The sequence below is a fragment of the Desulfosalsimonas sp. genome (assembly GCF_055149105.1).
In genome coordinates this window covers 1-44,659 of the sequence record NZ_JBSRLA010000025.1, presented here as the reverse complement: position 1 = coordinate 44,659, position 44,659 = coordinate 1, and the positions used below count along the sequence as shown (strand labels likewise).

Sequence of the window (44,659 nt, the reverse complement as noted above, 5' to 3'; positions counted from 1 at the left end):
ATCGCCAACCAATAAAAAAATAACTTTTTGATTTTACTTAACACTTAATCACTTAAAACTTAACACTGCCTGTAAAAAAGACTTTTTACAGGCTTATCAACCTTGAACCTTGAACCTTGAACAAAGTTACTTAGAAGCACCCGGGCAACAGGGGTTGCAAACCCTGCCCGGGTGTTTTATGCTGTGCCCCATGAAGAAACGAAGAAAAAAGCCCAAGCACAAAAAGGAAGGCGCAATCGGTCTGGCCTGGTACTCCCGGCAGCAGTGGGAGATCCTCAAACAGGTGGCAGATGATGCCGAAAGCCTGGATCACACGTTTTCCCAGTGGGAGGCAAAAGCGCAAAACGCGGCCAGGATGCTGCGCCAGTCCGGCTATGCGGTGGAAATCGTGGACGTGGATGTCACCGAGCTGCTCCAGTGGTGCAAATCCGGCAATCGTCCCCTGGACGGGGAGGCCAGAAGCGACTTTGTGGAGGAAAAAGTCCAGGACACCCGCTCTTCCGGCAGGCCGGGAGCAAAGGACCGGACGAAAACTTCTTAATAAAAGATTGAAACCAGACCAATGAATCAACTCCAGCAAAACCCGGCCCGTCCCATCTGGGAGGATCCGGATACCGGAAAAATTTACATCATTGACCAGAGACAACTGCCGCAGCAGATGGTTGTATCCGAACTGGCAGACGTGGATGACGTAATTTTTGCCATCTGCGAAATGATGGTCCGGGGTGCGCCTTTAATCGGGGTAACCGGAGCCTACGGGGTTTACCTGGCCTTTGCCGCCAATGCATCAGACCCGGATGAAGCCGCCCGGCAGGCCGGGCGCATCCGCAGGGCCCGGCCCACAGCCGTCAACCTGGCCTGGGCCGTGGACCAGACCCTTGAAAAAGCCATGTCTGCAGACAAGCACAGCCGCGCAGAAGCCGCCCGCACCCATGCCGCAGCCATTGCCGAACAGGAGGCGGAGAACTCCCGCTTGATCGGAGAACACGGCCTGCCGCTGATTGCTGAAATCGCGGCAAAAAAGCCCGGACAGCCGGTCAATATCCTGACCCACTGCAATGCCGGCTGGCTGGCCTGCATTGCCCACGGCACGGCCACAGCCCCGATATACGAAGCCCATAGGCAGGGTATTGACGTGCACGTGTGGGTGGATGAAACCCGGCCCTTAAACCAGGGGGCCCGGCTCACGGCATGGGAACTGGGTGCCGCGGGTGTGGCCCACACGGTAATCACCGACAATGCCGGGGGACACCTGATGCAAAAGGGACTTGTGGACCTGGTGATCGTGGGCACGGATCGCACCACCTATACCGGAGATGTGGCCAACAAGATCGGCACCTATTTAAAGGCCCTGGCCGCCAGGGACAACGGCATTGCCTTTTACGTGGCCCTTCCCTCGTCCACCTTTGACTGGCAGATCCGCGACGGTGTGGGCGAAATCCCCATTGAACTGCGCGACCCCGACGAGGTGTGCTACATGCCCGGGGTTGAAAAAACCAGGGAGCACCTGCTGATGCCCGAAGACAGCCCGGCGGCCAATTACGCCTTTGACGTAACCCCGGCGCGCCTGGTCACGGGCTTTATCACCGAAAAGGGCGTGTGCCCGGCCGAAGAAACCGCCATCAAAACCCTTTTTCAAAAACACAGCCCATAGCCCAAAAATCATAAAACCCTTGACTTGCCAGGCTGCAGCCGGTTAGGTAAAAACCCATGCTAAACGATCTGGAAAAAAAAGTGGTGGCCGCCATCCAGGGCGATATCCCGGTATCGGCCCGGCCCTATAAAGAAATCGCCGAGCGCATTGGTTCAGACGAAGAAACCGTTCTCTCGGTTTTGGAAAATCTGCACCAGCGGGGGCTGATCCGGCGTTTCGGCGCCACCCTGCGCCACCAGAAATCCGGTTTTACGGCCAATGCCATGGTGGCCTGGAAGGTGGCGGAAAGCCGGGTGGATGCAGTGGGCGAGAAAATGGCCCAAAACCCGGAAGTGTCCCACTGCTACCGGCGCAATGCCCATGAAAAATGGCCATACAACCTCTATACCATGATCCATGCCAATGACCGCGCAACCTGCCATGATTTGGCCCGACAGCTTTCCGGGCAGACCGGGGTCACCGACTACACCCTTTTGTTTTCCGACCGGGAACTGAAGAAAACCTCCATGGTTTACTTTGAAGATGAACTGGACACGGAAGAATAATTTGCCCCAAATCCCCTGGCTTCCATGAGCGCCGCTGCCCACATCCTTTGCATCAATCCCTGGATTCATGATTTTGCGGCCTATGATTTCTGGGCCCGGCCCCTGGGCCTGCTTTACCTGGCCGGCCTGCTGCGGGATCACGAATGCCGGGTCACGTTCATCGATTGCCTGGACCGATTCCATCCCCGGCACCCCCGGACTGACCCGGCCGCCAGATGCGGCCGGGGTCCTTACCGCAAAACCCCCATTGCCCAACCCGAAATCCTGGCTGACGTGCCCAGGCGTTATTGCCGCTACGGCGCCGATCCCGAATGGATCAGCGCGGATCTCAGGGCCGCCGGGCAGCCGGACATGGTCCTGGTCACTTCCCTGATGGCCTACTGGTACCCGGGGGTGGCCGAAACCATTGCCGCGGTCAGATCGGTTTATCCGAAAGTGCCTGTTGTGCTCGGCGGGGTGTATGCCACCCTGTATCCGGCGCATGCGGCCCGGGCCACAGGTGCGGACAGGGTCATCTGCGGCCACGGGGAACAGGCGGTTTTTGATGCGCTGGAAGCTTACACCGGCTGGTGCATCCGGCCAAAGACAAATCCTGAAGACATCAATGCCCTGCCCCGGGCCGCCCTGGACCTGCAGCGCTGCCTGCCCTTTGTGCCGGTGCGCACTTCCCGGGGATGTCCGTTTTCATGTGATTACTGCGCAAGCAGCCTGATTGACCCGCGCCAGGAAAAGCGCAATCCCGAAGACGTGGTTGCTGAAATCCGGTCATGGCACAGATGGTGCGGGGTCAGGGACGTGGTGTTCTATGATGACGCCCTGCTTGTCAATGCTGAAAAACATGCAGACATCATTTTTGACATGCTTGCGGCCTCGGGCCTGGATCTGCGCCTGCACACGCCCAATGCCCTGCATGTGCGAAACATCACGGCCAAAACCGCAAAGCGCATGCATGCCGCAGGCATGCAAACGTTGCGACTGGGCGTGGAGACAACCGATTTTGAAAAAAGGGGAATGGATCACAAGGTGGGGGCGGAGGAATTTTTCCGGGCTGCGGCATATCTCAGGGAGGCGGGATTTTCGGAAAAACACATGGGCGCCTACCTGCTGGCCGGCCTGCCGAACCAGGATCCCGGAGAGGTGGAAGCCTCCATTGACGGGGTCAAGGCCGCGGGCATCACCCCGGTCATTGCCTGGTATTCCCCCATTTTTGGCACAAAAATGTGGGATGCGGCTTGCGCCGCATCCCGTTATGACCTTACCGCAGATCCGGTGCTGACCAACAACGCGGTCATGCCCTGCCTGCCGGCGTTTTCATGGGACCTGGCCGCGCGGTTCAAGGACCGGATCCGAAAATAATCCGATATTTCATCAATCCAGCAGTTCCAGGGCTTTTTCCACCACGTTGCCCGCGGTAAAGCCGTATTCGGCCATTACCCGGCCGCCCTTGCCTGAGGCGCCGAAATCATCCACGCTGATCACCGCGCCGCGGGTGCCGGTATACTTGTGCCAACCCTGGCTGATCCCGGCCTCCACTGCCAGACGCACCGGCACATCCGGAGGCAGGACCTGGTTTCTGTAATCCACGGGCATCTGCTCAAAGCGCTCCATACAGGGCATGCTCACCACCCGGGCCTGCTTGCCCTTTTCCGCCAGGATCTGCTGTGCCTCAACTGCCAGGGCCACTTCCGATCCGCTGGCCAGAATCAATATATCCGGGCTGCCCTGGGCATCGGAAATCACGTAGGCGCCGTTTTGCAGGCCTTCGGCCGGGGCAAGCCTGTTTCTGTCAAACACGGGCAGTCCCTGGCGGCTCAAAATCAGGGCCGTGGGGTGGTCGGCGGCGGAAATCGCCATTTTCCAGGCTTCAGCGGTCTCATTGGCATCAGCCGGCCGCACAACAAAAAGCCGCGGGATGGCCCGCAGGGCCGCCAGGTGCTCCACCGGCTGGTGGGTGGGGCCGTCTTCGCCCACGGCCAGGCTGTCGTGGGTAAACACGTAGACAACCGGCACGTTCATAAGAGCGGCCAGGCGCACGGCCGGCCGCATGTAATCGGAAAACACCAGAAAGGTGCCGCCAAAGGGCCGCACACCACCGTGGAGCCACATGCCGTTGACAATGGCGCCCATGACATGCTCGCGCACACCGAACCGGATGTTGCGGCCGTCATATGACCCCTTGCCGAAATCGCGCTCGCCGTTGATAAGGGTCTTGTTGGAGGGGGCCAGATCCGCGGATCCCCCCAGCAGTTCAGGCATCTTTCCGGCAATGGCGTTTAGCACCGCACCCGAGGCCTTGCGCGTTGCCACAGGTCCGTCTTCCGGGGAAAACACCGGAATATCGACATCCCAGCCCTGTGCGGGCTCATGGGCCATACGGCGGCGAAATTCCGCTGCCAATTCCGGAAACGCTTTCTGGTATGCAGCAAACCGCTGGTTCCAGTCGGATTCGCTCTGCTGACCGTTTTCAACGCACTGGCGCATATGGGCAAGGGCCGAATCGGGCACACAGAACAGGCTGTCTGCCGGGCATCCCAGAAACTGCTTGGTCAGCCGCACTTCCTCTTCACCCAGGGGCGCGCCGTGGGCGTCTGCAGAGCCCTGCTTGTTGGGACTGCCATATGCGATATGAGTGCGCATGACCACCATGGAGGGCCGGTTGGTATCTGCCTGTGCTTCTTCCACGGCCCGGCGGATCTGTTCCACATCGTTTCCGTCAGCCACTTCCAGCACCTGCCAGCCGCAGGCGGAAAAACGCCGGCTCACATCCTCGGTAAAGGTGATATCCGTGCTGCCCTCAATGGAGATCTGGTTGTCGTCATAAATGCAGATCAGTTTTGAAAGCCCCAGGTGACCGGCAAGGGATGCGGCTTCCTGGGAAATGCCTTCCATGAGATCGCCGTCTCCGCACAGGACATAGGTGTAATGATCCACGATCTCGTGGCCCGGCCGGTTAAACACCGAAGCCATGTGGCTTTCGGCCATGGCAAAGCCCACCGCGCTGGCAATGCCCTGGCCCAGGGGACCGGTGGTGATCTCCACGCCCGGGGTGTGACCGGCTTCCGGGTGACCCGGGGTCCGGCTTCCGTACTGGCGGAAATTCTTTAAATCATCTATGCTCACATCATAGCCGCACAAATGCAGCACAGCATAAAGCATCATGGAAGCGTGGCCCGCAGACAGGACAAATCTGTCACGGTCCGGCCAGGCGGGATTTTGGGGATTGTGTGCCATGAAATGCCGCCACAGCACGTAAGCGGCCGGGGCCATGCCCAAAGGCGCGCCGGGATGTCCGGATGCGGCCTTTTCAATGGCATCCATGGACAGGGCCCGGATGGTGTTGATGCTGGCCAGCTCGGTGTCTTCAGAAGTTCCGGCCGGATCTGGCTTTTTCATGAGATACTCCTTTTGGCTGTCAGTTCCAGTTTGAACAATATTTGCCGGGGCCGGCCTGTGGCCCCTTTTGTTTACAGGGCCCTTAAAAACTCTGGACGAAGGGCGACTTTGCCCTCTAGGGCGTCATCGATCATGCGCAGGGTCTTGTCTTTTTCCTCCGGCAGTTTGGCCCGGATGGGCAGATAATTGGATGCGTGGTTGGCATGGAAAAGCCCGCCGGACAGGTCTGTGGCAGCCAGCATGGTTCGAAGTTCCGCCAGCATTTCCGCAGAGCCGGGCAGCTCAAAACGACCCGCCTCATAATCCTGGTGCAGGGGCGTGCCCGGAATCAGCATCAGGGAAAGGGCGCCCACATAATCCGGATCCATGGCAGACAGCACCCGTCCGGTTTCCTCGGCATGCACCCGGGAGCGCTCCCGCCCGGCCAGGCCCAGCAGCACGGTCACAGACAGCTTGATGCCCGCATCCTTGATCTTGCGGCCCATTTCAATCATCTTCTTTGAACCCGCGCCCTTGTTGACGGCCTTTAAGGTCTGGTCATCACCGCTTTCAAGCCCGAGGTAGACAATGCCCAGACCATGGTCCCGCAGCTCTTCAAGTTCTTCCGGACTTTTCATGGATATGCCCTTGGCATTGGCATACAGGCCAACCCGTTTAATCCAGGGCAACTGCTTTTCAATTTCCCGGAAATACTTGATCAGCCGTTTCCGGGGAACGATTAAAGCATCCCCGTCGCAGATAAACACCCGGTCCTGCCGCTTGAAGTGCTTGGCGGCGTAGGCGATATCAGCCATGATGGTTTCATCCGGCTTGATCTTGAACCGCTCGGACTTGTAGGTGCCGCAAAAGGTGCACTTGTTGTGGGAGCATCCCACGGTGACCTGCAGCAGAATGCTGTCTGCCTCGCTTGGCGGACGAATAACCATGCCTTCATAGTGCATAACAAAAACTCCTTTAAAAGACTTTCAATCAACGGCCGCAGCCGAAAATGATTTTTTTTTCGCAACACTGTAAAAGAGATAATATAATTATAAATCAGGATAAATAAAGGTTTTTGGCCTGTTCTTTTATCCAGTCTGCGGATCAATTGCAACCCTTTTTCATTGCACCGGGGCCCCTGGCAGCCAACCGCCGGGTTTACATACAAATCAACTTCTGTTAAACAACATCAATCTCTTCTTCGTTTCGCCGAAAAGGCATAACATTATGATTTCCAAATATATAAGCCGCAAGGCAAACCAGTGGCAAAACCTGCGCAACCGCCGCCGGGTCCTGATCATCGAAGATCTCAGGGTGGGCTACATTCCCATTTACAAGGTGGCCTCCACCTCTCTTCGCAACCTTTTCTGCCGCCGCCAGGCAAAGCACATCCTGCCGGACCGGGCCGGCAGGAAACTGTCTGTGGCGGAAAAACGGCAGGTGGAAAACTGCATAAGAAAGTCCGTGAGTGTCAGACAAACCCGCCGTCTCAGACAGCGCTATTTTTTGTTCGCCTTTGTGCGAAACCCCGTGACCCGGCTTTATTCCTGTTAGTTAGACAAGGTGGTGCGCGCAGGCCGGCATGGAAAGCAAAATGCCATGCAGCGCTACGGCGTAAGCCATGATATGAATTTTGAAAGTTTTGCCAGACACATTGCCCGGATTCCGGATCAAGATTCCGACCGGCATTTCAGAAGCCAGCACTTTAAGATCTATCACCAGGGCCAATGCCTGGTGGATTTTGTGGGCAATTTTGAAAACATGGATGCGCACTGGCAGATTCTTTCCGAAAAAACCGGCCTTGAAAAACCGCCAGGCAGCTACCGGCACACAGGGGCCGGAAACCGGCTGAAAAAACTTCCCCTGAGCCTGGAAGCCGCCGAACAGATCTGCCGGCGCTACATCACAGATATTGATCTTCTCGGCTACCGGCAGGAAATTGATCAGTGGCTGTCCTGGAAGGCGAAACAGGCATCAGAAGAAAATGAAATTGACAAGGCCGGGCCGATGCATTAAGCATGGCGGCAAAACTGCGGTTTTGGCGCAGCCTCAAAAACACCGGATGCCCCATGGACAAAACAGAAAAAAAGACTGAAAACATGCCGCTTTCGCCGGATACCATTGAAACCGGGATGCTTGAACCCATCGAATATGCCTACGGCAGCCGGCGCGATATTGAAATCGTTATTGACCAGCCCGAGTACACGGCGGTCTGCCCCAGAACCGGGCTGCCGGATTTCGGATGCATCACTATCTCCTATGTGCCCTCCGGTCATATCATTGAGCTCAAATCTTTGAAATACTACCTGCTCCAGTACAGAAACGTCGGGATCTTCTATGAAAACGCGGTCAACCGGATTCTCGATGATCTGGTGGCTGTGCTCGCCCCAGGACAGATGACCGTAACCGGGCAGTTCACCGCCCGGGGCGGGATTTCCACCACTGTCACGGTCCGCTACCCGGACTGATTTTCCCATGCCCTTTATCTGAAAAATAAAACGAGCGCTCGTTTTTTATTGACAGGCCCGGCCCGCGGATGTAAAAAAGCGCAAAAACCCAAGCAAAAAGGCCCGCACCCGAGCCATGCCGCACCTGCCCAACACGTCCGTGCCAGCGGAAGACTTCGACGATTTCCGCAAAATGACCCTCTTGTCCATGGAGGAGATCTGCAGGGATATTTTCAAGGAAAACCAGCACCGCATCAAGATCAAAAAAGAGGCTGTTGCGGTGCGCAACCTGGTCAACATCTTCCATACCACTCTTCAGATTTCCAATGAAAAGGGTTTTCAGACCATGAGTCTTCGGGATTTGAGCCGGGTTTCAGGGCTTTCCATGGGTGCGCTGTATTCCTATTTTTCCAGCAAGGACGAACTGCTGGAAATGATTCAGAACCAGGGCCGGCGCATTACCCTAAAAATTCTTTCCCAACGCATCAATGCCGGGGATGCGCCCTCGGTTCAGCTCCAGACCGCCATCCGCACCCATTTATACCTTACCGAGGTCCTGCAGCCATGGTTTTATTTCTCCTACATGGAGGCCAAAAACCTTAAAAAAACCCATCGCAAAAAAGCCATTGAAAGCGATCTGGTCACAGAGGAAATCATCCGGGAAATTTTGGAAAAGGGAGCGGAAAAAGGCGAGTTTAAAGTTGACCACCCCATGCTGACCGCCGCGGTGACCAAGGCCATGCTCCAGGACTGGTATCTGAAGCGGTGGAAATATTCGGGAAGAAAAATCCCGGTTCAGGCTTATGCGGATTTTATCATTGAATTCGTGGAAGCCCTGGTGCTTCGAAAATCTTCGGAAAGCAGCCGCTGATATTTGTCCAGAAGCGTGCAGACCTCGTCCAAGGCGGAAACCTGCGTTACGGCCTGCCGAAACGCGCTGGCCTGGGGCAGGCCCTTTAACAGCCATCCCAGACGGCTTCGCATGAGCCGGCAGGCATGGACCTCACCGTACACACCGCACATCAGGTTTGCGTAATTTCTCATGGCGCAAAAGCGCATTTCCAGATCCGGCTCAGGCGCCGGCCGGCCTTGGAGAAGGGCCCGGATCTGTTCGAAAATCCACGGATTGCCCATGGCGGCCCGGCCGACCATCACCGCATCGCAGCCGGTCTGCCCCATCATTTCCAGGGCATCTGCGGCATGGCGGATATCGCCGTTTCCGATCACGGGAATGGAAACCCGGTCTTTGACCCTGCCGATCACGGTCCAATCGGCTGTGCCGGAAAACCGCTGCTGCACGGTGCGGGGATGGACGCACACCGCATCCACGCCCAGGTCCTGCGCCATTTGCGAAAGTGCCAGGGCGTCTTTGCCTGAATCATCCCACCCGGTCCGGATCTTGATGGTCACCGGAACGGATACAGCCTGGCGCACTGCTGCAATCACGGCCCCGGCTGCACTGAGATCCTTCATCAGGGCCGCTCCGGCCCCGGTTTTCATCACCTTTTTCACCGAACAGCCGAAATTGATGTCCACAATATCGGCCCCGGCCTGTTCCACCATGGACGCGGCTTTTGCCATCATATGCGGCTTTGCCCCGAAAATCTGGACGCTGACGGGCTTTTCATCGGCTGTATGATCCATCATCTGCAGGGTTTTGCCGGAATTCTGGTACAGGGCGTTTGCGCTTAGCATCTCGGTGCACACCAAAGCGCACCCGGTTTGCCTGATCATGCGCCGGAAAGGCGCATCCGTGATACCGGCCATGGGCGCCATGACCGTGGGGGAAGATATCACAATATCGCCGATTGCAAATAAAGGGTTGTCAGTGTTCATTTATGTTCCCGTACCGGGGTTGGCATAGCAATACAAACAATTGTGAAAACAGGGCTGATCGGCATAACCGCCGATGTCTCTTGACGTCATGCATCCGCAGCCCCTGGCCCGGCGCTGGCCGGCATCCTTTTGAAACGAAAGCCGGCCGCCGAACAATTCCACCAGATACGCATTGGAAATGCAGGCGCCGGGAAAAACCCGGGTGCCCGGAGGCAAAGCTTCCAGTACCTGCTGCTCACAGCAAAGATAAAGCGACATGCCCAGGCTTTCAAGCAGGCGCTGCATGCGCACCACCACCCGGACCTTTTTCTCAAGGGGCGGATCAATCCACGCAAACCCCTCTGCCGGGGGCTTGCGCCGCCTGACCTTGGCATACAGATCCACGAAACTGGTCACGCACCGCCGCACCCCGAATCCGGCCATGGCCCGCGCGATTGTTTCAAAATCATCAAGATTGCTCTCTTCCCCGTTTGCCGCAGTGCGGAAAAAACATACAGGATCAAACCGCCAGACAACAGTCTGTGCCCCGAAGCGCCGGCAAAGCTCACCGGCCTGTTCCAGCCGGTCGGCCACGGGGACAATGCCGGGTTCCAGCAGCGGGGAGCCGGAATTGAGCGTAAAGTTAAAAAACAGGTGATAGCCGAGCTTGCGCAGCCGCGGTCCGCAGCCGCTGTCTAAAAACCGGGAAAAATCCTTGGACCAGAACACAATGGTATGCACGTCTGCCGGGCCTGCGGAAACCGGGTAAACGACCTGGTTGTAGGGATTTTTCACCGCAAAGGATTGCCGGGCGATGCCTTCCATGAACCAGTCCATATAAAAGGCGGGAATATCGGTGCGCCGGGAAGCAGAGAGGACGATCGCATTTTTCATGGCCAAAAGCTTTTTACCGCATCCGCTGTTTGTCAGGAAGAAAGCCCTGCGGCCGGGGTCAGTTTTTTCGCTCCTGACCGTTTTTGCCGATTCATCAAATGCCTTTGCTTAAAATTTACAAACCCGCCCTGCTTTCCTCAAACAGTTTGATATTTTTGCGCAAAAACGCTCAATGTCGCTTACAAACCGACCCCGCCCTTGGGCTTCCTTTTGGAAGTGTTTCCCCCGGATCGCAGCCCAGGACCGAACACTGCAAATAACTTTTTGCCGGATGATTCAAATCTTTGATTTTATTTTTTTGAACCTTGAACATTGAACTTTGAACCTTGAACCAAGTTATTTAGAAGTCTGATTTCAGATGGGGCCATCAAAATTATTTGGGCTTGCGGTCCTTCAGGGAAATCACCGTTCCGCCGGAATCGTCGGTGCTGCCCTGCCCGCTTGTACCGGGGTCCTGCTTTTCGGCCCCCTCTTGTTTTTCCGGAGCCTGCTCTTGTGTCTCCTCCGGGGGCTCGACCTTTTCCAGGCGCATGCGATTGCCGCCCATGGTAAATTCCGCTCCATTAATGTAAGTGTCGCGCAGAATCCAGGTCACGGTCTGCACGGGCACCTGCAGCAGCATGAGCTTGATCTGAAACCAGTCCTTTTTCACGTCCGGCGCTATATCTTCCACCCGGGCAAATACCACGGGCTGGTCTTCATGATAAATCAACACAATATCGTTTTCTGCAGCCATATATCCTCTTTTTGCATAAAAAATCTTTTGGCGGGTATTGTATCAAGCAGATGACAGGCAGTTCAACCCTTTTTGCCATAACCCGGGATTCAGTCGTTTCGGCCGGGGGCAAAAAGGGTTTTGATCCAATAAAAAAAGCTGTTTTCCGAAAGGTTCTGCCGGTCGAGCCGGTCAATATCCCGGTTTAGCTGCCCGATATCGGCAAACCAGGCCGCCCTTTTGACAAGCCGGCGCTCCGGATCCAGCTCGCGCACCACCCGGGCGGGGTTGCCCGCGGCAATCACATTGGGCGGCACATCACGCACCACCACCGAGCCTGCCCCGATGATGCTGTTTTCCCCGATGGTCACGCCCTTGCACACGGTTGTGCGGTCGCCGAGCCACACATTGTCGCGGATGTAAACCGGCGCGGTCTCACCGATGGTGTGCAGCCGGTCATAGGTGCCGTGCCAGTCCGCATCCGTAATAAAGCTGCTGCCCGCCATCATGCAGTTATCGGCAATCACGATTTCATGGGCCGAGCTGATGCGCACCCCGGGGCAGACCAGACAAAAATCGCCCATGGCGATTTTTCCCATGCCCGGCTTTTCCGGCCATACGGTCAGGCGGACCTTTTTGTCCGAAGTGGTCAGGATGTTGACATGCTGCCCGATGGTAACGGGAGCGCCGAAAATCTTTATATTCCAGGGATGCACGCACATGGCCCCCGGTCCCAGGGCGTCGAGCTGAGGACGGATAAAACGACGGGTATAGGCATCCTGAAACCGTGTAAAGGCGCGCTTGAGGAAATAGGGTCGATGATCTTTTCGCAAAAAAACCTGCAGGATTTAAAGGGTTAGGCAAAAAGGCCGGACTCCTCCCAGAATCCGTGATGAAACAAACAACTGGCCGGGGTCAGATGATAAAGGGCGTCTGCGGCCATGAGCACCACCGCGTTGGTCCAGGTGATTTTTTCCTCCGGCCAGATCACCATGTCGGGATAGGTAAATCCGCACCAGTAGGAGCCGTCTTCAAAACGGCGCTCATGCATCCAGTTGAAAATGATCCCGGCAATCCGCTCATTTCCGGAAGCCGCCAGGGCAAGCACGCACTCGCAGGTTTCGGCCACCGTCACCCAGGGACGGTTGGAAACACAGAGCACGCCCATGTCTTCCACCACGAATTTTTTCCAATACTGGTCAAAGCGTTTGCGTGCCGCCCCGCCCGTAACCGCACCGGAAAGTACCGGGTAAAACCAGTCCATGGAATAATGAGACTTGGCGATATTAAACAGGTGATAGCCGTTTTGCACGGCCTTTTTCAGCCGAAAGGCTGCAGAAAGCCATTTGCTGCAGCCTTTTCCCAGAAGCCGGCCCATGGCAATGGCGCACTTCAGACTCATGTAAATGGAGCTCGAACCGGTGAGAAGGGCCATGGGATCGACTTTCAGATCCGGGCTCATGGCCCAGTAGATCTCTCCGGTGGGTGCCTGAAGGCTTAAGGCAAATTCCATTGCCCGGCGCACCGGTTCCCACATTTCGGCCACAAAGGCCTCATCGCCGGTCGCCAGGTAATAGTGATACACGCCCACGGCGATATAGGCGGTGACGTTTGTATCCCGGGTCTGGTCCAGGGGCCGGCCGTCCTGGTAAGCCGCATACCAGCTTCCGTCTTCCAGCTGCCGGGCTGCCAGCCATTGATATGCCCTTTTTGCGCGCTCCGGATACCCGCCGATGGCCAGTCCCATGGCCGATTCCACGTGATCCCAGGGATCGGTTTTGCCGCCGTCATGCCAGGGAATCTCCCCATCTGACTTCTGGGACCGGGCAATGCGTTCCGATACCTGATCCAGTTCCACCCCGGCCGGCTGCTTCTTGCGTAACACCTCCAGATCCATTCTCGCGTGGCCTTTCCCGTCATCTAAATCATCTGCGTGAGCGGCATACAGCCGCACCCTTCCCGCCAGACCCATCCGGCCCGGATATCGGCTGACAGCGGACTGTTGGATTATTTTTTCCAAACTTGAGCGATTTTTTTAAAATAATCAATATGCCAAAATTCAATTACGAAAGCAATTTTTTTTACCCTTTTACCCGATATGCGGCATCAGCGCCCAAACAATCGCCCACAAATCCGAATCCGGCAACTTGTCCAGACACACGATGCCGCCGTTCTGGAACTTGAAAACCGTGTAATCCGTTTTCCCCGTGGTCAGGTAAGATGCCATGCGCTCCATAAACGGCAAATGACCCACAAGCATGAGATTTTCATCCGATCGGATCTTTTCGGCAAAGGCCTCGGGGTCATCCAGGGCCTTTAAGCCTCCGGCTTCGGCCACACCTGCGACATTTAGCTTTTTGGCAAAAATATCAGCCGTCTGCCGGGCGCGTTTTTTCTCGCTGTGCAGAATCCGGTCGATTTTTACCCCGTAGACAGCCGCAGTATCGGCAATTCTTTCCACCTCGTCTATGCCTTGTTCGGAAAGTCCCTGTTTTTCGTCAATTTCCTTTGGAAGGTTTTTGCCGTGCTGAACCAGATAAAGTGCCATTTTCATTGCCTCCTTTCTGCGCCGTTAAACATCAGTTCCCCAGCGGGCAGGCACATTGGGTGTCTGCGGGCCGGGGGCCGGCTTTTCTGTTTCCTACAATAATGCAGAGATGACAGGGATTCAAATCCAAACCAGAAGAAGAGATCGGTTTTTTTGCATAACCTCTTGCCATGGGCGGCCTGATTTCGATAAGAACAGTTAGCCTGAATTTTTCATTTTACTCCATTGATTCAATCAGGTAAGCATGCGGCAGTAAAAAATAAAAAGGCCTGAAACTGCAAACAAAGGAAAGCGCATTTATGGGCGGACTTTTCGGATGTGTCATGAAAACCGACTGCACAATGGACCTGTTCTACGGAACCGATTATCATTCTCATCTCGGCACCAAGCGGGGCGGTCTGGCCGTCAAAAACAGCCAGGGCATGGCCAAGGCCATCAAAAACATCGAAAACAGCTATTTTCGCACCAAGTTCGAATCCGAACTTCCCAATCTTCATGGCAACAAGGGCATCGGGGTAATCAGCGACCACGACTCCCAGCCGCTGATCATTGGATCGCACCTGGGCAATTTCGGCATTGCCACGGTGGGCCGTATCAATAACCTGGCCGAACTGACCCGGTCGGCTTTCAGCCGGGGCATTCATTTCTCCGAGGTGGGCGAAGGCGCGGTCAATCCCACGGAATGCGTCGGGATGCTCATCAACCAGGAAAACAGTTTTGTAAACGGCATTGTCAGCGCCCAGGCCGCCATCCGGGGATCGTGCACCTTGCTTCTGCTCACGGAAAAAGGTATCTACGCCGCCAGGGACCGGCTCGGCCGCACCCCGCTGGTGATCGGCAAAAAGGAGGGTGCGCATGCGGTCTCATTTGAAACCACGGCGTTTTTCAACCTCGGATACGAAGCCGTCCATTACCTTGGGCCCGGGGAAGTCGTTTACATCACGGCAGACGGCTATGAAACCGTTCACCCGGCAGGCCCGGACATGCAGGTCTGTGCTTTTCTCTGGGTCTATTACGGATACCCGGCATCGAGCTACGAAGACATATCCGTGGAACAGGTGCGCTACCGCTGCGGACAGGCCCTGGCCCGGGCCGATGACACAAAAGTGGATCTGGTTTCGGGCATTCCGGATTCGGGCATCGGCCATGCCATCGGGTATGCAAATGAAAGAAAGGTGCCCTACGGTCGGCCCTTTGTCAAGTACACCCCCACCTGGCCCCGCAGCTTCATGCCCCAGAACCAGAGCGACCGGAACCTGGTGGCCCGGATGAAACTGATTCCGGTGACGTCTTTGATCCGGGACAAGCGCCTTCTTTTCTGCGATGACTCCATTGTCCGGGGCACCCAGCTCAAGGACAATGTCCGCACCCTGTTTGACGCCGGCGCCCGTGAAGTGCACATGCGCATTGCCTGCCCCACCCTGGTCTATCCGTGTGTGTTTCTAAATTTTTCAACATCGCGCTCCACCCTGGATCTTGCCGGACGCAAGGCCATCTTCGACATGGAGGGACAGGAACAGGACGCTACCATCCGCAGGTATGCGGACCCGGATACCCGGCAGACCACAGACATGGTGGAAAATATCCGGGAAAAACTCGGCCTGACAACCCTGAAATACCAGCGGATAGAAGACATGATTGCAGCCATCGGCCTGCCCAGGGAAAAACTGTGCACCCATTGCTGGGACGGCAGCAGCTATGATTAAGATAAGCCTGTAAAAGGAGAAAAAATGCCCAAGCGCACTGACATCCACAAGGTAATGATCATCGGCTCAGGGCCCATTATCATCGGCCAGGCCTGCGAGTTTGACTATTCCGGCACCCAGGCGTGCAAGGCCCTGCGGTCACTGGGATATGAAATCGTTCTGGTCAATTCCAACCCGGCCACCATCATGACCGATCCGGAAATGGCCGATGTTACCTACATCGAGCCGCTGAACCCCGAAAACCTGACACGCATCATCGACAAGGAGCGCCCGGATGCGCTTTTGCCCAACCTGGGCGGCCAGTCCGCGCTCAACCTCTCCTCGGAGCTGGCCAAGCTGGGCGTGCTCGAACGATTCGGCGTCAAGGTCATCGGGGTCAACATCGAGGCCATCCAACGGGGCGAGGACCGTACGGCCTTTAAGGAAACCATGGACCGGCTCGGCATCGAAATGCCCGAAAGCCGGGCGGTAACCAGCGTGGAGGACGCCGAGGCCGTGGCCGCCGAACTCGGGTATCCCGTGGTGATCCGGCCGGCCTATACAATGGGCGGCACCGGCGGCGGAATGGTCTACAATGTGGAGGAACTGCAAACCATTGCCGCCAGGGGCCTGGCTGCCAGCTACATCAACCAGATCCTGGTGGAGGAATCGGTTCTGGGCTGGGAGGAACTGGAACTGGAAGTTGTACGGGATACCAACAACAACCTGGTCACGGTCTGCTTTATTGAAAACGTTGATCCCATGGGCGTTCACACAGGCGATTCCTTCTGCACCGCGCCCATGCTCACCATATCCCCGAAGCTGCAGCAGAAACTCCAGGATTACAGCTACGCCATTGTCGAGGCCATCGAGGTCATCGGCGGCACCAATATTCAGTTTGCCCACAACCGGGAAACCGGTCGGGTGGTGGTTATCGAGATCAACCCCCGGACTTCTCGCTCCTCGGCTTTGGCCTCAAAGGCCACGGGCTTTCCCATCGCCTTTATATCCGCGCTTCTGGCCGGCGGCATCACCCTGGATGAACTGCCCTACTGGCGCGACGGCACCCTTGAGAAATACACGCCCTCGGGCGATTACGTGGTGGTGAAATTTGCCAGATGGGGCTTTGAAAAGTTTCCCGGTGTGGAAGACAAGCTGGGCACCCAGATGCGGGCTGTGGGCGAAGTCATGAGCATTGGCAAAAACTACAAGGAAGCTTTGCAAAAAGCCATCCGGTCTTTGGAAATCAACCGATACGGCCTGGGATTTGCAAAAAATTACAATGAAAAACCCTTAAAGGAACTGCTCGACGACATTGCCACACCCACCAGCGAGCGCCAGTTTCTCATGTACGAAGCCCTTCGCAAGGGCGCAGGCGTGGATCAGCTCCATGAGCTGACCCGGATCAAACCCTGGTTTATCCAGCAAATGAAGGAGCTGGTGGAGCTTGAGGAAAAGATTCTGGCTGCCCCGGGCCAGCTTCCCCCGGATGATCTGCTGATTGCCGCCAAAAAAGACGGGTTTGCCGACCGGTATCTGGCCCGGATTCTGGGCATTGAAGAAATTGCGATCCGGGAGAAACGAAAAGCCCTGGGCATTGAAGAGGCCTGGGATGCCGTGCCTGTATCCGGGGTGGCGGATGCGGCCTATTATTATTCCACCTATAACGCCGAAAACAAGGTCTCTGCCAGCAGCCGTAAAAAAATCATGGTGCTCGGCGGCGGGCCAAACCGCATCGGCCAGGGCATCGAATTTGACTACTGCTGCGTGCATGCCGCCTTTGCCATCCGGGAGGCGGGTTATGAGTCCATCATGGTCAACTGCAACCCCGAGACCGTGTCCACCGACTTTGACACCTCGGACAAGCTGTATTTCGAACCCCTGACAGTGGAGGACGTGCTTTCCATCTATGAAAAGGAGCAGCCCGAGGGCGTGATCGTCCAGTTCGGCGGCCAAACCCCCCTCAACATCGCCTCTGAGCTTGAAGCCGCAGGTGTTAAAATCCTGGGCACCTCACCGGAAACCATCGATCTGGCCGAAGACCGGGACCGGTTTCACCAGATTGTGGCCAGGCTCGGCATTCCCCAGCCGGAATCGGGTATGGCCCGCTCCTTTGACGAAGCCCTTAAGATTGCCAGAAACATCGGCTACCCGCTGATGGTGCGGCCGTCCTATGTTCTGGGCGGAAGGGCCATGGAAATCGTCATGGACGAAACCATGCTCCAGCGCTACCTGGCAGCAGCCGTGGAGGTTTCCGAGAAACGGCCGGTGCTCATTGACAAATTCCTGGAATCAGCCATTGAGGCCGAGGCCGACGCCATTGCCGACGGCACGGATGCGTTTGTGCCCGCGGTCATGGAACACATCGAGCTGGCCGGCATCCATTCCGGTGATTCGGCCTGCGTGATTCCGCCCGTTAGCATCCCGCCCAGGCACGTGGAAACCATCATTGATTACACCCGCAAAATTGCAATGGAATTCGGGGTCAAGGGGCTGATGAACATCCAGTACGCCATTGCCGATGACATGGTCTACATCCTGGAGGCCAACCCGCGGGCGTCAAGAACCGTTCCCATTGTCTCCAAGGTATGCGGATTTGCCATGGCCCGGATTGCCACAAAAATCATGCTCGGCGCCACCCTGGCGGACATGGACCTGCAGCGGCCGGTGATCACCCATTACGGGGTCAAGGAAGCGGTGTTTCCCTTTAACATGTTTCCGGAAGTCGACCCGCTTCTGGGCCCGGAAATGCGGTCCACCGGCGAGGTCCTCGGCCTGGCCGACTCCTTTGGCATGGCCTTTTTCAAGGCCCAGGAGGCCACCCAGTCGCCGCTGCCCGTGGAAGGAAGCGTGTTGATCACGGTAGCCGACAGCGACAAGTCCAGCGTGCTGGAGCCTGCCCGGCTTTTTGCCGATCTGGGGTTTCAAATCTATGCCACCCGGGGCACCCGGGAATTTCTGGAAAAGCACGGCCTTGCCGCAGAAACGCTGAGAAAGCTTGGACACGGCCGGCCCGATATCGTGGATGCCATCAAAAACCGCCAGGTCCAGCTCATCATCAACACTCCGGTGGGAAAAGCCAGCCAGGAGGACGACTCTTATATCCGGAAAACCGCCATCCGTTTCAAAGTGTCCTACATCACCACCACGGCCGCGGCAACAGCTGCAGCCAAGGGCATTGCCGCCCGCAGGGCAGGAGAGCCCGAGGCCAAATCTTTGCAGCGCTATCACCGGGAGATCCGGTAGGACAAAGAAATATACGGATCAGGAGGATGGCGGCGAATCTGCCGCCTCCTCCCACTCCGAGATGTATTTTTTCACCGTACGCCGGTCCAGGGCGGTTCTGCGGGCCACTTCCTCAAAATTCTGATGCCGCTGGTAAAGCAGGTAGCAGTACCCGGAAACCAGGGATCCGGCCTCAATGCTGCCCTGCTCGATGCCGGCGATCAAACGGCTGCCCAAACCCCCGCCGGCCGGGGAAAACGCGGTGTGGCCGGAATAGGAGCCCTTTAACAGCACCCGGCGCACGCACTGCTCCACTTCCCGGACATTGCCGGGCCATGGATAATCGGCTCCGAGCTGGTCATCAATGGCCGCGCGCACCATCCCGGTCAGCTCGGGAGAGGGTTTGCCCACCAGTCGCTCCACGGTGAGGCTCAGCAAAATGTCGAGCTCCCTGGGATCTTCCTGGATTCTCTGACGCAGGGGCGGCACGGTAATCATGTCCGAGCAGAGCCGGTAGTAAAAATCGTCCCTGAAAACCTTTTTGCCCCGGATTTCCTCTATGGACCGGTTGGTGGCCGCAATGACCCGGCCCTCGAACCGGCCGTGCTTCTGGGAACCCACGGGCGTAAAAACGCGCTCCTGGAGCACCTGCAAAAGCTTTATTTGCACGGGTCTGGGCACCTCGCCGATTTCATCGAGCAAAATGGCCCCATGCGGGCTGCAGGAGGCAAACACGCCGTCATAATCGTCAATGGCACCGGTAAAGGCGCCTTTTTTATGCCCGAACAGGGCCGATTCGATAAGGGTTTCGGGAAACTGGGAAAGATTTAATGACACAAAGGAGCGGGTAAAGCTTTCCACAAAGCTTCGCCACCGCTTGTTTAAAGGGATAAAACCGGAGCGGCCGATGGCAGCGGCCGCAGTGCCCTTTCCCGTGCCGGTCTCTCCGAGCAGCAGGGTGGAGAAATCCTCCATCCGGTCGCGCAGATAGCGATCATAGAGCTCAATGTTGTGGGTGAAGATGTTTTTCCAGAGATTGGCCCGCAACTCGCGCATGCTCGGGCTGATGCCCGCCAGGTTCCGGTCGATGAAATAAAAGGCCCGCCTGAGCTGGTAGGCCAGGGAGAAATAATGCCGGAAGGCCTCCTCGCCAAAGCCCCGGGAAGCCATTGCCTGGTGCACGTCATGGTAAAACGGGATTTTTACCGGGGTATCGCCGGCGGTAAACTGGCTTTTGATCAGTTCGTCATAATGATCCTTGAACCGGTAAAACAGCTCAAACAAAAACACCTTCTGCATCAGATCCCGTTCTTCGCCCTTGTAAGCGTCCAATGTGGCTGCAGACGCCTCCTGCAGACCGGCAATGCGGGTGTTTAATTCATGGGCGATTTTCTCTGTGCGCTCGGACCGGGAGGCCTCCGGGGAAAGCCCGCTTAACGCCAGTTCCAGGTCCGTGTGCTCATCGGAAAATGGATTGACCAAACCGGCCCTGGCAATTTTTTGAAAAAACTCTCTGTCATCTGCATTGAGCATAAAATGTCCGTATCATGTCTAAATCCGGCCGCCGCTCCACCGAAGCTTGGCCTTCAGGATATCAAAATAGTTGTGGCCCGGAAGCTTTATCAGCTTTAGGGGAGAGGGGCTTTTTTCAATGAGAATGGTGTCGGTGGGCGCAATTTCCAGGCCCTGCTGGCCGTCGAATGTGGCAACAATGTCTGCGGCCTTCTCCCCGAGACGGATCTGGATCCTGGACATGGCCGGCACGATCAGCACCCGGTTGGTCAGGGTAAAGGGACAGATGGGTGTCACAAGAATGCCCTCCACGGCCGGGTGCACCACGGGCCCGCCCGCTGCCAGGCAATAGGCGGTTGAACCCGTGGGGGTGGAGACAATGAGCCCGTCGCTGCGATAGGTGGTCAGGTAATGATCATCAATGCAGGTTTCAATGTTGGCCAGCCTTGCCAGAGCCCCCTTGTTGATCACCACGTCGTTTAAAACCGTTTCCTCCACGCATAACCTGCCCTGCCGGAAAATGCGCACCTTGAGCCGGGACCGGGATTCAACCTCAAAATCCCGGTCCAGCACAGTCTGAGCCGCGGTAAAAAGGGAGTCCTCGGCGATTTCGGCAAGAAAGCCGATATCACCGAACTTCACGCCGATCATGGGAATACTGGCCTCCCCGATCCAGCGCGATGCGCTCAAAAACGTGCCGTCTCCGCCCAGCACAAACACGCAGAGCATGGTTTCCGGATCCACCCCGGTCTCCCGATCTGTCTGAAGACCCAACTGCGGCTGAAAGGCATTCTGGCGTATGACCGCCAGGCCTTTTTCCTCCAGCCATTTCTCAAAGGCGTCGGCTGTTTTCTGGGCTGCTGAATCCTGCTTGACGAACAATCCGATCTGTTTCACAGTGTCCCCGATGTTGTGTGATGTCCAAAAAGGGTTTTGCGTACCTTTCCCATACTAGTTTCACGCCGGCCGGGCAAGGAATTTTCCCCGGCCAAAAACCCCGCAGGACAAAGGCAGCGGCTGATTTTTTCCTTGAAGGCCCGGGCTGCAGCCATTAGACTCTGAAATCATGGCCGCTTTTGCGCGGCCATGATACAAAAATGGACAAACAACCAAAACCCCCATTTCATGTCAAAAAGGAGCCGAACCGTGCACCCGCCAGATGCCATTCTCGAACGCACCCGGCAGTTTATGACAAGCCGGATTATTTTGACCGCAGCCCAGCTTGATATTTTCACCCTTTTGGAAAAACAGCCGGATTCCGCAAACAGCCTGTTTCTGCAGCTGGGCGTGGACCCCCGGGCCCTGACCCGGCTTCTTGACGCCCTGGTGGCCGCAGAGATTCTGGACAAAAAAGACGGAATCTATCACAACACCGGACAATCCACGCTGCTCAGCGCCAATCATCCGGAAACCGTCCGTCCCATGGTCCTGCACATGGCCGAGGTGTGGGATTCCTGGTCGCATCTCACCGAAGTGGTTGAAAAAGGCGAAAAACCCGACCTGGTGCCCATGACCGAAAAAGACGACCAGACCCTGGAAGCCTTTATCGGGGCCATGCACGTGGCAGGCCGGCAGATGGCCGCAGATATTGCCGCAGACCTGGATCTCAGTGGTTATAAAAAGCTGCTGGACATCGGCGGGGCCTCGGGCACCTATACCATTGCGTTTTTAAACAAGGCCCCCGGGCTTTCGGCCATCGTGTTTGACCTGCCCAGGGTGCTTCCCATGGCAGAGTCCAGAATGGCGGAAAATCAAATGGCCGACCGGGTGGAGCTGCGGGCGGGCGATTACAACACCGATGAGATGCCGGCCGGCTGCGACCTGGCCCTGCTGTCGGCCATTATTCACCAAAACAGCCCCGAGCAGAACCGCTCGCTCTACACCCGCATCCACCAAGCCCTTGAACCCGGCGGGGCAATCCTGATACGGGATCACATCATGGACGAAAACAGAACCAATCCCCCGGGCGGGGCCATGTTTGCCATCAACATGCTGGTCAACACCCGGGGAGGTGACACCTACACCTTCTCAGAGGTCAAAAGCGACCTGGAGCAGGCCGGATTTACAGATGTTGCCCTGGTGCGCGAGGGCAAGTCCATGGACTGCGTGGTCATGGCTGTCAAGCCGTCGTAACCGCTTCCTATTCCAGTTTCTCCCACCGGCTTTCAAGTCGTTCCATGACCTGGGGCATGGTGGTGTATTCCATTTCCTCCATGGGCAGCCTGTGGGGCTCAAACGGACCGTGCCGCCGCATGTGGTCGGCCAGCCGGTTGCATTCCTGCCGGGCAACGTCAAAACTCGGATCATCAAACATGTCCCTGGGCCCGATGAGCTGGCCGTTGGCAATCTGAAAACCCAGGGCCGTTACCCGGGGCGGGCCGTCAAACCGGGAGGGATTGGCGTCTTTTACGGCAACAGGCATCAGCGGGCCCGTGTGGGAGCCGCGCATCCAGCCCTCCACAAGCTGGGCACGGGTAAAGGGTTCGAGCAGTTCGCCCACGGCCGGAAAATCGCCCTGGCAGCGGGTAATATAGACCGGATCATCCTTTCCCACGTATTTGCCCGCAGTCAGCGCGAGGCGCTCGGTTGATGTGGCCGCGGCGATCTCCCCGTCTTTGGTGTAAACCGATGATATAAAAAAGGATGTGAACATTTTAATAAAAAAATAATCATGTTTCGGACCGGGTCAACCCACCCGACCCGCCCACCGCAATCCCGGCCCTGAAACCCGGTTCAATCCTCCGAACTTGACTTTAGGTATGGATTCATTTATGGATATGGATCAACTTTGAGGGCTTTCCGGGGGGTTCATACCCGATATCAATCAGGCAACGCACAAGGAGAAGACAACATCATGGCACAATTGATCGCGGATCGCAGAGACGTGGACTTTGTCCTGCACGAGCAGATGCAGGTGACCGAACTGGCCAAAAACGAAAAATTCGCCGAATTCAACAAAAAAACAGTGGACATGGTGGTCACCGAGGCCAGGAACCTGGCTGTCAAGGCCATTTTGCCCACCCAGAAGGAAAGCGATGAGGTGGGCTGCAGTCTTGAAAAAGACGGCACGGTCAAGGTCCCTGAATCCTTTCACCAGGTAAACGCCTTATACAACGAAGGCGAATGGCTGGGCATGATCGATGAGCCGGACTACGGCGGCCAGGGAATGCCCAAAACCTTGTCCCTGGCGGCAGAGGAATACTTTATCGGCGCCAATCCCGCATTCATGCTCTATCACGGCCTGTCCCACGGCGCGGCCAACCTGATCAAGACCTTCGGCACCGAAGCCCAGAAAAATGCCTACCTGCCCAAAATTTACTCCGGCAAATGGTCCGGCACCATGCTTTTGACCGAAGCCGAGGCCGGCTCTGACGTGGGCGCTCTGCAGACAACGGCCACACCCAACGGTGATGGCACATACAGCATTTCCGGCACCAAGATTTTCATCTCCGGCGGCGAGCAGAACATGGTGGAAAACATCGCCCACCCGGTTCTGGCCCGCATCGAGGGCGCGCCCGCCGGCACCCGGGGCATCTCCCTGTTTCTGGTGCCCAAGTACCGGGTCAACGACGACGGCAGCCTGGGCGAGTTCAACGACGTGGTGTGTACCGGCATTGAGGAAAAAATGGGCCTGCACGGAAATGCCACCTGCACTCTGACCCTGGGCGGCAAGGGCAACTGCGTGGGCACCCTGCTGGGCGAGGAAAACAAGGGCATGCGGGCGATGTTTCTGATGATGAACGAAGCGCGCCAGCTCGTGGGCCTGCAGGGTTTTGCCACGGCCACGGCCTCTTACCTCTATGCGGTGAATTACGCCAGACAACGCATCCAGGGAAAACACCTGACTGCGGGCAAGGCGGCTGATGCCCCGTCTGTGCCCATTATCCAGCACCCGGACGTGCGCCGGCAGCTGCTGACCATGAAGGCCTATGTTGAGGGCATGCGCAGCCTGATCTATTACGGCGGCCTCACCCATGACCTGGAGGGCCTGGCCGAAAGTGACGCGGAAAAGGAGAAATACGCCGACCGCACCGCCATTTTAACGCCGATTATCAAGGGATACATCACGGACCGGGCCCTTGAGGTCACCAGCCACGGCATCCAGGTCTACGGCGGATACGGCTACATCCAGGAATATCCCATGGAGCAGCTCATGCGCGACTGCCGGATATTCCAGATCTACGAGGGCACCAACGGCATCCAGGCCATGGACCTGCTGGGCCGCAAGCTGGGCATGAAAAAGGGCCAGCCCTTTATGGATTACCTGGGGGAAATGGAGAAAACCATTGCCGAAGCCGGAAAGATCAGCGTGCTGGGCGATGTGACCCGGCGTGTGAAAAACGCGGTCAACCGCTTAAGCGAGGTGGCGGTTTCCCTGGCAAAAGCATCGGTGTCGGATAATATCTTAAACGCTTATGCTTATGCCCATCCTTTCCTGGATGTCACCGGCGATGTGACCTTTGCCTGGATGCATCTGTGGCGGGCTGTGCTGGCCGCCCGCAAGCTCGAAAAGCTCGCCGGCGCAGCAGATATGGAAAAATTCATGGAAAAGGCCGCCAAAAACAAGGATGCCGCCTTTTACGTGGGCAGCCTGAAAACCGCGGAATTTTTCGCCACCAATATTCTGCCGGCCACCATGGGCAAACTCGATGCCATTGCCGATGTCAACGGCGCGGCTGTGGAAATGCCCGACGCCTCTTTTGGCGGATAGGCTTTACCGAAACTAAGCGTTTCAAATCTTTAAAAAAAGCCGGCAGGCCCGAATCGGGTCTGCCGGCTTTTTTTGACGGCAGGCCCGGCTTTTTGGGCTTGACAAGGGATTTTGGTTTATATATACAAGATGTGCCACGATTTTAAATGCTTCTATACATGATAGGCGGTCTGAACCCCATGCAAATGTCAACCCCAACCTGTCGGCAGGCCTTTATATGACAATTCCGCAACCGCCCGTGAAACTCAAAGGCGTGGGCGACAGCCTATGGATTACCATGGATGCGTCCCTGCCGGCCGAAACCCTGAAGCAGGAACTTTGCAAACCTTTTGAACGGCTCCGGCACCTGGCCGTCAATGCCCGGGTGGTATTGGACCCGGGCGAAAGCCAGGCAGATGACGCCCTTATTGAGGACCTGAGAGCCTTTCTGCAGCAGCGCTTCCAGGTGGGCCGGGTTTCCGGGCCGCCCAAGGCCAGAATAACACCGGCCGCTGACGGGCAAAAAGCTGCGGAGACCGGAAACAACGCTCAAAATGCCTGGCTGCATCACTCGGATGACACCCTGGTAATCGCCGGCCGGGTCCGCTCCGGACAGAAGGTGGAGGCCCGAAAACACCTGGTCATTCTCGGGGATCTCAACCCGGGCGCAGAAGCCATTGCCGGCGGCGATATCATTATTCTCGGCAGCCTGCTGGGAACCGCGGCTGCGGGCCAGCCCGCCAATGAAAACGCCATTGTTCTGGGCCTGGACCTGCGGCCCACCCAGATTCAGATCGCCGGCTACGTGGCCGCCGGCGCATCCTCATCTTCCGGGAAAAAACCGGAATTTGCATCCCTGAAAGACAACCAGATCGTGATGGCCGACTATTTAAAGGACAATATTTTCAAGCGTCTGGCATGGCCGGAAATCCGATAAAACGGGTTTTGACAGCAGCAACCCGTAACAAACCCCTTGCAATGAGGTGAAACGTGGACGGAAAAGTCATTGTTGTCACGTCCGGAAAAGGCGGCGTTGGCAAAACAACCGTGACCGCTTCCATCGGCGCGGCCCTGGCCATTCAGGGCAAGCGCGTGGCCGTGGTCGATATGGACATCGGCCTGCGCAACCTGGATGTGGTCATGGGCCTGGAAAACCGGATCGTATTCAATGTGGTGGACGTGGTCCAGAAAAAGTGCAAGCTCAAACAAGCGGCCATCAAGGACCGCAAAATTGATAACCTGTTTTTGATCCCCGCGTCCCAGAGCGATGACAAAAGCATCATCAAGCCGGAAAACATGGTCTGGCTGTGCAACAAGCTGCGCAGGGAATACGACTTTGCCCTGCTGGATTGTCCGGCCGGCATTGAACAGGGCTTTAAAAACGCCATCGAGGCCGCAGACGAGGCACTGGTGGTCTGCACCCCGGAGGTATCGTCAGTGCGCGACGCAGACCGGGTCATCGGCCTGCTCTATGCCCACTCCATCACGCCCAAGCTCATTGTCAACCGGATCGTGCCCAAACTCGTGGAAAAAGGCGACATGCTCAGCCACGTGGACGTTGTGGACGTGCTTTCCATTGACCTGGTCGGGCTGGTGGAAATGGATGATGCGGTTGTGGTATCCTCGAATACGGGCAATCCCATTGTGCAGCAGAAGGATTCCAAGGCGGGAAAAGCCTTTAACCGCATTGCCATGAGGCTTGACGGTCATCCGGACCTTCCGGTTGAAGATCCCATGGCCCATGACTCTTTCTGGAAAAAAATCGGTAAAAAACTCGGCCGGAAAAAACAGGAATAATACTCATGTCCTTTAACGCCCTGATCAGAAAGCTGTTAAACAAGCCGGACAACAGCAGAAGCGTGGCCAAAAAGCGCCTCCAGTTTGCCCTGGTCTACGATAAGCTCGAAGTCAAGGACGACATGCTCGAAGACCTGCAAAAAGACCTGGTGGAAGTGATATCGCGCTATTTTGAAATCGACCGGGAGTCGCTGAGCCTCGATATCCAGCGCTGCGAGGGATCGTCTGCGCTGATCTTAAACACCCCCATTGTGGCGGCCAAGCACAGGAAAAACAACCATGAGGCCCGTGCCGGCGCATGACCGGCGGCTGCAGGGATTGCCGAAAAGGGGAATCAAAGCCCTTTTGCCCGGGCGCAGAGGACCTCGTAGAGCTCATCTCCGATGGCAATTCCCAGATCGATAAACTGCGGGCCATAGTGCCGCCCCGTATTCGTGCGGAAAGTATTGCGGATTTTTTTCAGAAACGCCATCCCCTGGGGATAATGGGTCAAAAACCGGTCCACGGGCACATCCCGGTAGGCCAGCATTTTCCAAACCGTCCGGGTGAAATTCTCCGGTCCCCATCGGAACTTGTCTGCATCGTATAAACAGTCTGACAGCAGTTGGGCCACGAAACTGCCGCCTCTTTGATTTTCGCCGAATGCCTCGTGGTTGGCAATGGCCAGGCAGATGGCATCAATATCAGGACCGGAAAACGGGTAATCGGCCAGCACCCGCCTGGCGCAGGCGGCTCCTGCAGCCGCATGATTTTTCTCCTTTCGGCAGATATCATGCAAAAGTCCGGCAGCCTGGGCCAGGCGCAGCCGGTGATCACGGCTTTCTGCATCCCTGCAGATCTGCGGCGCCTCGATAAGCACCAGGGCCCCGGCATCCAGGGCCACCTCCCGCACATGGATCAGCCCGTGGCCGAAATCGTTTTCTATGTTTTCGGCAACAAAGGCCCACAAATCCGCCACCACGGGATCCTGCCCGAAAAAGCCCCGGGAGCAGCGCACCTGCCCGGAAAAGTCGGAATAAAAATCCGGCGACGGATAACGGGCGGCTATGCCCACGGCCTGCTGCTGGAGCTGACGGTAAATTGGCTTCATTTTCAAACAGATAAAATCCGGGCGGCGTTTTCGCCCAGTATTTGGTCACGGAGCCGGGCGCTGATGGCCGCTGACTCCATTTCCCGGAAATAACGATCCGGCGGGATCAGGGGATAATCGGTGCCAAACAGGATCCTGTCTGCGCCCGCCAGTTCTGCGGCCTGCCCGTAAATTCGGGTGTCATAGAGAAACGGCGATGCCGCGGTGTCAAAATAAACATTGGCCAGCACGTCACTGACTTCTTTTTTCAGCAGGTTATAGAAAAATATCCCTCCGCCCCAGTGCCCCAGGATGATGATGTTGTCCGGGTAGGCCTTAACCAGGGCATAAATCTGGGCCAGGGTGTTATCACTTTTTCCGGGATACTGGTGGCCCACGGGCTCATTGGTATGAATCAACACGGGCAGATTTTTTTCCCGGCACTGTTCCATGATCGGGGCCAGGCGCGCGATTGTATCCTCTGTGATGCCCCCGGCCTGGTAAAAGGCCAGTTCCCCGACCCCGGACAGACCGGCTGCAAGGCAGCGCTCCACTTCCTTTTCCGCACCTTCGGCATAGGGATTGACACAGCAGAAACCCTTGAGCAGGTCCGGCCACCTCCGGGCTGACTCGATAATATAGTCATTGTGGTGCCGGCAGGTCTCTGGATTAAACCATGGAAAACCGAAAACAACGGAAATATCGACTCCGTGCTCATCCATGGAGCGGAGCATGTCTTCGGCACCGATCATTCGGGCCTTGGGGCTGCGATAAAGCAGGGCAAAAGCCGGCTCATCGAGAAAATAATTGTCCCGGTTGTTGCGGATCACCCCGGGAAACAGATGGGTATGCACATCAATGATCATTTCGGTCCCCTTGCAGCAGTGAATCTTTCCGGCCGGTCTTGACTGTGGATTCCATGATACAATATACTCAATCAACCGGCAATGATAATGTGACGCGCCTTGAAACCACCCAAAACAGGATAAAAAGAGATGAGCACGGACAAAATGTTTGCCTGGTTTGATTCTCCCGGAAAGCAGAACACCGCCCAAACCCTGGAACTGGCCTGCCAGCGGGGCCGGGAACTGGGAATTGAAGAACTGGTGGTGGCATCGACCACCGGGGATACCGCCTACAAAGCCCTGGAGATGTGCACCGGATTTCAAATCACGGCAGTCACCTACCACTGCGGCTTCCGCCAGCCCTTTGAAAAAAGCATGAAAGATGACGTCCGAAAGGACCTGGAAAAAGAAGGGGTGCGGGTCGTCGAGGCCACCCATGCCCTTTCCGGGGTGGAGCGGTCCGTGGCCAAAAAGCACGGCGGCGTCTATCCCGCCCTGCTCATGGCCGACACCCTGAAACTCTTCGGCCAGGGCACAAAGGTGTGCGTTGAAATCGCGGTGATGGCCGCAGACGGCGGCGCCCTGTCAGGCAGCGATATCATTTCCGTGGGCGGCACCTCCCGGGGGGCGGACACGGCCCTGGTCATCAAACCCGCGCACCAGACCGGCTTTTTTGACCTCAAAATCCGGGAAATCGTCTGCAAACCCCGGGATTTTTAGCCCGGTCAACGGTTTTCGTATCTGCGCTGGATCTTGGAATCGGTTTTTTCCGGATGCTTGTCCAGGCGGCGGTAGCGATTGGCCGCAGCCTCTGCCAGCCGCCCCAGCACGTTGGCCAGGTCCGAGTCCTGCCACATCTGCACAAACTGGGGCATTCCCATCAGCCGGTCGCTGAGCTGATACGGCGGGTTCATATCCGGCATAAGGCGGATATCGCCCTGCTCCACAGCCACGTTTTCCGCAAAAATATCCGAAAACAGGGATCCGACCGTGTAAGTGAAAAATTTCTTCACATCTTCTGTTGACTCGGCGTTGTTGATTTTTTTGCGGAATTCAGGAAGGACTTTGCGTTCATGCTTGGTAAAGGATGCTTGCCTGCTCATGGCCTCTCCCTTGTCTGGGATTTGAGCCGGTCCGGACCAAAGGCCCGCGCTCCGATTTATTCCGGCCCGTTTGTGTCCCTTATCTTAAAATAATAACGCCCTTTGCCCGGGTCAATTAAAAACCCCGCCGGCTGACACAATGGCCTCCATTGACATCACTCCATCTGTGTTTATTTTATTTTTGAATAATTCCGGATAGAAACAAAACAATTAAAAATTGCGCATGATCTGTTTCATTCGCATATCTGTGATAAAAGGAGGCCTTATCATGAGGTTTGACAAATTCACCATAAAATCCCAGGAGCTCATCCAGCAGGCCCAGTCCCTGGCCGCGGAGAACCGCCACCAGCAGATTGAACCGGTGCACCTGCTGGCCGGGATGCTCGAGGATTCCCAGGGAATTGTGGTATCCGTGCTCAGAAAAATCGGCGCCAGCCCCTCTGAAGTGCACAAGGAAGTGCAGGAGGCAATGAAAAAACTGCCTGCAGTGGAGGGCGCAGCAGAGGTCTATATTTCCGGGGAAACCAAAAAAATCCTGGAATCGGCCTTTTCCATCGCCTCGAACATGAAAGATCAGTACGTGAGCGTGGAACACATTTTCCTGGCCCTTGCAGACAGCAAGAAAGGCCATGTTGCCCAAATTTTTGAGCGCCACGGCCTGAAGCGCGACGATATCCTAAACGTGCTCATGGAAATCCGGGGCAACCAGACCATCAATGACCAGAACCCCGAGGACAAATACCAGGCCCTGGAAAAATACAGCCGGGATCTCACAGAGCAGGCGCGGCTGGGCAAACTTGACCCGGTCATCGGCCGCGACGAGGAGATCCGGCGCATTGCCCAGGTCCTTTCCCGGCGCACCAAAAACAACCCGGTGTTAATCGGCGAGCCGGGCGTTGGCAAAACCGCCATTGTGGAGGGCCTGGCCCAGCGCATCGTGGAAGGCGACGTGTCTGAGACATTAAAGGACCGGCGGCTGATCGCCCTGGACATGGGATCGCTGATCGCCGGGGCCAAATACCGGGGCGAATTCGAAGACCGGCTAAAGGCCCTGTTAAAGGAAGTGGAAAAATCCGAGGGCCAGATCATCCTGTTTATTGACGAGCTCCACACACTGGTGGGCGCGGGCGCGGCCGAAGGCGCCATGGACGCCTCCAACATGTTAAAGCCCGCCCTGGCCCGGGGATCGCTGCGGTGCGTGGGTGCGACCACCATCAGCGAGTACCGCAAGCACATTGAAAAGGATGCGGCCCTGGAGCGGCGGTTTCAGCCGGTATTTACCGCAGAGCCCGGCGTGGAGGACACCATTTCCATTCTGCGAGGCCTGAAGCAGAAATACGAGGTGCACCACGGGGTCAAGATCAAGGATTCGGCCATCGTGGCCGCAGCCACCCTGTCGGACCGCTACATCACCGACCGGTTTCTGCCGGACAAAGCCATTGACTTAATCGATGAAAGCGCCTCACGACTTCGCATTGAAATCGACTCCAAGCCAACAGAGATCGATGAGATCCAGCGGCGCATCACCCAGCTGGAAATCGAGCGCGAAGCCCTGAAAAAGGAAAGTGACAACGCCAGCCGGGACCGGCTGGGAAAGATTGAAAAGACCCTGGAGGGGCTCAAGGAAGAATACAACCGGATGAACGCCCACTGGCAGAATGAAAAACAGGCGATCCAGCGCCTGCGGGACTTAAAAACCGAACTGGACCGCATCGGCACCGAAGAGCAGCAGGCCCAGCGCCAGGGAAACCTGGAAAAAGTGGCCCAGCTCCGCTACGGCCGGAGAAACGAGATCCAGAAGGAAATCGAGGAGGCCAACGCAAACCTGGTGGAACTGCAGAAGACCCGGCGCATGCTGCGCGAGGAAGTCGATTCCGAAGACATTGCCTATATTGTCTCCAAATGGACCGGCATTCCCGTATCCAAGATGCTGGAAACCGAACGCGAAAAGCTCATTGCCATGGAAAAGCGCATTGCCAGCCGGGTGGTGGGCCAGGACCAGGCGGTAACGGCCGTGTCCAACGCTGTGCGCCGTTCCCGCTCGGGTCTTCAGGACCCCAACCGGCCCATTGGCTCGTTTATCTTCATGGGCCCCACGGGCGTTGGCAAAACCGAGCTGGCCAAGGCCCTGGCCGAGTTTCTCTATGATGACGAGCAGGCAGTGGTGCGCATAGACATGTCCGAGTACATGGAAAAACACGCAGTGGCGCGCATGATCGGGGCGCCCCCGGGATACGTGGGCTACGAGGAAGGCGGATACCTCACCGAGGCGGTCCGACGGAGGCCCTATTCGGTAATCCTGTTTGACGAAATTGAAAAGGCCCATGCAGACGTGTTCAACGTGCTGCTCCAGATCTTAGACGATGGCCGGCTCACCGACGGTCAGGGAAAAACCGTGGATTTCAGAAACACCATTATCATCATGACCTCCAACGTGGGCAGCCAGCAGATCCAGGAGTTTTCCGGAGACAACCGGGAGCAGATGGAAGAACGCGTGCTACAGTCCCTGCGGGCAACGTTTAAACCGGAATTTTTAAACCGGATCGACGAGGTGATCACCTTCCACAGCCTCAGCGCCGAGCAGCTGCGGTCAATCGTGGACATCCAGTTCACCTACCTGCAGAAACGGCTGGCAGACAGGCGCATGGAAATCGAAATCACGGACGCGGCCAGGGACCTGCTGGCCCGGCGGGGCTTTGACCCGGTCTACGGGGCCCGGCCCCTGAAGCGCACCATCCAGCACCTGGTGGAAAACCCGCTTTCCCTGAAAATCCTGGAAGGCGGCATATCCGAAGGCGACCGGATCGTGGCTGATGCAACCGGTGATGAAATCACCTTTCACGTGGAAAAACAGGTGCATCCGGACACCATGGATGATGAACCCCTGGCCGAAACCGGCTGATTGAGCCCGATGATCGTCAGCATATGCAAAAAAGCCGGAGGCGCTGCAGCGCTTCCGGCTTTTTTATTGCAGATGACAGCGGCCTTTGTGATGAAATTGCAAAAGCCTGAAATAATTTTTGGCACACTTACGGGTCCATGTCTATATTGAATGTCTACAATAACGTTATGGTGAAAGCAGGCTTCACCAACTGCCCAAAAACCTGCCCCATATGCGCAAAACCCCTGCGCCAGACGCAAAACGCAGGCCAAGGCTGGTACAATCCGGCCCAAACCGCATCAAAGGAGGTCCATCATGAAAAAAACAGTCCAGATTTTCATTGTTTTGATTGTATCCGCGTTCGCAATAGCCGTGCTGCAGCCCACCGCACACTCCGGGGATGCAATGCCCGAGCCCGAAGCCGCTGCGTTCTGGGACTACATCACCGAAACCGACTATACCCAATGGGAATTTTTTCCCGGCTTTGATGGCATGTACCCGGGCCAGAGCCCCCATGGCGCGCATCTGAAGCTGTATGCCAACGACATCGCCTATAAAGCCGCCAAAGACGGCCAACCCATGCCGGACGGGGCCATTTTGGTGAAGGAAAATTACGGCAAGGACGAAAAAACACTCATGGCCATCACGCCCATGTACAAAGTGGACGGTTACAATCCTGACGGCGGCGACTGGTTCTGGGCCAAATACGGCCCTGACGGCAGTGCGGCAGCCTCCGGAAAGGTGGACAGCTGCATCTCCTGCCATAAAGCCATGGGCGGCGGCGACTATGTTGTTGTGGAACCCAAGTAAATAAAGGAACAAAAACAGGGAGAAAACGCATGCGGTCCAGACGCATCGCGATAATTGTCCTGGTTATGCTGGCCGCTGTTTTCACCGCAGGTGCAGGCACGTGCGAGACCGGTGGTGAAAACAGCGAAATCCTTTACATCGGAAAATTCTCCGCAGCCGGCACGGACCGCGAGATTCCTGCCGGCTGGGAGCCGCTGACCTTTGAAAACATTGACCGCCATACCCGGTACCGCCTGGTCCGCGACAACAAAACCACGGTGATCAAAGCCAAAAGCGATTCATCCGCATCCGGCCTGATCCGCAAAATGCGCATCGACCCGCGTCAATACCCGGTTATCCAATGGCGCTGGAAGGCCACCGGCATTTACGAAAACGGCGATGTCACCCGGAAATCCGGGGATGATTATCCGGCGCGCCTCTATATTGCTTTTGAATATGACCCGGAAAAGGCGGGGTTTTTCGAGCGGGCGAAATTCAACATTATTGAAAAAATCTACGGTGAATATCCGCCGGCAGGGGCCATCAACTACATATGGGCCAGCACGGCAGCCAAAGGCCGGGTCGTGCCCAATGCCTATACAGACAGGGCGCAGATGATCGTCCTGCAAAGCGGGCGGGAAAATACAAACACCTGGGTATCGGAATCCAGAAACATTCTGACCGATTACAGGGCGGCATTCGGACAGGAGCCGCCCATGATCCAGGGGATTGCGATCATGACCGACTCGGACGACACCGGTGAATCCGCGGTCACCTATTACGGCGATATCATAATGAAATCACAACAGTGACCGGCCGGCACGGGACAGGAAAAATTGAGATGCCATCATGACAGCCCATGGAGAAACATATGAACTTTGATGCCATTTATCGGTTTTTGTCAGACCTGGGATATACCCATCCCCTGCATCCGGCGGTTACCCACCTGACTGTGGGCCTTGTGCTCGGCGCCCTGGTCTTCGGGGTGATCGGGCTTCCGGGCTCCTCCGGCAAATATGCCCAAACCGCCCGGCATTGCTGCACCCTGGCTTTTATCGCTGTTTTCCCCACCGTGGTATTGGGCGTGATGGACTGGTTCCATTACTACGGCGGCAGCTGGATCTTCCCGATCAAAATGAAGATCCTTCTGGCCGGTATTCTGGTGCTTCTGCTCCTGTTGTCCATTTTTCTCAATGCCGGGCGCACCAAGCGACCTGGTTCACTATTGCTGGTCTATTTGCTGGCCGCTGCCACTGTGGTGGGGCTTGGGTATTTTGGCGGCGAGCTGGTCTATGGTGACAAAACCAGCCCGGGCGCCGATGGGCAGGCAGGGATGACAGAAACCCGGTCTCCGGGTCAAAGCCCGGATTTTGCTGTTGTGGAAAAAATTCTGCAGACCCATTGCACCAACTGCCATACAGGCACCAACCCCCCGAAAAGCCTGAATCTGCAAACATACACAAATATCATGGAAGGCAGTCAAAACGGCATGATGGTCATTGCCGGCAAACCCGGGGAAAGCGAACTGATCAAACGGGTTAAAGGGATCAAAGGCCCCCGGATGCCCCTGTCAGGACCCGCCTTGTCCGGCAGCGACATCAATGCCATTGAACAATGGATCCAGGCGGGCGCACCCGGGCCCGGCAGCTAAATCATAAGGGGACGGCCCGCAGCCGTTATCCCGCAGCGGCAATCACCTCTTCGGGAATATCGGCATTGGTGTGCACCCGCTGCACATCATCGTTGTCATCCAGGGCGGTCATGAGCTTGAGCATTTTTTCCGCATCCGTGCCCGCAAGGCTTACCGTGGTCTGGGGCAGCATGGTGACCTCGGCCTCATCACCAAAAGGGATTTGGGCGGCATTAAGGGCGGCCTTGACATCCTCGAACGCATCCGGCGGGGTGATGACCTCAAAGACCCCGTCCTCGTCCCGGATATCCTCGGCCCCGGCCTCCAGGGCCGCCTCCATGAGGGCATCTTCTTCCGCATCGCTTTTGTTGACCGGGATCCAGCCCTTTTTGTCAAACATCCAGGACACGCACCCGTTTTCCCCTAAGTTGCCGCCGTGCTTGCTGAAAACATGGCGCACATCAGCCACGGTGCGGTTTTTGTTGTCAGACAAAGACTCCACGTACACGGCCGCACCGCCGGGGCCGTAGCCCTCGTAGACGGTTTCCTCGTAATTGACCCCTTCAAGCTCGCCGGTGCCTTTTTTGATGGCCCGGTCAATATTGTCCTTGGGCAGATTGTTCTGCTTGGCCTTTTCCAGCACAGTGCGCAGCCGCGGGTTGGCGTCCGGATCTCCCCCGCCCAGGCGGGCGGCCACGATGATTTCCTTGACCAGCTTTGTAAAGATCTTGCCCCGCTTGGCATCCTCGGCGCCTTTTTTATGCTTGATGTTTGCCCACTTACTGTGTCCTGCCATGTGTTTCCTCCTGTTTCCGGCCCTTGCCGATCACGTAGATTTCCCTGCTGTCTTTGCGGCAGCTGGCCGGTTTAAATATCTTCATCATCTCAAACCGATCCCGGACCGCGTCGCAAAACGCCTTGAAATCCGGTCCCTGAAATATCTTGCACACAAACGCCCCGCCCGGCCGCAGGGCCCTGTCAGCAATATAGAGCGCCATTTCACACAACTGATGGGAACGCACGGCATCCACATCCTTGCGGCCGGTAGTGGAAGGCGCCATATCGCTTAACACTGCATCCACGCCTTCGTCAATGATTTGCCAGACCTCCGGGGCCATTTCATTGATATCTGCCTGAAACACGCTCACATTGGCCGGCACATCCATGTCCACAGCCTTTAGATCCACGCCGATAACCCTGCCGGAGTCCCCGGCAGTCTCTGCGGCATACAAAAGCCAGGAACCCGGCGCACACCCCAGATCCAGCACCACCTGGCCGGGGTGGATCAGATTGTGCTTTTTCTGGATTTCTTTTAGCTTGTAAACCGACCGGGCCGGAAAATGCTCTTTTTTGGCCCTTTGGGCATAAAAATCCGGCCGTGCGCGAACATTTCCGGAACTTTTTGATTTTTTTCGTTTCATATAGAAAATCAGCCGCCGGGTCAAGCCGGTTTGCGGCAATCACCACCTGGTGTTTAAAAAAGGATATCCATGATTTCAGAAAGCCGCCGAATGCCGACCAGTTCAATGCCCCCGGCGCCCTTGACCTGTTTGAGGCTGTTTTTGGGCACAATGCAGCGGGTAAAACCCATTTTTTCCACCTCTGCAATCCGGGCCGGCAGATGGGAAATGCCCCGGACCTCGCCGGTGAGCCCCACTTCACCCAGCAAAAGCGTGCCGTCGGCAACCGGCCGGTCCAGAAAACTGGAGGCCACCGCTGAAATAATGCCCAGGTCCACGGCCGGCTCCGAGACCCGCACCCCGCCGGCCACGTTCATGAAAATATCCTGGCCGGCCACGTTCAACCCCAGTTTTTTCTCCATGACCGCAACCAGAAGCGATACCCGGTTGTAATCCAGGCCCAGCACCGTGCGCCTGGGGGTGCCGTAGCCCGACCCGCTGATCAGGGCCTGGAGTTCCACCAAAATGGGCCGGGTGCCCTCCATGCAGGCGGTCACCACAGAGCCCGGGGCGTTTTTGGCCCGCTCGGACAAAAACACCGCAGACGGGTTGGGCACCTGCTCCAGGCCGGATTCCTTCATTTCAAACACGCCGATTTCATTGGTGGAGCCAAACCGGTTCTTGACCGCCCGCAGAATGCGAAACACGTGATTCTGGTCGCCTTCAAAATACAGCACCGTGTCCACCATGTGCTCCATGATCCGGGGGCCGGCAATGGCGCCCTCCTTGGTGACATGGCCGATTAAAAACGCCGGTATTCCGGTCTGCTTGGCCATGACCATCAGCTTCATGGTGGCCTCGCGCACCTGGGTGACACTGCCCGGGGCAGAGGCGGCATCTTTTGAAAACATGGTCTGAATCGAATCAATGACCAGGGCGTCCGGCTTCTGGTCATGGACCATGTCAATGACAGCGTCCACATCAATTTCAGATACCACGTACATGCCCGGGGCCTGGGGGGCAAGGCGGCGGCTGCGCATCTTTAGCTGCCGGGTGGATTCTTCGCCGGAGACATAAAGCACCCGGCGGTTTTCCCGGGCCAGGTGCTGGAGTACCTGCAGCACAAGGGTGGATTTTCCGATGCCGGGATCTCCGCCGATTAACACCAGGCTGCCGGCGATAATCCCGCCGCCCAAAACCCGGTCAAATTCATCCACCCCGGTGCGGATCCGCTCCTCGCCTTCCATGGCAACTGCGTCGATGAGCACAGGCTCGGGCCTGCTGGCCAGGGCCTTTCGGGCGGCCGAGGCCGGCCCGGAAGGCGCACTTTGCTCCACCATGCTGTCCCACTGACCGCAGTCCGGGCAGCGGCCCATCCACTTGGGGCTCTGGTATCCGCATGCCTGACACCAGTAAATGATCCGGTTGTTTTTTTTCATATTCCGCAGATTGGCCGTAAAACGCCTGAGCGTATAAGATTGACAGTTTGGCGCCCGTCATGGCACATATACCAATGACAACCATTGACGCCGGTTTGAGAGACTATAATATGCACCCCGGACAAAATCAAACCTTTTCACCCGGTTAGGCGGCAGCACACATGATGGATTATCACGTTCACACCCGGCTTTGCAACCATGCCAGCGGGGACATGGCCCAATACGTGGCCTGCGCCGCGGGCCGGGGACTTTCGGAAATCGGCTTTCTGGAGCACCTGACCCTGCATGAGCAGGGCCGCCACCTGTCCATGACCGCCATGGACATTCCCCTTTATTACTATGCCGCACGCCGCCTGCAGGCAGCAGTAAGCGGGCAGATCCGGGTCCGGGTGGGCCTGGAGGTGGATTTCACACCGGAGCTGGCCGCACAGGCACAGGAAATAGCAGAAAGCTTTGACTTTGACATGATCGGCGGATCCGTGCATTTTATTGAAAACCGCAACCTGGTCAGCTCACGGGCCGGTCAGAACATAGACCAACAACCCCGGGACGCGCTTTTTGACCAATACCTGGATCTGCTGGATCAAATGGCGGACTGCCCGTTTATCGACATTGTGTGCCACCTGGACGTAATCCGGAAATTCGGCGCCCTGCCCGGGGAAAATTTTTACGAAAAACTCGATCCAATCCTGAACAAGATCGCCGCACAGGGCAAAACCGTGGAGATCAACACCAGCGGCCTGCACCATCGAACCGCCCGTATTTATCCGGACAAAAGAATTCTTGCAAAATGCCGGGAAAAAAACATTGCCGTGTGCACAGGCTCTGATGCCCACCGGCCCGAACAGGTGGGCCGGGACTTTGATGCAGCCATGGCACAGCTCACAGAAGCCGGCTACACCCACACAGCCGCATTTGACCGCAAAACCCGCCGGCAAATACCCCTGGCCCGGATCACCGAAGATATCAACACTATTTCTGAAATTGCGAAAAAACCCGAGGAATGAACATGAACCTGGCATCAATCGGCACATTTCTGATCATCAGCATCCCGTTTTTCCTGCTCACCGTGTGGGCGCTGGTGGATGTATCCCTGAAAACCTTTCCCGGCAAAGGCGAAAAAGTCCTTTGGTGGATCATTGCCATCACCCCGTTTGCAGGCTGGCTGATTTACCTGCTAATAGGCTTTCGCCGGGGTGTTAAACAAAACCCCACAGCATGAAATTCTATTTGACAAAAACCGCAAACACCCCTAATATTGCAAAACTTAACCGGCAAGCCCGCCGGTTAACCCAGCACATCAGCCACCCATGGCCCCATCGTCTAGCGGTCCAGGACGCCGGCCTCTCACGCCGGAAACACGGGTTCGAGTCCCGTTGGGGTCATGCCCGGTTCTTCTGGGTTTCATGGAAATCGCCTTTCATTTAATGGGTGCTGGATATCCCCTTATGGATATCTTCTTCAAGCCCTCGGAGCCTCATCTCCGGGGGCTTTCTCGTTTGGGAACTCAACCACTTGAGCCGGTCCCCTCTCTGAAAACGCCTCCACTGCTTCGTGTAATTCTTCCGTGTTAAAGCCCAGACTTTTTAAATACCGTTCCGTAGTGCTGGGGGCTTCGTGCCTTAAAATCCTTTGAATTAAACTCAGGGGCTTTCCGATACGGTAAAGGTAACTTGCTGACAAGTGCCGTATTGCATGGAAGCCGAACGGCTGAACCTTGGCCCGCTTGCAAATTGTTTTCATAAAGTGCTGCCGGGTCTTAAACGGTCCCCCTGGATTATGCCGCGGGGAACAGCTATCTTCCAGCATGGTGAAAACGTGCCTTGCGCGCTTGTAGGGCCGGTTTTCCCACCACCAAAGCAGTTCTTTTCTAAGCTCGGTGGACATGGGGAGCCATGTTTGCTTAACTGAGCTTCCCCGTGTCTTCCTGGTGGACAGGCAAACTTGCTTATTTATAAAGTCCACGTCCTGCCAGGTTAACTTGAACAACTCCCCGCGCCTTGCCGCCAGGTGAAGAAAAGCCGTCAACATTACATGGTCTTGCCCTTCAGCCTTTGCAAGCACCGCGTCGAAGTCTTCAAGCGGGGGAACATAACGGGGCTTGCGCTCTTCCGGGAATTTGTCAACCGCTGTAAAAGGGTTCACTTTTTCCCTCGGAAAGCCGTCAAGGTACTTCCTGCCCCACTCCCAGGCTGCTGCCAGGTTTTTCCGATCCTTGTTAGCCGCGTACCCGCTCCGCTCGTCAAACTGTGCTTGTAAAAACCTCATGGCTAAAGCCGCGTTCATTTCTTCCAGTCCCCGGCCTTCCTTTGTAGTGAAAAGCAAAAACCTTTGAACAGCCCTCTTCTTTTCCTTGTAGGTCTTCCCGGAAAAACGCCGCTCGGAAAAATCCAGGTAATTATTTCCCCACTTCAATAAATTTAAGCAGTCCGTGGGGGTCTTCTGCTGGGCCTCTTCCTGAAGCCACTTCCTGGTTTCCTCTTCCCATACTACAGCCTTGCGGTATTCCTTTTTTCCGCTGCCGAACCACCTTGACGCTGCAATCTTTCCGTTCTGCTTCACCACGCCTCGCCAGCGCAGCTTCCCCCTTCGATTCGTTTTTGTGGGCATCACACACTCTCCTTATTTCATTTGTAAAGAACCGGAGGCATGATGCAACCCACACTCCACCCAGGTCGGCATAATACTTCCTTACGGTCCTTTCGTCCAGTTTTAATAACTGGGCGACCTCTTTCACGGTCAGAGGCTCGCCCAGTTCTCTTTCAAGTTCTTCGAAGCTCATTTTTGAGTACCCAAAGGCAAGGTTGCTGTTTGAATTTCAGCGTATGGCCTATTTTTCCTCTCCGAACAGTTCCTGGGCCGTTGAATCAAGAGCACAGGCAATCCGATGCATATGCTCGGGCGATGGGACATAGCGGCCATTTAAGGCCATTGAAATAATTGCCCGCGAAACTCCCGCCTTTTCGGCAAGATCTTTCTGTTTCATTTCTGACTCGGCAAGAGCCATAATTAGCTGTAAATTTTTTCTGGGTTTCATGTAGCCTCCTTTAATTTAATATAATGTAATGCATTATATTAATAATGATAAAAAAAATGCCTTTGCTGCTTTTATTTCCGCGATGGAAATTGACACGCTTCTGTGTCCATTCGTATATTCAATTATAATGTATTTGAATATCAGTATTTAAGGCCAAATAAGCCCTGCATTCCCCTTCTGATTCGATCAAATATCCAAAAATCCTGACAGGATTCAAATGTAATGTATTACATTTAAAAGGCCAAAAAAATATCTTCTTTGCCCCTATGTCCGCGCCGGACATTCTCTCTCTCTTCTATTTCCGGGATGGAAATTGGCACGCCCCTGTGTCCGGGACGGAAATTCATATTCCATTAAGGCGCTCACGTACATAATAATAAATTTCTTGAATATCTACAGCTAAGGCTGAATAAGCCCTGCCTTCTCCTTCTGCCCCCGGCAGGTCACCAAAAATATTGTCAAACCGCATCGAATTAAATGATTCTTTCCGCAAGAGTATGGTCTCCATGGACTCATATACTTCGCCACCAATGCGGCCGCCCAAAAAATCAATATCCGGCTTTCGCGGGCGGACAATCATCCCGAAATCAAAGGCCAGATAATCCAACGGTCGCATTACCTCTTCCATTTTCTTCAAATGATTGGAAATGGGATTATTCCGCAAGCCGTAACTGCGCAACTGAATTATCACGCCTATTTCGACGAGATTGTATATCGAATACTCACGCCGTGTTCCAGTGCCCGAAGCCTGCACTGCGGGTTCAAACAAACCCTTATCCGACCAGTTGATCGAGGTTCGGGATGTTATTCCGGGGAAAATTTTTACCACATCTCTGTGCTGTATTGTTTCCATGATTCGCTGTATAATGTAATGTATAATACTTGTCAATAAGATTTTTTAAAAAAGTTTTAAATTTTCCGGAGTCGTGATCGGACACCCAGGTTTTTCCAGCTTATAAAGAAACCTTCAGGACGGTTTTTTCAGGAACACAGACCATTCCCTCGGAAATATCAGCCATCCCCGAGGCCATGACATACCGATCGTTCAAAAACGGTAAAAATCAAAGATCAGCAATATTGATCCCGCCGAAAAAGGGCTGGGTAAAAGCAGAGAACTTCCGCCATAGCCCCCGCAGAGCCCGATACCTCTACAGGTTCCCCCCCGGTGAGAAACCTTTAAGCTTTCTCCTTGAACCTTGAGCCTATCCCCTATAGAATGTAATAAGACACCTTAGGAAAAGCCAACTCGCCGGGGAGATGGACATATCGTTGGGAAAGGCAAAAGGCGCATGAAGACGCAATATTGGACAGAATTGGCTGAATATGACATAGAAACAGCCCGTGCTATGCTTGAGACAAAGAGATTCTTGTATGTTGGATTTATGTGCCATCAAGCTGTGGAGAAAATTTTGAAGGCATACTTTGCAAAGCACTATGAGGAACATCCACCTAAAACCCACAATTTACGAATATTGGCTAAGAAGACAAATATTTTTCAAGCATTGGATGAAAACCAGAATAATCTTATTAATACATTGGAACCATTAAATATCGAGGCAAGGTATCCAACTGATAAAGAGCGTCTCTTGAAATCACTGACCCCCGAGAGGTGCGAGAAAATTATTTCATCAACAAAAGAGTTTCTAGAATGGACAAAAACAAAGTTGTAAATATTGTTAGTCAGTTAATACTTCAATTGCTGCCTGCTTTTCAGGTTCAAAAGGTGATCCTCTATGGTTCCTGGGTATGGGGTACTCCTGATGAAAGCAGTGATATCGATATTGCCGTGGTGATAAACTGGTTAGACGAGGATTATCTGGAAGCACTGACAAAATTACATAAAATTTGCAATACGGTTGATATACGTATTGAACCGATCTTGCTGGAGGAAAGACATGACCCAAGCGGGTTTTTAAAACATATATTGAGCCACGGTGAAATCATCTATGAGAGAAAAGAAGCAGAGCACGCATAAGACTGGGCTGCAGCACTTACCCCGAGATCGATCCCAGGCCGATCGTGCCGGTGGCTATGATTTCGCCTTATTTTGCTCGTCGCTATGGTCCTGCTTGTTCACGAAATCCTCAAAAATTTTTCCAAGCAAGGCCTTCAACGTAGGAGTTCCGACAAATTCCTGGTGCTGCTGCTCGCTTTCAATGCGCTCTCTTTCCAGCTCTGCGTCCAGCTCCGACAATTTTTCTTGCGTCATGGGCTCCCTGGTGATCTCACCAACCTCGAATTCTTCATCCTCGCTTTCATCAACATAGCCGGGTTCGGGGATGTGGTCATAATCCAGCAACGGCTGCCCAAAGGCTTCCGCCATCCTCATCCAGCTATGACGCAAATCCTCGATGGTTTCCCCGGAAGGCTCAACGGGGTTTTCGGTGATCGCGCCGACCTTTCCGGCCTTGTCGTAATAGGCTTCGTGGATGCCATATAAATACGACTCTTTTTCTTCCTTCGTCCGGGGATCTTTCCAAGCATGCTTTTTTCGGACGATCCGGTAATTCCACATGCTATTAACTCTCCTTGCTATGATTGGAGCCATCACTTACGACATCCTTCTGTTCGCCAAGATATAAATTGTAAGGCGGGAAAAGCCTTGTGATGTCTCCGCGGCTGATCACCAGGGTCTTGTAAAAATTATAGGAGCGCAGGTAGCGCACCTCGATCCTGCCCTTCCGCTTGCCTTTCTTGATAATCCGGGGGCAGTAGAAGGGTTTCTGCTTACCGCCGATCCACGCCATACCGGCGGGCTGTGCTTTTTCCTGGCTTGTTTCCTCGGTTGATACTGCAGCTTCCATGCACCCTCCGTTTTCATATCTCGTTCATGAGCATCCCGTTAACCTCGTTGTCCTCGATGCCTAAGTAGCGCATGGTCACGGCGGGACTGCTGTGGTTGAATCTTTTGCAGAGCAGCTCAAAACCGACTCCATAGTGCATCCGCTGGATATAGCCGAATGTCTTTCTCAGACTGTGCGTGCCGTAATTTCCTCGCAGGTTGATCTGCCTGCACCAGCCCTTGATCATCCGGTGAGCTGCAATGACCGTGAGCGGCCCGCCTTTCTGGCTGGGAAACAGGTACTCGTCCGGCTCCGGATTGCGCTGCTTGAGGTAATTGTCCAGGGCCTTGTATGTGGCCTTGTTTATGACAAGGACGTTTTGCTTGCCGGTTTTCTGCTCCCGGACTCGCACGGTGTCGCCGGCCTTCACTCCCTGCACGTCTTTGACCTTGAGTTTTAACAGGTCGCCTATCCGGAGGCCATTGTTTATTCCCATTGTGAACAGGAGAAGGTCACGGGGCCGATCCGAAAGAAGTTTTTTCAGGGCTTTTATGTCTTCTATCCTTCGGATCGGCTCGACCGTGATCGTGTCACCTTTTTTCGGATGGTTCGGGTTTTTCATACGCGCCATAAAGTTAAGTTTATCTTATTTATTATGATAAACTTAGTAACATATTTTCAAAATAAAAAGGGTGTGGCTCTTTTGCAACCACCTAAAATTTGATCACTTTTTGTTCTATCCAGATTCATAGCATAACGGAAAAGTCTACTTGATTCGTTTCAG

At 55.5% G+C, this 44,659-nt stretch carries 45 protein-coding genes, 1 tRNA gene and 1 pseudogene; 24 read left to right on the top strand and 23 right to left on the bottom strand.

The annotated features are described in order from the left end of the window. Positions 1-190 precede the first annotated feature (190 nt). The 4 genes from ACTCIA_RS07980 to ACTCIA_RS07965 are packed head-to-tail and all read left to right on the top strand — an operon-like array spanning position 191 to position 3,555. Positions 191-541, top strand: a complete 351-nt coding sequence (locus tag ACTCIA_RS07980) for a hypothetical protein (protein WP_463001280.1) — start codon at positions 191-193, stop codon at positions 539-541. Between the two features lie 21 nt (positions 542-562). Then, positions 563-1,654, top strand: coding sequence for an S-methyl-5-thioribose-1-phosphate isomerase (gene mtnA / locus ACTCIA_RS07975; RefSeq protein WP_463001279.1), 1,092 nt, complete (start codon positions 563-565; stop codon positions 1,652-1,654). Positions 1,655-1,710: 56 nt separating this feature from the next. After that, positions 1,711-2,199, top strand: a complete 489-nt coding sequence (gene ahbB / locus ACTCIA_RS07970) for a siroheme decarboxylase subunit beta (RefSeq protein ID WP_463001278.1) — start codon at positions 1,711-1,713, stop codon at positions 2,197-2,199. Between the two features lie 24 nt (positions 2,200-2,223). After that, the gene (locus ACTCIA_RS07965) at positions 2,224-3,555 is read left to right on the top strand and encodes a B12-binding domain-containing radical SAM protein (RefSeq protein WP_463001277.1); all 1,332 of its coding nucleotides are present in this window, start codon (positions 2,224-2,226) and stop codon (positions 3,553-3,555) included. 12 nt (positions 3,556-3,567) lie between these two features. Here ACTCIA_RS07965 and tkt read toward each other — a convergent pair whose 3' ends face one another. Together tkt and ACTCIA_RS07955 are read right to left on the bottom strand one after the other, a co-directional pair. Then, on the bottom strand, positions 3,568-5,592 hold the full coding sequence (tkt, locus tag ACTCIA_RS07960) for a transketolase (protein ID WP_463001276.1): 2,025 nt from the start codon (positions 5,590-5,592) through the stop codon (positions 3,568-3,570). Between the two features lie 71 nt (positions 5,593-5,663). Continuing rightward, entirely contained in the window at positions 5,664-6,533 is an 870-nt protein-coding gene (locus ACTCIA_RS07955; RefSeq protein WP_463001275.1) for a radical SAM protein, read from the bottom strand. A gap of 265 nt (positions 6,534-6,798) precedes the next feature. Here ACTCIA_RS07955 and ACTCIA_RS07950 point away from each other — a divergent pair. From ACTCIA_RS07950 to ACTCIA_RS07940, 3 genes and pseudogenes are all read left to right on the top strand, one after another. Next, positions 6,799-7,587 (top strand): annotated as a pseudogene (locus ACTCIA_RS07950) (sulfotransferase family 2 domain-containing protein). 53 nt (positions 7,588-7,640) lie between these two features. Then, a complete protein-coding gene (gene queF, locus ACTCIA_RS07945; protein WP_463001274.1) occupies positions 7,641-8,039 on the top strand; it encodes a preQ(1) synthase in 399 nt (132 codons plus the stop codon). 115 nt (positions 8,040-8,154) lie between these two features. After that, positions 8,155-8,889, top strand: coding sequence for a TetR/AcrR family transcriptional regulator (locus ACTCIA_RS07940; protein WP_463001273.1), 735 nt, complete (start codon positions 8,155-8,157; stop codon positions 8,887-8,889). Here the strand turns inward: ACTCIA_RS07940 and dusB are convergent. The 6 genes from dusB to sixA all read right to left on the bottom strand — a co-directional run bounded on the left by dusB (position 8,820) and on the right by sixA (position 13,990). Further along, complete coding sequence (gene dusB, locus ACTCIA_RS07935; RefSeq protein WP_463001272.1) at positions 8,820-9,854, bottom strand: tRNA dihydrouridine synthase DusB; 1,035 nt, start codon at positions 9,852-9,854, stop codon at positions 8,820-8,822. The two genes, ACTCIA_RS07940 and dusB, sit on opposite strands and share 70 nt — an antisense overlap. Next, positions 9,855-10,727, bottom strand: a complete 873-nt coding sequence (locus ACTCIA_RS07930) for a DUF1848 domain-containing protein (RefSeq protein ID WP_463001271.1) — start codon at positions 10,725-10,727, stop codon at positions 9,855-9,857. Positions 10,728-11,100: 373 nt separating this feature from the next. Then, entirely contained in the window at positions 11,101-11,463 is a 363-nt protein-coding gene (locus ACTCIA_RS07925) for a hypothetical protein (RefSeq protein ID WP_463001270.1), read from the bottom strand. Between the two features lie 89 nt (positions 11,464-11,552). Further along, complete coding sequence (locus tag ACTCIA_RS07920) at positions 11,553-12,275, bottom strand: acyltransferase (protein ID WP_463001269.1); 723 nt, start codon at positions 12,273-12,275, stop codon at positions 11,553-11,555. 23 nt (positions 12,276-12,298) lie between these two features. Beyond that, positions 12,299-13,339 carry a phenyltransferase domain-containing protein gene (locus tag ACTCIA_RS07915; protein ID WP_463001268.1) on the bottom strand — a complete coding sequence of 347 codons (1,041 nt, stop codon included), beginning with the start codon at positions 13,337-13,339 and terminating at the stop codon, positions 12,299-12,301. 192 nt (positions 13,340-13,531) lie between these two features. Continuing rightward, the gene (sixA, locus tag ACTCIA_RS07910) at positions 13,532-13,990 is read right to left on the bottom strand and encodes a phosphohistidine phosphatase SixA (RefSeq protein WP_463001267.1); all 459 of its coding nucleotides are present in this window, start codon (positions 13,988-13,990) and stop codon (positions 13,532-13,534) included. Positions 13,991-14,289: 299 nt separating this feature from the next. On the opposite strand from sixA, the gene ACTCIA_RS07905 reads away from it, so the two are divergent. Next, positions 14,290-15,696, top strand: a complete 1,407-nt coding sequence (locus tag ACTCIA_RS07905) for an amidophosphoribosyltransferase (protein WP_463001266.1) — start codon at positions 14,290-14,292, stop codon at positions 15,694-15,696. Positions 15,697-15,720: 24 nt separating this feature from the next. Further along, complete coding sequence (carB, locus tag ACTCIA_RS07900) at positions 15,721-18,921, top strand: carbamoyl-phosphate synthase large subunit (protein WP_463001265.1); 3,201 nt, start codon at positions 15,721-15,723, stop codon at positions 18,919-18,921. An 18-nt stretch (positions 18,922-18,939) separates the two neighbouring features. Here the strand turns inward: carB and ACTCIA_RS07895 are convergent, their stop codons facing one another. Both ACTCIA_RS07895 and ACTCIA_RS07890 read right to left on the bottom strand, forming a co-directional pair. After that, a complete protein-coding gene (locus tag ACTCIA_RS07895) occupies positions 18,940-20,433 on the bottom strand; it encodes a sigma-54-dependent transcriptional regulator (RefSeq protein ID WP_463001264.1) in 1,494 nt (497 codons plus the stop codon). A gap of 18 nt (positions 20,434-20,451) precedes the next feature. Further along, positions 20,452-21,309 (bottom strand): NAD(+)/NADH kinase, encoded by an 858-nt coding sequence (locus ACTCIA_RS07890; RefSeq protein WP_463001263.1) that lies wholly within the window; start codon positions 21,307-21,309, stop codon positions 20,452-20,454. A gap of 249 nt (positions 21,310-21,558) precedes the next feature. On the opposite strand from ACTCIA_RS07890, the gene ACTCIA_RS07885 reads away from it, so the two are divergent. Continuing rightward, positions 21,559-22,545 (top strand): methyltransferase, encoded by a 987-nt coding sequence (locus tag ACTCIA_RS07885; RefSeq protein WP_463001262.1) that lies wholly within the window; start codon positions 21,559-21,561, stop codon positions 22,543-22,545. Positions 22,546-22,552: 7 nt separating this feature from the next. Here the strand turns inward: ACTCIA_RS07885 and ACTCIA_RS07880 are convergent, their stop codons facing one another. After that, entirely contained in the window at positions 22,553-23,065 is a 513-nt protein-coding gene (locus ACTCIA_RS07880) for a fructose 1,6-bisphosphatase (protein WP_463001261.1), read from the bottom strand. Positions 23,066-23,266: 201 nt separating this feature from the next. Between ACTCIA_RS07880 and ACTCIA_RS07875 the strand changes: the two genes are divergently transcribed. From ACTCIA_RS07875 to minE, 4 genes are all read left to right on the top strand, one after another. Beyond that, entirely contained in the window at positions 23,267-25,123 is a 1,857-nt protein-coding gene (locus ACTCIA_RS07875; RefSeq protein WP_463001260.1) for an acyl-CoA dehydrogenase, read from the top strand. Between the two features lie 217 nt (positions 25,124-25,340). Further along, on the top strand, positions 25,341-26,039 hold the full coding sequence (locus ACTCIA_RS07870; RefSeq protein WP_463001259.1) for a septum site-determining protein MinC: 699 nt from the start codon (positions 25,341-25,343) through the stop codon (positions 26,037-26,039). 53 nt (positions 26,040-26,092) lie between these two features. Beyond that, complete coding sequence (gene minD, locus ACTCIA_RS07865) at positions 26,093-26,899, top strand: septum site-determining protein MinD (RefSeq protein WP_463001258.1); 807 nt, start codon at positions 26,093-26,095, stop codon at positions 26,897-26,899. Between the two features lie 5 nt (positions 26,900-26,904). Then, on the top strand, positions 26,905-27,201 hold the full coding sequence (minE, locus tag ACTCIA_RS07860; protein WP_463001257.1) for a cell division topological specificity factor MinE: 297 nt from the start codon (positions 26,905-26,907) through the stop codon (positions 27,199-27,201). A gap of 32 nt (positions 27,202-27,233) precedes the next feature. Here minE and ACTCIA_RS07855 read toward each other — a convergent pair whose 3' ends face one another. Both ACTCIA_RS07855 and ACTCIA_RS07850 read right to left on the bottom strand, forming a co-directional pair. Then, on the bottom strand, positions 27,234-27,989 hold the full coding sequence (locus ACTCIA_RS07855; RefSeq protein WP_463001256.1) for an HD domain-containing protein: 756 nt from the start codon (positions 27,987-27,989) through the stop codon (positions 27,234-27,236). 2 nt (positions 27,990-27,991) lie between these two features. Further along, positions 27,992-28,834, bottom strand: a complete 843-nt coding sequence (locus ACTCIA_RS07850; protein ID WP_463001255.1) for an amidohydrolase family protein — start codon at positions 28,832-28,834, stop codon at positions 27,992-27,994. A 129-nt stretch (positions 28,835-28,963) separates the two neighbouring features. On the opposite strand from ACTCIA_RS07850, the gene ACTCIA_RS07845 reads away from it, so the two are divergent. After that, positions 28,964-29,533, top strand: a complete 570-nt coding sequence (locus ACTCIA_RS07845; protein WP_463001254.1) for a pyruvate kinase alpha/beta domain-containing protein — start codon at positions 28,964-28,966, stop codon at positions 29,531-29,533. 5 nt (positions 29,534-29,538) lie between these two features. Here ACTCIA_RS07845 and ACTCIA_RS07840 read toward each other — a convergent pair whose 3' ends face one another. Beyond that, positions 29,539-29,916, bottom strand: a complete 378-nt coding sequence (locus ACTCIA_RS07840; RefSeq protein ID WP_463001253.1) for a hypothetical protein — start codon at positions 29,914-29,916, stop codon at positions 29,539-29,541. A gap of 268 nt (positions 29,917-30,184) precedes the next feature. Between ACTCIA_RS07840 and clpB the strand changes: the two genes are divergently transcribed. The 4 genes from clpB to ACTCIA_RS07820 all read left to right on the top strand — a co-directional run bounded on the left by clpB (position 30,185) and on the right by ACTCIA_RS07820 (position 35,237). Next, positions 30,185-32,818: an ATP-dependent chaperone ClpB gene (gene clpB, locus ACTCIA_RS07835; RefSeq protein WP_463001252.1), complete on the top strand. Its 2,634-nt coding sequence runs from the start codon at positions 30,185-30,187 to the stop codon at positions 32,816-32,818. Positions 32,819-33,112: 294 nt separating this feature from the next. Next, positions 33,113-33,607 (top strand): cytochrome P460 family protein, encoded by a 495-nt coding sequence (locus tag ACTCIA_RS07830; protein ID WP_463001251.1) that lies wholly within the window; start codon positions 33,113-33,115, stop codon positions 33,605-33,607. 29 nt (positions 33,608-33,636) lie between these two features. After that, a complete protein-coding gene (locus tag ACTCIA_RS07825) occupies positions 33,637-34,398 on the top strand; it encodes a DUF3047 domain-containing protein (protein ID WP_463001250.1) in 762 nt (253 codons plus the stop codon). 59 nt (positions 34,399-34,457) lie between these two features. Next, positions 34,458-35,237, top strand: a complete 780-nt coding sequence (locus tag ACTCIA_RS07820) for a DUF2231 domain-containing protein (protein WP_463001249.1) — start codon at positions 34,458-34,460, stop codon at positions 35,235-35,237. A gap of 25 nt (positions 35,238-35,262) precedes the next feature. Here ACTCIA_RS07820 and ACTCIA_RS07815 read toward each other — a convergent pair whose 3' ends face one another. The 3 genes from ACTCIA_RS07815 to radA are packed head-to-tail and all read right to left on the bottom strand — an operon-like array spanning position 35,263 to position 38,055. After that, a complete protein-coding gene (locus ACTCIA_RS07815; RefSeq protein WP_463001248.1) occupies positions 35,263-36,012 on the bottom strand; it encodes a YebC/PmpR family DNA-binding transcriptional regulator in 750 nt (249 codons plus the stop codon). After that, positions 35,996-36,637: an RlmE family RNA methyltransferase gene (locus tag ACTCIA_RS07810; RefSeq protein ID WP_463001247.1), complete on the bottom strand. Its 642-nt coding sequence runs from the start codon at positions 36,635-36,637 to the stop codon at positions 35,996-35,998. The genes ACTCIA_RS07815 and ACTCIA_RS07810 overlap by 17 nt, the downstream gene beginning before the upstream one ends. 53 nt (positions 36,638-36,690) lie before the next feature. Continuing rightward, a complete protein-coding gene (gene radA, locus ACTCIA_RS07805) occupies positions 36,691-38,055 on the bottom strand; it encodes a DNA repair protein RadA (protein ID WP_463001246.1) in 1,365 nt (454 codons plus the stop codon). A gap of 161 nt (positions 38,056-38,216) precedes the next feature. Here radA and ACTCIA_RS07800 point away from each other — a divergent pair, with 161 nt between their 5' ends. The 3 genes from ACTCIA_RS07800 to ACTCIA_RS07790 all read left to right on the top strand — a co-directional run bounded on the left by ACTCIA_RS07800 (position 38,217) and on the right by ACTCIA_RS07790 (position 39,440). Then, positions 38,217-39,062 carry a histidinol-phosphatase gene (locus ACTCIA_RS07800; RefSeq protein ID WP_463001245.1) on the top strand — a complete coding sequence of 282 codons (846 nt, stop codon included), beginning with the start codon at positions 38,217-38,219 and terminating at the stop codon, positions 39,060-39,062. A gap of 2 nt (positions 39,063-39,064) precedes the next feature. After that, the gene (locus ACTCIA_RS07795) at positions 39,065-39,277 is read left to right on the top strand and encodes a PLDc N-terminal domain-containing protein (RefSeq protein ID WP_463001244.1); all 213 of its coding nucleotides are present in this window, start codon (positions 39,065-39,067) and stop codon (positions 39,275-39,277) included. A gap of 90 nt (positions 39,278-39,367) precedes the next feature. Further along, positions 39,368-39,440, top strand: a tRNA-Glu gene (locus ACTCIA_RS07790). A gap of 76 nt (positions 39,441-39,516) precedes the next feature. Here the strand turns inward: ACTCIA_RS07790 and ACTCIA_RS07785 are convergent. The 3 genes from ACTCIA_RS07785 to ACTCIA_RS07775 all read right to left on the bottom strand — a co-directional run bounded on the left by ACTCIA_RS07785 (position 39,517) and on the right by ACTCIA_RS07775 (position 41,945). Next, positions 39,517-40,665, bottom strand: coding sequence for a tyrosine-type recombinase/integrase (locus ACTCIA_RS07785; protein WP_463001243.1), 1,149 nt, complete (start codon positions 40,663-40,665; stop codon positions 39,517-39,519). Between the two features lie 220 nt (positions 40,666-40,885). Beyond that, a complete protein-coding gene (locus ACTCIA_RS07780) occupies positions 40,886-41,092 on the bottom strand; it encodes a helix-turn-helix transcriptional regulator (RefSeq protein WP_463001242.1) in 207 nt (68 codons plus the stop codon). A gap of 343 nt (positions 41,093-41,435) precedes the next feature. Next, positions 41,436-41,945 (bottom strand): hypothetical protein, encoded by a 510-nt coding sequence (locus ACTCIA_RS07775; protein ID WP_463001241.1) that lies wholly within the window; start codon positions 41,943-41,945, stop codon positions 41,436-41,438. A gap of 436 nt (positions 41,946-42,381) precedes the next feature. Between ACTCIA_RS07775 and ACTCIA_RS07770 the strand changes: the two genes are divergently transcribed. Both ACTCIA_RS07770 and ACTCIA_RS07765 read left to right on the top strand, forming a co-directional pair. After that, positions 42,382-42,762 (top strand): HEPN domain-containing protein, encoded by a 381-nt coding sequence (locus ACTCIA_RS07770; RefSeq protein WP_463001240.1) that lies wholly within the window; start codon positions 42,382-42,384, stop codon positions 42,760-42,762. Then, complete coding sequence (locus ACTCIA_RS07765) at positions 42,741-43,067, top strand: nucleotidyltransferase family protein (RefSeq protein WP_463001239.1); 327 nt, start codon at positions 42,741-42,743, stop codon at positions 43,065-43,067. Before ACTCIA_RS07770 ends, ACTCIA_RS07765 begins: the two co-directional genes overlap by 22 nt. A 54-nt stretch (positions 43,068-43,121) precedes the next feature. On the opposite strand, the gene ACTCIA_RS07760 is transcribed toward ACTCIA_RS07765, so the two are convergent. The 3 genes from ACTCIA_RS07760 to ACTCIA_RS07750 are packed head-to-tail and all read right to left on the bottom strand — an operon-like array spanning position 43,122 to position 44,497. Continuing rightward, a complete protein-coding gene (locus ACTCIA_RS07760) occupies positions 43,122-43,607 on the bottom strand; it encodes a hypothetical protein (RefSeq protein WP_463001238.1) in 486 nt (161 codons plus the stop codon). Between the two features lie 4 nt (positions 43,608-43,611). Further along, positions 43,612-43,896 (bottom strand): hypothetical protein, encoded by a 285-nt coding sequence (locus tag ACTCIA_RS07755; protein WP_463001237.1) that lies wholly within the window; start codon positions 43,894-43,896, stop codon positions 43,612-43,614. Between the two features lie 13 nt (positions 43,897-43,909). Then, positions 43,910-44,497: a site-specific integrase gene (locus tag ACTCIA_RS07750; RefSeq protein ID WP_463001236.1), complete on the bottom strand. Its 588-nt coding sequence runs from the start codon at positions 44,495-44,497 to the stop codon at positions 43,910-43,912. Between the last annotated feature and the right edge of the window lie 162 nt (positions 44,498-44,659).

Bases quoted from the DNA above. Each gene is read 5' to 3' on its own strand.
- ACTCIA_RS07980 (WP_463001280.1), top strand. From the start codon at position 191: ATGAAGAAACGAAGAAAAAAGCCCAAGCACAAAAAGGAAGGCGCAATC.
- mtnA (WP_463001279.1), top strand. From the start codon at position 563: ATGAATCAACTCCAGCAAAACCCGGCCCGTCCCATCTGGGAGGATCCG.
- ahbB (WP_463001278.1), top strand. From the start codon at position 1,711: ATGCTAAACGATCTGGAAAAAAAAGTGGTGGCCGCCATCCAGGGCGAT.
- ACTCIA_RS07965 (WP_463001277.1), top strand. From the start codon at position 2,224: ATGAGCGCCGCTGCCCACATCCTTTGCATCAATCCCTGGATTCATGAT.
- tkt (WP_463001276.1), bottom strand. From the start codon at position 5,592: ATGAAAAAGCCAGATCCGGCCGGAACTTCTGAAGACACCGAGCTGGCC.
- ACTCIA_RS07955 (WP_463001275.1), bottom strand. From the start codon at position 6,533: ATGCACTATGAAGGCATGGTTATTCGTCCGCCAAGCGAGGCAGACAGC.
- queF (WP_463001274.1), top strand. From the start codon at position 7,641: ATGGACAAAACAGAAAAAAAGACTGAAAACATGCCGCTTTCGCCGGAT.
- ACTCIA_RS07940 (WP_463001273.1), top strand. From the start codon at position 8,155: ATGCCGCACCTGCCCAACACGTCCGTGCCAGCGGAAGACTTCGACGAT.
- dusB (WP_463001272.1), bottom strand. From the start codon at position 9,854: ATGAACACTGACAACCCTTTATTTGCAATCGGCGATATTGTGATATCT.
- ACTCIA_RS07930 (WP_463001271.1), bottom strand. From the start codon at position 10,727: ATGAAAAATGCGATCGTCCTCTCTGCTTCCCGGCGCACCGATATTCCC.
- ACTCIA_RS07925 (WP_463001270.1), bottom strand. From the start codon at position 11,463: ATGGCTGCAGAAAACGATATTGTGTTGATTTATCATGAAGACCAGCCC.
- ACTCIA_RS07915 (WP_463001268.1), bottom strand. From the start codon at position 13,339: ATGGATCTGGAGGTGTTACGCAAGAAGCAGCCGGCCGGGGTGGAACTG.
- sixA (WP_463001267.1), bottom strand. From the start codon at position 13,990: ATGGCACTTTATCTGGTTCAGCACGGCAAAAACCTTCCAAAGGAAATT.
- ACTCIA_RS07905 (WP_463001266.1), top strand. From the start codon at position 14,290: ATGGGCGGACTTTTCGGATGTGTCATGAAAACCGACTGCACAATGGAC.
- carB (WP_463001265.1), top strand. From the start codon at position 15,721: ATGCCCAAGCGCACTGACATCCACAAGGTAATGATCATCGGCTCAGGG.
- ACTCIA_RS07895 (WP_463001264.1), bottom strand. From the start codon at position 20,433: ATGCTCAATGCAGATGACAGAGAGTTTTTTCAAAAAATTGCCAGGGCC.
- ACTCIA_RS07880 (WP_463001261.1), bottom strand. From the start codon at position 23,065: ATGTTCACATCCTTTTTTATATCATCGGTTTACACCAAAGACGGGGAG.
- ACTCIA_RS07875 (WP_463001260.1), top strand. From the start codon at position 23,267: ATGGCACAATTGATCGCGGATCGCAGAGACGTGGACTTTGTCCTGCAC.
- ACTCIA_RS07870 (WP_463001259.1), top strand. From the start codon at position 25,341: ATGACAATTCCGCAACCGCCCGTGAAACTCAAAGGCGTGGGCGACAGC.
- minE (WP_463001257.1), top strand. From the start codon at position 26,905: ATGTCCTTTAACGCCCTGATCAGAAAGCTGTTAAACAAGCCGGACAAC.
- ACTCIA_RS07855 (WP_463001256.1), bottom strand. From the start codon at position 27,989: ATGAAGCCAATTTACCGTCAGCTCCAGCAGCAGGCCGTGGGCATAGCC.
- ACTCIA_RS07850 (WP_463001255.1), bottom strand. From the start codon at position 28,834: ATGATCATTGATGTGCATACCCATCTGTTTCCCGGGGTGATCCGCAAC.
- ACTCIA_RS07845 (WP_463001254.1), top strand. From the start codon at position 28,964: ATGAGCACGGACAAAATGTTTGCCTGGTTTGATTCTCCCGGAAAGCAG.
- ACTCIA_RS07840 (WP_463001253.1), bottom strand. From the start codon at position 29,916: ATGAGCAGGCAAGCATCCTTTACCAAGCATGAACGCAAAGTCCTTCCT.
- clpB (WP_463001252.1), top strand. From the start codon at position 30,185: ATGAGGTTTGACAAATTCACCATAAAATCCCAGGAGCTCATCCAGCAG.
- ACTCIA_RS07830 (WP_463001251.1), top strand. From the start codon at position 33,113: ATGAAAAAAACAGTCCAGATTTTCATTGTTTTGATTGTATCCGCGTTC.
- ACTCIA_RS07825 (WP_463001250.1), top strand. From the start codon at position 33,637: ATGCGGTCCAGACGCATCGCGATAATTGTCCTGGTTATGCTGGCCGCT.
- ACTCIA_RS07820 (WP_463001249.1), top strand. From the start codon at position 34,458: ATGAACTTTGATGCCATTTATCGGTTTTTGTCAGACCTGGGATATACC.
- ACTCIA_RS07815 (WP_463001248.1), bottom strand. From the start codon at position 36,012: ATGGCAGGACACAGTAAGTGGGCAAACATCAAGCATAAAAAAGGCGCC.
- ACTCIA_RS07810 (WP_463001247.1), bottom strand. From the start codon at position 36,637: ATGAAACGAAAAAAATCAAAAAGTTCCGGAAATGTTCGCGCACGGCCG.
- radA (WP_463001246.1), bottom strand. From the start codon at position 38,055: ATGAAAAAAAACAACCGGATCATTTACTGGTGTCAGGCATGCGGATAC.
- ACTCIA_RS07800 (WP_463001245.1), top strand. From the start codon at position 38,217: ATGATGGATTATCACGTTCACACCCGGCTTTGCAACCATGCCAGCGGG.
- ACTCIA_RS07795 (WP_463001244.1), top strand. From the start codon at position 39,065: ATGAACCTGGCATCAATCGGCACATTTCTGATCATCAGCATCCCGTTT.
- ACTCIA_RS07785 (WP_463001243.1), bottom strand. From the start codon at position 40,665: ATGCCCACAAAAACGAATCGAAGGGGGAAGCTGCGCTGGCGAGGCGTG.
- ACTCIA_RS07780 (WP_463001242.1), bottom strand. From the start codon at position 41,092: ATGAAACCCAGAAAAAATTTACAGCTAATTATGGCTCTTGCCGAGTCA.
- ACTCIA_RS07775 (WP_463001241.1), bottom strand. From the start codon at position 41,945: ATGGAAACAATACAGCACAGAGATGTGGTAAAAATTTTCCCCGGAATA.
- ACTCIA_RS07770 (WP_463001240.1), top strand. From the start codon at position 42,382: ATGAAGACGCAATATTGGACAGAATTGGCTGAATATGACATAGAAACA.
- ACTCIA_RS07765 (WP_463001239.1), top strand. From the start codon at position 42,741: ATGGACAAAAACAAAGTTGTAAATATTGTTAGTCAGTTAATACTTCAA.
- ACTCIA_RS07760 (WP_463001238.1), bottom strand. From the start codon at position 43,607: ATGTGGAATTACCGGATCGTCCGAAAAAAGCATGCTTGGAAAGATCCC.
- ACTCIA_RS07755 (WP_463001237.1), bottom strand. From the start codon at position 43,896: ATGGAAGCTGCAGTATCAACCGAGGAAACAAGCCAGGAAAAAGCACAG.
- ACTCIA_RS07750 (WP_463001236.1), bottom strand. From the start codon at position 44,497: ATGAAAAACCCGAACCATCCGAAAAAAGGTGACACGATCACGGTCGAG.